Origin of the sequence: Bacteroides luti, from assembly GCF_900128905.1 — a bacterium.
Lineage (GTDB): Bacteria > Bacteroidota > Bacteroidia > Bacteroidales > Bacteroidaceae > Bacteroides > Bacteroides luti.
Genome location: NZ_FQTV01000015.1, coordinates 1 through 57671 on the forward strand (window position 1 = coordinate 1; position 57671 = coordinate 57671).

Annotated in this window: 38 protein-coding genes, 2 tRNA genes and 1 rRNA gene (1 of these 41 running past the window's edge); 25 read left to right on the top strand and 16 right to left on the bottom strand. The window is 37.4% G+C overall.

Going from position 1 to position 57671, the window contains the following annotated elements:
• The 7 genes from rrf to BUC21_RS12950 form a co-directional block, all read left to right on the top strand.
• Nucleotides 1–91, top strand: a 5S ribosomal RNA gene (gene rrf, locus BUC21_RS12920); the annotation flags it as partial.
• A 964-nt stretch (nt 92–1055) separates the two neighbouring features.
• On the top strand, nt 1056–1871 hold the full coding sequence (locus tag BUC21_RS12925; RefSeq protein WP_073403095.1) for a MotA/TolQ/ExbB proton channel family protein: 816 nt from the start codon (nt 1056–1058) through the stop codon (nt 1869–1871).
• A gap of 37 nt (nt 1872–1908) precedes the next feature.
• The gene (locus BUC21_RS12930; protein ID WP_073403096.1) at nt 1909–2520 is read left to right on the top strand and encodes an ExbD/TolR family protein; all 612 of its coding nucleotides are present in this window, start codon (nt 1909–1911) and stop codon (nt 2518–2520) included.
• A 7-nt stretch (nt 2521–2527) separates the two neighbouring features.
• The gene (locus BUC21_RS12935; RefSeq protein ID WP_073403098.1) at nt 2528–3154 is read left to right on the top strand and encodes an ExbD/TolR family protein; all 627 of its coding nucleotides are present in this window, start codon (nt 2528–2530) and stop codon (nt 3152–3154) included.
• 30 nt (nt 3155–3184) lie between these two features.
• Nucleotides 3185–4006, top strand: coding sequence for an energy transducer TonB (locus BUC21_RS12940; protein ID WP_073403100.1), 822 nt, complete (start codon nt 3185–3187; stop codon nt 4004–4006).
• Nucleotide 4007: 1 nt separating this feature from the next.
• Nucleotides 4008–4958, top strand: a complete 951-nt coding sequence (locus tag BUC21_RS12945; RefSeq protein ID WP_073403102.1) for a PstS family phosphate ABC transporter substrate-binding protein — start codon at nt 4008–4010, stop codon at nt 4956–4958.
• A gap of 61 nt (nt 4959–5019) precedes the next feature.
• Nucleotides 5020–6630, top strand: coding sequence for a tetratricopeptide repeat protein (locus BUC21_RS12950; protein WP_245797118.1), 1611 nt, complete (start codon nt 5020–5022; stop codon nt 6628–6630).
• Nucleotides 6631–7237: 607 nt separating this feature from the next.
• Here BUC21_RS12950 and BUC21_RS12955 read toward each other — a convergent pair.
• Nucleotides 7238–7310: transfer RNA gene (locus BUC21_RS12955), tRNA-Met, on the bottom strand.
• A 629-nt stretch (nt 7311–7939) separates the two neighbouring features.
• Nucleotides 7940–8012 (bottom strand) — tRNA-Met (locus BUC21_RS12960).
• A gap of 221 nt (nt 8013–8233) precedes the next feature.
• Between BUC21_RS12960 and BUC21_RS12965 the strand changes: the two genes are divergently transcribed.
• The 3 genes from BUC21_RS12965 to BUC21_RS12975 are packed head-to-tail and all read left to right on the top strand — an operon-like array spanning nt 8234 to nt 10284.
• The gene (locus BUC21_RS12965; RefSeq protein WP_073403104.1) at nt 8234–8830 is read left to right on the top strand and encodes a TetR/AcrR family transcriptional regulator; all 597 of its coding nucleotides are present in this window, start codon (nt 8234–8236) and stop codon (nt 8828–8830) included.
• Nucleotides 8831–8854: 24 nt separating this feature from the next.
• Nucleotides 8855–9601 (top strand): 3-oxoacyl-[acyl-carrier-protein] reductase, encoded by a 747-nt coding sequence (gene fabG / locus BUC21_RS12970; RefSeq protein WP_073403106.1) that lies wholly within the window; start codon nt 8855–8857, stop codon nt 9599–9601.
• Between the two features lie 8 nt (nt 9602–9609).
• Nucleotides 9610–10284: an RluA family pseudouridine synthase gene (locus tag BUC21_RS12975; protein WP_073403108.1), complete on the top strand. Its 675-nt coding sequence runs from the start codon at nt 9610–9612 to the stop codon at nt 10282–10284.
• Nucleotides 10285–10932: 648 nt separating this feature from the next.
• On the opposite strand, the gene BUC21_RS12980 is transcribed toward BUC21_RS12975, so the two are convergent.
• Entirely contained in the window at nt 10933–11877 is a 945-nt protein-coding gene (locus tag BUC21_RS12980) for a tRNA-dihydrouridine synthase family protein (protein ID WP_073403110.1), read from the bottom strand.
• A 131-nt stretch (nt 11878–12008) separates the two neighbouring features.
• Between BUC21_RS12980 and BUC21_RS12985 the strand changes: the two genes are divergently transcribed.
• Nucleotides 12009–12632 (top strand): HAD family hydrolase, encoded by a 624-nt coding sequence (locus tag BUC21_RS12985; RefSeq protein ID WP_073403112.1) that lies wholly within the window; start codon nt 12009–12011, stop codon nt 12630–12632.
• Nucleotides 12633–12899: 267 nt separating this feature from the next.
• Here BUC21_RS12985 and BUC21_RS12990 read toward each other — a convergent pair whose 3' ends face one another.
• The 4 genes from BUC21_RS12990 to BUC21_RS13005 all read right to left on the bottom strand — a co-directional run bounded on the left by BUC21_RS12990 (nt 12900) and on the right by BUC21_RS13005 (nt 16774).
• Nucleotides 12900–14237, bottom strand: a complete 1338-nt coding sequence (locus tag BUC21_RS12990) for an MATE family efflux transporter (protein ID WP_073403114.1) — start codon at nt 14235–14237, stop codon at nt 12900–12902.
• Nucleotides 14234–15478, bottom strand: a complete 1245-nt coding sequence (locus BUC21_RS12995; protein ID WP_073403116.1) for a M16 family metallopeptidase — start codon at nt 15476–15478, stop codon at nt 14234–14236. Before BUC21_RS12995 ends, BUC21_RS12990 begins: the two co-directional genes overlap by 4 nt.
• A gap of 1 nt (nt 15479) precedes the next feature.
• Complete coding sequence (locus tag BUC21_RS13000) at nt 15480–16322, bottom strand: peptidylprolyl isomerase (RefSeq protein ID WP_073403118.1); 843 nt, start codon at nt 16320–16322, stop codon at nt 15480–15482.
• 131 nt (nt 16323–16453) lie between these two features.
• A complete protein-coding gene (locus BUC21_RS13005) occupies nt 16454–16774 on the bottom strand; it encodes a heavy metal-binding domain-containing protein (RefSeq protein WP_073403120.1) in 321 nt (106 codons plus the stop codon).
• Nucleotides 16775–16898: 124 nt separating this feature from the next.
• Between BUC21_RS13005 and BUC21_RS13010 the strand changes: the two genes are divergently transcribed.
• From BUC21_RS13010 to BUC21_RS13020, 3 genes are all read left to right on the top strand, one after another.
• Nucleotides 16899–21401: a translocation/assembly module TamB domain-containing protein gene (locus BUC21_RS13010; protein ID WP_073403122.1), complete on the top strand. Its 4503-nt coding sequence runs from the start codon at nt 16899–16901 to the stop codon at nt 21399–21401.
• Nucleotides 21398–23686: a translocation and assembly module lipoprotein TamL gene (tamL, locus tag BUC21_RS13015; RefSeq protein WP_073403124.1), complete on the top strand. Its 2289-nt coding sequence runs from the start codon at nt 21398–21400 to the stop codon at nt 23684–23686. The genes BUC21_RS13010 and tamL overlap by 4 nt, the downstream gene beginning before the upstream one ends.
• A 133-nt stretch (nt 23687–23819) precedes the next feature.
• Nucleotides 23820–24722: a glycosyltransferase family protein gene (locus BUC21_RS13020; protein WP_073403212.1), complete on the top strand. Its 903-nt coding sequence runs from the start codon at nt 23820–23822 to the stop codon at nt 24720–24722.
• Between the two features lie 97 nt (nt 24723–24819).
• On the opposite strand, the gene BUC21_RS13025 is transcribed toward BUC21_RS13020, so the two are convergent.
• Together BUC21_RS13025 and BUC21_RS13030 are read right to left on the bottom strand one after the other, a co-directional pair.
• A complete protein-coding gene (locus BUC21_RS13025; RefSeq protein WP_073403126.1) occupies nt 24820–26010 on the bottom strand; it encodes a hypothetical protein in 1191 nt (396 codons plus the stop codon).
• 6 nt (nt 26011–26016) lie between these two features.
• Entirely contained in the window at nt 26017–27825 is a 1809-nt protein-coding gene (locus BUC21_RS13030) for a carboxypeptidase regulatory-like domain-containing protein (protein ID WP_073403128.1), read from the bottom strand.
• 196 nt (nt 27826–28021) lie between these two features.
• Here BUC21_RS13030 and BUC21_RS13035 point away from each other — a divergent pair, with 196 nt between their 5' ends.
• The 5 genes from BUC21_RS13035 (at nt 28022) to BUC21_RS13055 (ending at nt 38406) form a co-directional block, all read left to right on the top strand.
• On the top strand, nt 28022–29968 hold the full coding sequence (locus tag BUC21_RS13035) for an ABC-F family ATP-binding cassette domain-containing protein (protein ID WP_073403130.1): 1947 nt from the start codon (nt 28022–28024) through the stop codon (nt 29966–29968).
• Between the two features lie 102 nt (nt 29969–30070).
• The gene (locus BUC21_RS13040) at nt 30071–32104 is read left to right on the top strand and encodes a M13 family metallopeptidase (protein WP_073403132.1); all 2034 of its coding nucleotides are present in this window, start codon (nt 30071–30073) and stop codon (nt 32102–32104) included.
• Between the two features lie 116 nt (nt 32105–32220).
• Complete coding sequence (locus BUC21_RS13045; RefSeq protein WP_073403134.1) at nt 32221–32604, top strand: DUF6769 family protein; 384 nt, start codon at nt 32221–32223, stop codon at nt 32602–32604.
• 217 nt (nt 32605–32821) lie between these two features.
• Nucleotides 32822–37210: a CusA/CzcA family heavy metal efflux RND transporter gene (locus tag BUC21_RS13050; RefSeq protein WP_073403136.1), complete on the top strand. Its 4389-nt coding sequence runs from the start codon at nt 32822–32824 to the stop codon at nt 37208–37210.
• 11 nt (nt 37211–37221) lie between these two features.
• Nucleotides 37222–38406 (top strand): efflux RND transporter periplasmic adaptor subunit, encoded by a 1185-nt coding sequence (locus BUC21_RS13055; RefSeq protein ID WP_175550523.1) that lies wholly within the window; start codon nt 37222–37224, stop codon nt 38404–38406.
• On the opposite strand, the gene BUC21_RS13060 is transcribed toward BUC21_RS13055, so the two are convergent.
• Both BUC21_RS13060 and BUC21_RS13065 read right to left on the bottom strand, forming a co-directional pair.
• On the bottom strand, nt 38403–38609 hold the full coding sequence (locus tag BUC21_RS13060; RefSeq protein WP_073403140.1) for a hypothetical protein: 207 nt from the start codon (nt 38607–38609) through the stop codon (nt 38403–38405). The genes BUC21_RS13055 and BUC21_RS13060 overlap by 4 nt on opposite strands.
• A gap of 233 nt (nt 38610–38842) precedes the next feature.
• On the bottom strand, nt 38843–39520 hold the full coding sequence (locus BUC21_RS13065) for a type 1 glutamine amidotransferase domain-containing protein (protein WP_073403214.1): 678 nt from the start codon (nt 39518–39520) through the stop codon (nt 38843–38845).
• A 390-nt stretch (nt 39521–39910) separates the two neighbouring features.
• Between BUC21_RS13065 and metA the strand changes: the two genes are divergently transcribed.
• Genes metA through BUC21_RS13080 form a run of 3 tightly spaced genes read left to right on the top strand, consistent with a single transcriptional unit; the run spans nt 39911 to nt 43703 of the window.
• Nucleotides 39911–40828 (top strand): homoserine O-acetyltransferase MetA, encoded by a 918-nt coding sequence (metA, locus tag BUC21_RS13070; protein ID WP_073403216.1) that lies wholly within the window; start codon nt 39911–39913, stop codon nt 40826–40828.
• A complete protein-coding gene (locus BUC21_RS13075) occupies nt 40825–42645 on the top strand; it encodes a peptidase U32 family protein (RefSeq protein ID WP_073403142.1) in 1821 nt (606 codons plus the stop codon). Before metA ends, BUC21_RS13075 begins: the two co-directional genes overlap by 4 nt.
• 50 nt (nt 42646–42695) lie before the next feature.
• On the top strand, nt 42696–43703 hold the full coding sequence (locus tag BUC21_RS13080) for a hypothetical protein (protein WP_073403144.1): 1008 nt from the start codon (nt 42696–42698) through the stop codon (nt 43701–43703).
• A 151-nt stretch (nt 43704–43854) separates the two neighbouring features.
• Here the strand turns inward: BUC21_RS13080 and BUC21_RS13085 are convergent, their stop codons facing one another.
• The 5 genes from BUC21_RS13085 to BUC21_RS13105 form a co-directional block, all read right to left on the bottom strand.
• Nucleotides 43855–46131: a TonB-dependent receptor gene (locus BUC21_RS13085; RefSeq protein ID WP_073403146.1), complete on the bottom strand. Its 2277-nt coding sequence runs from the start codon at nt 46129–46131 to the stop codon at nt 43855–43857.
• 73 nt (nt 46132–46204) lie between these two features.
• On the bottom strand, nt 46205–46777 hold the full coding sequence (locus tag BUC21_RS13090) for a response regulator transcription factor (protein WP_073403148.1): 573 nt from the start codon (nt 46775–46777) through the stop codon (nt 46205–46207).
• Nucleotides 46778–46803: 26 nt separating this feature from the next.
• The gene (locus BUC21_RS13095; RefSeq protein ID WP_073403150.1) at nt 46804–48366 is read right to left on the bottom strand and encodes an NAD(P)/FAD-dependent oxidoreductase; all 1563 of its coding nucleotides are present in this window, start codon (nt 48364–48366) and stop codon (nt 46804–46806) included.
• A 13-nt stretch (nt 48367–48379) separates the two neighbouring features.
• Entirely contained in the window at nt 48380–49747 is a 1368-nt protein-coding gene (gene radA, locus BUC21_RS13100; RefSeq protein ID WP_073403152.1) for a DNA repair protein RadA, read from the bottom strand.
• 57 nt (nt 49748–49804) lie between these two features.
• Complete coding sequence (locus BUC21_RS13105; RefSeq protein ID WP_073403154.1) at nt 49805–50842, bottom strand: asparaginase; 1038 nt, start codon at nt 50840–50842, stop codon at nt 49805–49807.
• 707 nt (nt 50843–51549) lie between these two features.
• On the opposite strand from BUC21_RS13105, the gene BUC21_RS13110 reads away from it, so the two are divergent.
• The 3 genes in view from BUC21_RS13110 to BUC21_RS13120 are tightly spaced (at most 21 nt apart) and all read left to right on the top strand, a layout consistent with a single transcriptional unit that may run on beyond the window.
• Nucleotides 51550–54063: a fasciclin domain-containing protein gene (locus BUC21_RS13110; protein WP_073403156.1), complete on the top strand. Its 2514-nt coding sequence runs from the start codon at nt 51550–51552 to the stop codon at nt 54061–54063.
• Nucleotides 54064–54084: 21 nt separating this feature from the next.
• The gene (locus BUC21_RS13115; protein WP_073403158.1) at nt 54085–57390 is read left to right on the top strand and encodes a SusC/RagA family TonB-linked outer membrane protein; all 3306 of its coding nucleotides are present in this window, start codon (nt 54085–54087) and stop codon (nt 57388–57390) included.
• A 12-nt stretch (nt 57391–57402) separates the two neighbouring features.
• A protein-coding gene (locus BUC21_RS13120) for a RagB/SusD family nutrient uptake outer membrane protein (RefSeq protein ID WP_073403160.1) crosses the window boundary here: on the top strand, nt 57403–57671 show its start. Its footprint extends 1336 nt past the window's final position; the window shows 269 of its 1605 coding nt (coding positions 1–269); it begins with the start codon at nt 57403–57405; the stop codon falls past the right edge of the window.

Genomic DNA, 57671 nt, shown 5'->3' on the forward strand with positions numbered 1-57671 from the left:
GGTTCCACCTCTTCCCATTCCGAACAGAGAAGTTAAGCCTGATCACGCCGATGGTACTGCGTAACAGTGGGAGAGTAGGTAGCTGCCGTTTTATCAAAGAGTCCTGTTCATGAAGTATGAATGGGACTCTTTTTTTGTATATATGAGTCTCCTTATAGATATGCTACCTCTCCCCGAATAACGTGAACTTTTGTGATTATGCTGAATGCTGTAACTGCTGTTTTTATGTGCATATATCAATTTGGTAGGTAAATATTGATACTTGATTAATTGCCTGAAAATTAATTGATTAGTGTAAGTGCTCCGTTTAATGTCTCTGCTTTAGAATTTAGATAAATGTAATTATTGCTTATATATTGTCTTTTAGAATTAAAATTGTTGAATTTATATAGCATTTTATTGACTAATTGTTTTTTTTTTATTACTATTGCTCGCAAATGAAGCAATCATAGTTTTAATGTGTTTTAGCATTAAAATTATTGTGTGGCAAAAGTCATGTTCAATAATATTAGAATTTGCTCTCTAAATAGTTACAAAAGGTATATTAATCTGATATATCAGGTTTTATTAGAGTATTGATTATATATATAAAATATTAATTTTAGCAAAATAATATCTATTTACATACTTATTTTAAATTTGATAATGCATATATTACTTTTGTTATTATATTTGCAATAAAATACAGATATATAATCTGTTATCATTGCTAATATGTTTTTGGTGTTATATATTTTTATCTATTTCGGTGTATAAAGTCTATTTACTCTAAAAAAAACTGATTAAAAATTGTAAAAACGTACCATAGTAACAATTTTGTTCTTATTTTTGTTGCACGTTTTACGTTTAGACGGTAAATGCTATTTGAGACACATTTTTAGGTATATTATGCTATGAAATAAATAAAGAATAAATTAGTTAGTCGTAATTGGAATATGCTATTATTAAAAAATAGCACATGCTTTTTACAGCTTTATATGTATTGTATACCAAGGTTATTTTATATAAGTGAAAATTATTAATTTCTAAAAATAAATTGTTTAAAAAAAACTATTATGGAAACTACTCAAAAAAAATCTAAGAAAACGTCTGTTAAAGGTATTAAAAACGCGGGTCTTGTTATTCTAGCGTGTTTGGTTATTGCAGTTTGCTTTTATAATTTTGTATTAGGTAATCCTTCAAACTTTGTGAATAATGATCCTTCGAATAACCCTCTTCCAGGTAAACTTCTAGGTACTATGTACAAAGGTGGTGTTATTGTACCTATCATTTTGACTTTGTTATTCACTGTATTGTCATTAAGTGTTGAGCGTTATATCGCTATTAAGAGCGCTTATGGTAAAGGTTCATTGACTAAGTTTGTTGCAAATATCAAAGCTGCCTTGGAAAAAGGTGATCTTAAAGGTGCTCAAGCTATTTGTGACAAGCAAAGAGGTTCTGTTGCTAATGTAGTAGGTGCTACTTTGCTTAAATATGATGAAATGGAAAAAGATGCTAGCTTAAGTAAAGAACAAAAGTTGTTGGCAATCCAAAAAGAACTTGAAGAAGCTACAGCTCTTGAATTACCAATGATGACTGAAAATCTTCCTATCATTGCAACTATCACTACTTTAGGTACATTGTTCGGTCTTCTTGGTACTGTAATCGGTATGATCCGTTCATTTGCTGCTTTGTCTTCTGGTGGTGGTGCTGACTCTACAGCTTTGTCACAAGGTATCTCTGAAGCGTTGGTTAATACTGCTTGTGGTATTGCTACTGGTGCGTTAGCTGTTATTTCTTACAACTATTATTCAAACAAAATCGATAAATTAACATTTAGCCTTGACGAAGTAGGTTTCTCTATTGTTCAGACATTTGCAGCTTCTCACTAATAAGCAGTAAATAAATTTTTTAAAATAGAAATAACTTATGGCTAAAGTAAAAGTTGCAAAAAAGGACACTTTCATCGATATGACAGCGATGAGTGACGTTACTGTATTGCTCTTGACCTTTTTTATGTTGACCTCAACCTTCGTAAAAAAGGAACCAGTAAAAGTAACGACACCAGGTTCTGTTTCTGAAATTAAAATTCCAGAAAAGAATGTCCTCTCAATCCTTGTCAATCCAGAGGGCAAAGTATTTATGGCCTTGGATAGACCAGATGACATGGAACAAACACTTGTAAGTGTGGGAGAACAATATGGTGTTAAATTTACACCTAAACAAATAAAAAGTTTCAGAAAGAACACCACATTTGGTGTGCCTATTAAGGTAATGAGCACTTTCTTAGATTTACCTGAAAGAGATCAGGATGAAGCTCTTAAAAGAGAAGGTATACCTACAGATAGTGTTGACAATCAATTCAAAGTATGGGTAAAAGCTGCTCGTGCTACGAATCCAGATCTACGTATTGCTATTAAAGCTGACCAGAATACTCCTTATTCTGTAATTAAGAAAGTAATGAATTCACTTCAAGACATAAAAGAAAACAGATATAATCTGATCACTTCTTTGAAAGCTGTTGAAGCCGAAAAAAAATAGATGAAATATGAGCGCTGATGTAGAACAAAAAGATAGCGGAAAAGGAAAAAAGGGAAAGCAGAAAAAAATGAAAACCCGCGTCGACTTTACGCCGATGGTGGATATGAACATGTTGCTTATCACTTTCTTCATGCTTTGTACATCTTTGAGTAAACCTCAAACGATGGAGATAAGTATGCCAACTAATGATAAGGTTGATGAATCTCAACAGACTAAAGTTAAGGCTTCTCAAGCTGTAACTTTAATTCTTGGTGAAAAAGATAAGGTTTATTATTATCTAGGTGAGTTTAAAGCTGGTGATAATTCTTTGTTGCAAGCAACTTCTTATACTGCTACTGGGATAAGAGACTTACTTCTGAGCAAAAACAGAAGTATTGTAGCGAAGGTTAATGATTTGAAACAACAGAAAAAGAATTTAAAAATTTCTGCTGAAGAATGTGCTGCAAAAATTGCTGAAGCTAAGGAAGAAAAAGGTTCTCCTACAGTTATTATCAAAGCAGCAGACAAATCAACATACAAAAATCTTATTGATGCTCTAGACGAAATGCAGATTTGCTGTATTAGTAAATATGTTATTGTACCTATCACTGATGGCGAGAAGGCTTTATTAGCTTCTGCCCAAGGTGCGAAATAATTAAGTTAAACACTAAAACAAGAAAGTAAAATGGCAAAAATTAATTTAGCTTCTGAAGAATGGTGTGACTTAATATTCGAAGGAAGAAATAAAGGGTATGGTGCATATAAAATGCGTATGGATGCTCCAAAAAGACATAATCTATCTTTGTTGATTATCGTTCTTTTGACTGCATTCTTTATAGCTGTACCAGAACTTATAAAATTGGCAACTCCTGAACAAAAAGAAGTTATGACTGAGGTCACACAATTATCTAAGTTGGATGATGCTGAAGTAAAGGATAAAAAGTTGAATAAGGTTGAGCCTATCGCTCCTCCTCCTCCTCCTTTAAAGAGTTCTGTAAAATTCGTTGCTCCTGTAATTAAGAAGGACTCTGAAGTTAGAGATGAAGACGAGATGAAGAGTCAGGAACAATTACAAGAATCTAAGGTTACTATTTCTATCGCTGACGTAAAAGGTAACGATGAGGAACACGGTAAAGACATTGCTGAAATTAAGCAAGTTGTAACCCAGGCTCCTGTAGAAGAAGTAGAAGAAAAACCTTATACAGCTGTAGAACAGATGCCTCAGTTCCCTGGTGGTGAATCTGAACTTTTGAAATACATTTTCGATAAATTGAGATATCCAACAATTTCTCAGGAAAATGGTGTTCAAGGTAAAGTTTATATTCGTTTTGTTGTTTCTAAAACAGGTGATGTTAAAGATGCGCAAGTAATGCGTTCTTTGGATCCTTACTGTGATAAGGAAGCTCTCCGTGTAATCCGTTCTCTTCCGAAATGGATTCCTGGTAAACAAAATGGTGTGAATGTTCCTGTATATTATGTAGTGCCTATTACCTTTAAATTACAATAAAATGATGAAGTTCTTCAAATTAATTCCAATATTATTCTTTTTGCTTCTTTGCTCATGTAAAGAAAACAAGCCTAAAGATGGGTGGACTGATACTTTAACATCGGGAACAGTTCCTGTTGCTGTTGATGAAGGTTTTCAACCTATTATTGAAGAAGAAATTGCTGTATTTGAAGGACTTAATTCTGAGGTTCATATAAAACCTAAATATTGTAGTGAGGTAGATGCTATAAATAGTTTATTAAAAGATAGTGTGCGATTGGTTGTTTCCACTCGCAGACTATCTTCTAAAGAAATACAATCTTTTAATAGTCGTAAGTTTTTCCCACGTGAGGTTATAATGGCTTATGACGGTGTTGGTTTGATTACTAATAATCAAAATCCAGATTCTCTTATTACTGTTAGCCAGGTTAGAAAGATTCTAACTGGTGAGATTACTAAATGGAAAGAAATTTATCCAAATTCTAAATTGGGTAATATTCAAATTGTTTTTGATAATCCAAATTCAAGTACAGTCCGTTTTGCAAAGGACTCTATTTGTTTAGGAAAACCTTTTGCATCTAAAGGAATTAATGCTAAAAAGACTAATCTGCAAGTTTTTGATTATGTTTCAAAAACGCCTAATGCTATCGGAATTATTGGTGTTAATTGGTTGGGTGCTAAAAATGACACAACAAATTTAACCTTTAAGAAGGAAGTTCGGGTAATGGCTGTTAGTAAAGACAATATAGCTGACGGTTCTAATAGTTATAAACCTTATCAAGCCTATATTGCTTTGGGCGATTATCCTTTTTACCGTGCTGTTTATTTGTTAATTAACGATCCAAGGCAAGGTTTGTCTTCTGGATTTGCTAATTTCTTAACTTCAGATCGCGGACAAAGGATCATTCTTAAATCCGGTTTAGTTCCTGCAACACAACCGGTGCGTATTGTAAATGTTAAAGACGAATACTAATAATTGATTTAAAAATTGCAAAGTGATGAAATGTAACTTAATATTTTCTTCAATCCTCTTTTTGGCAAGTTTTGCTTTTTCTCCACTTCAAGCGAAGGATAGTGAAGGTATCTCTTTCTATAAGGCAGGTTTCCAAAAACAGGCTAAAGTCCTATTGTTTCAAGAATTGAAATCTAATTCTACAAATTCTGCTGAAACTTGTTACTTCTTAGGGAATGTCTATTTTGGAGAGAGCAAGAATGACTCTGCTTTATATTACTATAAAAAGGGCTTGTCATTAGATGCTGAGAGTGCTTTGAATAATATTGGTTTAGCTAAGTTACAGATTAAATCAAATGCTGTTCAAGCAAAAGAGGCAATTGAAAATGTTTTAAAAGGAAAAAATAAGAAGAACGTTGACCTTATTTTAGAGGCTGGACGTGCTTATTTAGAAAATGGTGAGCTTTTAGGTGCAAATGATTATTTGGAGAGAGCTCAGAAAATTACAAGAAAATATGCTCCAGTTTTTGTTTTAGCTGGTGATATTTTCGAATCTAAAAAAGATGCAGGTCAAGCTTGTAGCATGTATGAACAAGCTATTTTGTTTGATGCAAATTGTCGTGAAGCTTATGTTAAGTATGCTCGTGCATATCGTGATGTAAATACAGCATTAGCGGTTGAAATGTTAGGTCGTCTTAAAACTCAGGAACCTAATTTCTCTTTAGCTAACAAAGAATTAGCTGACCTTTATTATGCTAAGAATGATTTTGATAATGCTGCAAAATATTATGGAGAGTATATCGCTTCTGGAAATTATGATACTGACGATTTGAAGCAATATGCTATGACTCTTTTCTTAAATAAAGATTATAATAAGTCTTTAGAAATAGCTCAGATGGGTTTGAAACTGAATGCTCAAGATCCTGCTTTCAACCGTTTGGCAATGTATAATAATGTAGAGCTTAAGAAATTTGATGATGCTACTGTAGCTGCAGATAATTTCTTCAATAAATCAAAAGATGCTCAATTCTCATATTTTGATTATACATATAATGGTAGTATATTAGCTGAAAAGAAAAAATATCCGGAAGCTATAGCTTCTTTTGAAAAAGCTATTGAAGCTGATACAACTAAAACTGAACTTTTATCTACAATTTCTGGTCTTTACGAACAAGCTGGAGATCCTGTAAATGCAATAAAATCATATGAGAAATATGTAGGTAATGTTTCAAAACCTAGTGCTGATTTATTAGTTGAATTGGGTAAGAAATATTATTCATATGCAAATACTGATAAAATTCTTCCAAATATAAAAACATCTTCATTATTGAAGGCTGATAGCCTTTTTGCTAAAGTGGCAGAAATGGAGCCTGATAATTATAGAGGTAATTGCTGGAGAGCAAGAGCTAATTCTAATTTAGATCCGGAGGCAACAAAAGGTTTAGCTAAACCTTTTTATGAAAAAACTGTAGAAATCTGTTTAGCAAAAAATGATCCTCGCTATAATCCGGTCCTTATAGAATGCTATAGTTATTTAGGATTCTACCATTTGGTAGCTGGCGAAAAAAGTAAGAGTGCCAGTGAATATGAAACTTCCAAAGGATATTGGAATAAAATTCTGAAGATAGAGCCTGGGAACTCAACAGCCCTTAAAGCCCTTGAAGGCTTAAGTGGTTCAAAGAAAAAGAAATAGCTTGAATATTATATTTATGAAGAAGTAGATTTTTATATTTCTGCTTCTTCATAAAATAGTTGTGTTTTTTATGTTGTTTGTTATTTGATAGCAGACAGTATCTTCTGTGCACCTATAACTTTGGTTTTATTTATTCAGACTTCTTTTTGTTTAAAGATTGTATCTATATCTTGAGCAATATAGAGAAAGTGCTAAATTAATATCATGACGCTTTTATAAATTGACTCTATATCTTGATTATTATAGTGTGTTTTTCTATTTAGATATTTTTTAGTAGGATTTTTTATATCTTTTTCTGTGGCTATATTTTTGTAGCTCATAAAATGTGGTTGTGTTTGTTAATCATTGATTATCAAACTCAATTTTATGTATCTACTTCTCGTTTTGTTGCTTTTTATTTACTTTTTCTTGCCTTTTTACCCTCTTGTAATTCCTTTATTTCCATTCATTGGTCGGAAATTTTATTCTACCTCATTTATGACCAATTAGGAATATAGTTGGACTCTTGGTAAATGTGTGCGTGTTACAAATGATTCTTTTGATGCTTTTATATGTCGTGGAGTAAAAACAAAAAAGAGAACCAATTTACTTGATTCTCTTTGCTTAGTTGCGGAGGCTCGACTCGAACGAACGACCTTTGGGTTATGAGCCCAACGAGCTACCAACTGCTCCACTCCGCGATGTTTGTGAGTGCAAAGGTACTGCTTTTATTTTAAAAAGCAAATTATTTATGTAATTATTGTATTAATTGAAGATAATGACTGTTTTTGCAACTTTTTATATTTTCCCATTTTCTACTCTTTTTCTATAAATTGTTTGTTTTCTGATTGTTATTTTCTTATTAATATTCATCATAGATTGATTAGTATTTTAGTCTGTATGACCCTTTATTGTGAATATCCAGGTTATAACTTAGACTAAAATAATGGGGGGATTGTTATTGAATTTATTTCCATCTAAATAAGATTTTTCATCCTTACCAATAGTGCATTTGGTTTCAAAAATAAATAAATAGTGATTAAATAGGATGATAAGAGAGAGAGAACTCTTTCATTCAAATTATTTATAGTCAATGTTTATCCTCTAATCTCACATAATTTCGATATGGTAGGTATCCTAAAATTCCCGCTAATTAAAAGACTTATCCTAAAAATGAAGCTTAAAGTAAAAATGTAAAATACTATAAGTTACTTAAGTATTTAATCACTAGGGATTTCTGTATGATTCAGGATTTCGGTATGATCCTTTAATTGATGGGAATAGGCTACAAACAAAAAAGAGAACCAATTACTTGATTCTCTTTACTTAGTTGCGGAGGCTCGACTCGAACGAACGACCTTTGGGTTATGAGCCCAACGAGCTACCAACTGCTCCACTCCGCGATGTTTGTGAGTGCAAAAGTACTGCTTTTATCTTATAAAACAAATTATTTTAAGAATAAATTTTCAATAATAATAAAATCAGAACGTAAAATGCTCTGTACTAGTTTCATGAATTGATCATTGAATAACACAATTAATTAAATTAGTAAATCTTTTCTTGTGTAATAAGAAGAAAAGAACTACTTTTGCTCAAATAAAACAATAATGTGCAGGTATAGCCTATGACTGTATCAAAAACCAGAATTAAACTAGTAGACGTAGCTCGACAGCTTTTCGCTCAAACAGGAGTTGAAAATACTACAATGAATGATATCGCCCTTGCTTCTAAGAAAGGCCGACGTACTCTTTATACTTATTTCAAAAATAAAGATGAAATTTATTCTGCTGTGGTAGAATCTGAGTTGGATATACTTTCTGAAACAATGAAAAAGGTATCAGAGAAGAATATTTCCCCTGATGAAAAGTTAATAGAATTAATTTATACTCGCTTGGATGCTATCAAGGAAGTTGTTTCCAGAAATGGCTCTTTGCAGGCTAATTTCTTTCGTGATATCTGGCGAGTAGAAAGAGTTCGAAGGAGATTTGATGCTAAGGAAATAGCACTTTTACGCGCTGTCCTTACTGAAGGAAAAGATAAAGGTGTTTTCCAAATTGATGACGTTAATATTACAGCTAATATAGTTCATTATTGCGTGAAAGGAATTGAAGTTCCATATATTAGTGGTCATCTGGGACGTAATTTAGTTCCGGAAGTTCGTAAGAAATACGTTACCAATTTAGTTTATGGAGCATTACGTAGAAAAGAAATCAATCAATAAATAAACGATTAAATTACAATTATTATGGGATTATTAGATGGAAAAACAGCAATTGTAACCGGAGCTGCTCGCGGTATCGGTAAAGCAATTGCTTTGAAGTTTGCTTCTGAAGGAGCAAATATTGCATTCACTGACCTTGTTATTGATGAAAATGCTAAGAATACAGAAAAAGAAATAGAAGCTTTTGGCGTAAAAGCTAAAGGTTATGCTTCTAACGCTGCAAACTTTGAAGATACAGCTAATGTTGTTGCTCAGATTGTTAAGGACTTTGGTCGTGTAGACATTCTTGTAAATAACGCTGGTATCACTCGTGATGGTTTGATGATGCGTATGAGCGAACAACAATGGGATATGGTTATTAATGTGAACTTGAAATCTGCGTTCAACTTTATCCACGCTATTACTCCGGTTATGATGAAACAAAAGACTGGTAGCATTATCAACATGGCTTCTGTTGTTGGTGTTTCTGGTAACGCTGGTCAATGTAACTACTCAGCTTCTAAAGCTGGTATGATTGGTTTAGCTAAATCAATTGCTAAAGAATTAGGTTCTCGTGGCGTTCGTGCAAATGCAATCGCTCCAGGATTCATTATTACAGATATGACTGCTGCACTTACTGAAGAAGTAAGAGCTGAATGGGCTAAACAAATTCCTTTACGCCGTGGTGGTACACCAGATGATGTAGCTAATGTTGCTACTTTCCTTGCTTCTGACTTGTCTTCTTATGTAACAGGACAGGTAATTCACTGCTGTGGTGGTATGAATATGTAATTTGAGGAATGACCGTAATATACGAAGATAATCACATTATTGTTGTCAACAAGTCGAGCTCTGAGATTGTTCAGGGAGACAAAACAGGCGATACTCCACTATCGGAGACTGTTAAGCAGTACCTGAAGGAGAAATACAACAAACCAGGCAATGTTTTTCTGGGAGTTGTTCACCGGTTGGATCGACCTGTAAGCGGAATAGTTCTTTTTGCCAGAACCAGTAAAGCTCTTCCTCGTCTTAACGAGATGTTTAAGAATAGCGAGGTTAAAAAGACTTATTGGGCAATCGTAAAGAACTGTCCGAAGGAACCCGAAGGCGAATTGGTTCACTATCTGGTGCGTAACGAGAAACAAAACAAAAGTTATGCCTATGATAAAGAGGTTAAGGATTCAAAGAAAGCTATTCTCGACTATAAGTTGATTGGGCATTCGCAGAATTATTATCTTCTTGAAGTGCACCTGCATACCGGAAGGCATCATCAGATTCGATGTCAGTTGGCAAAAATGGGATGTCCCATTAAGGGAGACCTGAAATATGGTTCTCCACGTTCAAATCCGGACGGAAGTATTTGCCTGCATTCACGGAAGATTTCCTTTATTCATCCGGTTTCGAAAGAACTTATTGAATTGGAGGCTCCGGTTCCTGAAGGAAATTTGTGGAATGGATTTGAAATGCTAGGATAATCATTATCTTCTTAAAAAATAATTAAAGAGCTGTTTGCCGGAATAAAATCCAGTGAACAGCTCTTTTTCTTAAATATGCATTAAAGCCTTCTGATATTTTGTAACTGCATAGGTGTATGCAATCTTATAACCTTTAAAATCAGGAAAGTTATTCTTACCTTATTTCGTTATTACTTGGTTTTACTTCTGATATTACTTCGGGTATCGTTTGATAAAAGTAATTTTATTTTTAGTAATAGCTTGCTATACAGTTGCTTATGCTGCCCGTTTTTTCTTAAAAAGATAAATAAATCTTCGAAAAATAAATAACTGATATAATCTGATTTACTTTAATGCTTCGTATAAAGCTACCAGATATGCTTCAAACCTGGTGCTTTTATGAATTTTCTTTTTAGCTTTCTTATCCATATCTGGTGGCAATAATATCAGATAGAAATGGCTTATATAAAAACACATTCAATCTTTATTAGATGAGCTTTTGAGGCAGACTGTTTTCGCCAAAAGTTACGAAGAATATTACTTCAGGTATCGTTTGATAAAAGTAATTTGAACTTTAGCAATAGCTTCCTATACAGCTGTTTATGCTCTTTATTTTTCTTAAAAAGATAAATAAATCTTCCGAAAAATAAAGAATTGCTATAATTTGCCTTACTTTAATGCTTCAGATACAGCAGTCCTGTAAGTCTCAATCTTTGTGCTTTTATGAATTTTCTTTTTTGCTTTTCTATCCATATCAGGCAGCAGATATTCCCAGATTGTCTTCATTTTGGTTACAAGCTGATCGTTTCCTTGCAAGTGTGCTTCGTAATAACTTAAAAGTGAATTATGAAATGCCTTCACTTTGGCATACATTTCTTCCCGGGAAAGAGTTCTTCCCAATTGATATTCGTAAGCCAACGCAGGATTGGAAAGCAATCCTCTGCCAATCATTACCCCTGAGAGGCTTGGAAAGCGGTCTGAAATCGTTTTTATGTCGTCTAGGGTAGTGATGTCTCCGTTGTAGATAATTGGATGCTTACAGGCGTTATAAAACGTTTCGAAAGCATTCAAGTTAGTTTCTCCCTTGTATTGTTGTTTACCAATGCGGGCATGCAAGGCGATTTGCTTCAGTGGAAGACTATTTAGTAAAGGTAGAAGTGCAAGGCATTCCTCCGGATTCTCTAGCCCTAAACGCATCTTTACCGAAAACGTCATATCTGGGAAGTCTTGAATGCACGCTAAAAGCTCCTCAACTTCATTTGGAAAGGGGAGAATGCCCGAACCTTTATGACGGCGTACCAGCATAGGAAATGGGCATCCCATGTTTATATCAGCTTCTTTATACCCTTTTTCCTGGAAGAGTGCGACGATTTTCTTCATTTCTTCAGCGGTACTTGCTATCAGTTGCGGTACAAGATGGTGAACTGTATTGTTCTCTTTCTCTATATCCCGTAGTTCTCTGTTGCGGAAAGATTCCCCTTTTTCCAAACGGACAAAGGGTGTGTAGTAAGTATCTACGCCACCAAAAATTGTTTCGTGGGCGTTGCGATAAGGTGCATCGGTAAAGCCCTGTAAAGGAGCAAAGTGAATGGGGATTTTCTTCTCGTCTTGCATATATCTTTTTTGTTGGCAAAGATAAGTTTAAAAGGAGAACTTGAACCAATCTTGCGGAATAATCCATCGATGTGTGGTGCCGAATTTCTTTTTTGCCTACTTTTGCAGTGAATTTCATAGGTGATAAAAAGATGGAACGAATAAAGAATATTGTATTTGACTTCGGTGGAGTGATTGTGAATTTCTCGCGTGAAGCTGCAGTGAAGAAGTTTGAAGAGATAGGAGTGGCTAATGCCAATGATTTACTGGATGCATATCATCAGAAGGGAGCTTTCCTCCAAGTGGAAGATGGAACTATCAATGCTGAAGAGTTTCGGATTATTCTGAGTGAACTGGCCGGAAAAGAACTTACTTACGAGCAGGTTAAAGAAGGATGGCTGGGCTTTATGCTCGATGTTCCTCAATATCGTCTGGAGTATTTGCTGGAACTTAGAAAGAAATATAAGCTCTATATTCTGAGTAATACAAATCCTTATGTTATGAGCTGGGCTCGTAGCAATGATTTTACGATAGCAGGAAGACCTTTGGACGACTATTTTGATAAAATATATACTTCGTACGAACTAAAGGCTGTAAAGCCCGGAAAAACCATTTTTGAGTTAATGATTAAAGATGCGGATATGTTGCCTGGAGAAACATTGTTTGTTGACGATGGACCGGCCAATATTAAAATGGCAAAAGAATTAGGTATGATGACGTTTCAGCCTATCAATGGAGAAGACTGGCGTGATGATTTAACTGCTTTGCTGAAGTAAGATTGTGGCTAGTCTGTGGCCGGACTTCTATTTATAGAGGTTCAGGATGGTTAATAAGCTGCTTTTTTATAACTTCAACCATGGGTTTAAAAAACTTCAGGTTTAATTAATATTTCCTTGTACAAAAGAATGTAATCTTTTGTACAGAAGATTGAATTCTTTTGTACAAAACAAATCATTCTTCTGTACAAGGATTTTTTTATTTAACTTGAAGAAATAAAAAACAGTGGCGAGAGATCGAATAATCTGCTTCCGGTTATGTGCTGTTTATAATAGCGTTCTTTTCCTGAATCGCAGGTAGAACATTATTCCCGCGCTGGAAAGTCCGAAAGGGAAGGACATCCATATACCCACAATTCCCCAGTTCAGTATAAATCCAAAGAAGTAACCTGCCGGAATAGATATCAGAAAATAGCTGATGAAAGCAATGTACATCATTGGTTTTACGTCGGCAATACCCCGCAGTGCATTGGCAAAAGTAATTTGTGTGCCGTCGCCAAACTGATACAACAGGAAAGGGAAGATAAGAGCCACTACCGTTTGGCTAACCTCTGGGCTGTCTGTAAACATACCCCCAAGATAATTCCTCAAAAGGAATATAGATCCTGCTGAGATTACGGCCATCATCGCGATGATGTGAAAGCCTGCGTAAGCGGAACGGCGAACATTGACAATATCGTTCTGCCCCCTGAAATTACTAACTCTCACGGCTATTGCAGCACCCATTCCGTAGTAAATCATAAAGCAGAGGCTTGAGATGGTTAGCATAACCTGATGCGAAGCCAGTGCAATACTGCCTAGCCACCCCACCATTACGGTGCTGAATGTGAAAGATGCAGTTTCCATTCCCATTTGCAGGGCAATAGGCCAGCCAAGTTCGTTGAGCCGTTTGAAAATGCTGTGCGAGAATCCTTTCAGTTTAAACCCTTTCAGATAGATAGCATATCGTTTGCTGTACAGAAATATGCCGGCAAAGGCCAGAGCCATCAGGATGCGTGAGATAAGTGTACTCAGTCCGGCACCCATAAGTCCCATTTCTGGAAGGCCTAGTTTACCGTAAATCAACAAATAATTCAGGATAATGTGTAGCGTGTTGCCTATCAGCAGAATCCACATAGAGGCTTTCGTATCCGTAATTCCATCGGCAAATTGCTTAAATGAATTAAAGATAAGCACAAAAATAAGGGATGCCAGCAGGATGAGAAAGTATGGACGAATCAATGGAAGAAGTTCTTTTGGCTGACCAAAGTTGTGCACATTGAGATAGATTACGAACATAATGAACGTAATAAGCAGTGCTACCAGAATATTGGCGGCAAGGCTGTTCTTCAGTGCTTGCCCCGCTCCAGTAGAATCGCCTTTTCCGAAAAGACTTCCCACAATGGGAGTGAGTCCGTAGGAGAAACCTGTACTGAAAATAATGGCCAAAGTAAAAACGTTATTCACAAAAGAGGCGGCTGCCAGCTCAATAGTGCTGTGCTGGCCCACCATCATTGTGTCGGCAAAGCCGAGAATAATCATGCCCAACTGCCCGATAACGATAGGAATTCCTAAACGAAGCAGCGCATTATAGTGCTCTTTGTATGTTGCAAAGAATCCGATCATGCTTCCTTCTTTGCTATATAACGAAGAGTAGAGCAGTTGTTGTGCACAAAAGCCTTGCTGGCAATCTCTTTTAACTGATCGGCAGTAACTTTCCGGTAATTGTTCACTTCGTTGTTCAGATCTTCTGCTTTGCTTATCAGTTCAAAGAATGCCAGATTTGTGGCAACATTCAGATAATTAATGTTGCTGAATATTTGTTCGGACTCGAACTTATTTTTCACTTTCTCCAGTTCGTGTTCATCCACAAGAGTATTCTTCAGCGCTTCAAGCTCTTTCCATACAGCAGCTTCCGCCTGCTCCAGAGAAACACCCGGTGCCGGTTTTCCTGAAATCTGGAATAAGCCGGGCTCTACACTTCCCGAAATGTAGGCATCAATGGAACTGAATATCTGGCGTTCCTTAACCAGATGCTGGGTAAGTCGGCTAGAGTTTCCATTGCTCAGTACATCCGATAAAATATCAAATGCATAATAGTCCGGATGTATACGTTCGGTCATGTGAAAAGCCATGTAAAGAGAATCGAGTGGCACGTCACGTTCCACTTCCTGTCGTCTTTCCTCCGTCTGCTTTGGCTCACAAGGCAGATTTCGTACACGAATATCCCGCGCAGGAATAGGACCAAACCATTTTTCTGCCAATCGGATAGTCTCTTCAAACGATATATTTCCGGTAACGCAAAGAATGGCATTATTGGGTGCATAGAAGTGAAAAAAGAAATCTTTTACATCTTCCAGCGTTGCATTGGTAATGTGTGAAATTTCCTTGCCGATGGTAGGCCATTGGTAAGGATGTTCCTTAAAAGCCATCGGACGAACCAGGTGAGACACATCTCCGTAAGGCTGATTCAGATAGCGTTGCTTAAACTCTTCTGATACCACCTGGCGCTGAACATCGAGGCTTTTAGAATTAAAATCCAGACTTAACATGCGATCCGATTCCAGCCAGAATCCTGTTTCCACGTTTTGTTTGGGCAGGGTGAGGTAATAGTTGGTGATATCATTGTTGGTCCACGCATTATTTTCCCCGCCGGCCAACTGAACCGGAGCATCATAATCGGGAATGTTTACCGACCCTCCGAACATTAAATGTTCAAAAAGGTGGGCAAACCCCGTGTGTTCCTTGTCTTCGTCCTTCGCCCCTACATTATACAACACATTGATGGCAACCATCTGTGTGCTTAAATCTTCAGAGTGTATCAGGCGAAGTCCGTTTTCAAGGTTATGTCTGTTTACTTCAATCATCTTATTCCAGTACGATAACTTTCATTTTAATATCTTCTTCAGGACGATCGGCACGGTTAGTCTTTACTTTCTGAATAGAGTCAACCACTTCCATACCTTCCACAACTTCTCCGAATACAGTATATTGGTTATCAAGATGAGGCGTTCCACCAACAGTAGTATAAGCCTTTACCTGTTCTGGAGTAAACTTAAAGTCGGGCAGAGAATCTGCCTTTGCTTTTGCTTCAGCAATCAGCTCTTCCTGCAATTCATAAAGTCCTTCTTTGTCGCGGTCAAGTCTCAGCTTTTTAATCTTAGCTGCATTCTTGCTAACCAAAGTATTGAAAACCTCTTCCACTTTGCCGTGGTTAATTTGTTGTTCCATGTTCAGAATCTGACCTTCGGAATATTTCTTTCCGGTAACGATGTAGAACTGGCAGCCACTGGAAGCTTTCTTCGGATTTACTTCGTCACTTTGACGGGCAGCCGAAAGAACTCCTTTTTTATGGAAGTATTGTGGATAAACAAACTCCGCAGGAACAGTGTAACCGGTATCTCCCGAGCCAAGCATTTTGCCTTTAGGCGCATTCTTTGAGTCCGGATCACCACCCTGAATCATAAAGTCTTTAATTACACGGTGAAAAATAGTACCGTCATAAAAGCCTTTCTGAGCAAGTTTGATGAAGTTGTCACGGTGTTGTGGTGTTTCGTTGTAGAGTTTAATCTTTATGTCACCTAAATCTGTTTGTATCAACAGCATTGTTTCTTTCTGATTTTCCATTTTTTCTTTTTTATTTTGGGAGAATCCCGGTGAAAATATACCTGTTAAAAGGCTTAATAATATAATCAGTAATTGCTTTTTCATGAGAATAAACTGATAAATTAGGGACAAAAATAGTACTTTGGACTTATTAAGCCAAAACAAACCGGCGCTAATTAGGACCTTTTATAGAATCCGCGCCTTTCTGAAGAAAATATAACAGGTTCTAATCTCTGTTATTGATAGAATACTGCAGTTCCGCAAGCAGTAACCATCAGCATGCTTCCGTTTGATCCTACTGTTTCATAATCAATATCAATACCTATTACGGCATTGGCACCCATTCTCATAGCCTGTTCTGTCATTTCTTTCAAAGCTGTGTCTTTAGCTTCGCGAAGAACTTTTTCATAAGAATTTGAACGTCCACCGATGATATCACGTATCCCGGCAAATATATCTTTAAAAATATTAGCACCAATAATGGTTTCGCCAGAGACTATACCGTAGTAGGTGGTAATGGTTTTACCTTCAATAATATTAGTAGTTGATAATAACATAATGTCTTTTTCTTTAGATGTTAATAGAATGGGAACAAATATATATTTTTTGTGTGAATAAATAATCTAAAAACAAACAAGATGTGGAAATAAATGTTTTCTTTGTATAAGACTTCACTTAAACATGGATGGACAAAAGAAAAAATGGTTGAAATGGATTGGCATTACTTTGCTGAGCCCGCTAATCCTGTTGGTGATACTCCTTGTATTACTCTACCTTCCTCCTGTTCAAAATGTTTTAAAAAATCAGTTTGTGAAGTATGCTTCCCGTGAAACGGGCATGCATATATCCATTGACCGGATAAGACTCTCTTTCCCTTTAGATCTGGCAGTGCATGAGGTGAGTGTTATTTCATCCAAAGACACGCTGCTTATTGCCGATAAAATGATTGTAGACCTTGGTCTGCGGCGTATATTCCACAGAGAATTGCGGGTAGATGATATTACCTTGAGTAAGGTTTTCGTTAATTCGTCCAATTTGATGGAAGGAATGCGTATCCGGGGTAAGGTTGGCAAATTATATCTTTGCTCTGAAAAGGTAAATCTTAAGCGGGAAGAGGCTTTGGTAACGGATGCTCTTTTGAAAGATGCCGATTTAAAACTCTCACTGATAGACACTACTAAAGAAAAAAAAGAGAAACCCTCCAAACCTTTTCGCTGGAAGATCTTTCTTCAGAGGCTGCAGCTTCGGAATGTAGCCTTTCACATGGATCAACCGGCCGACTCTCTTCGTCTGACAGCCAATGTTAATGGAGCCGTACTTACTAACGGTAAGCTTGACTTTATGCGGAGACTGTATAAATTGCGGCATTTCTCGGTTGAAAAAGCTTCGTTCAATTATGATTCCGGAGCGGGAGAACCGTCCAAAGGATTCGATCCGTCACATCTAGCATTGCGTGATATTTCTATTACTGTAGATTCCTTTATGAAGCAAGACAGAGAATTGCAGGCAAGCATTAAGCGAGTATCTTTGTGGGATCGCTCGGGATTGAGCATTACTTCGCTTACCGGTCGTATCCTTGCCGATAACCGTGCCATAAGAATACCCGCAATGCTACTGAATACTCCTCATTCGGAAGTTAACCTCACAGCAAAGGCTGACTGGCTATTTGTGGAGAATCCCGACAAAGGAAGTTTTGAATCTTCTGTCGTTTCTAATATCGGCAAACAGGATGTGCTGCTTTTTGTGGGAGGATTGTCGAAACAGTTTAGTGATTCATATCCGTTTCGTGCAATTACGCTACGGGCTTTGGTGCAGGGTAATAAGAAAAGTATCCGTTTGTCGCGGTTCAGTGCTGTTCTTCCGGGATCTTTTTCTCTGGCATCTGTAGGCGAGATGAGAAATTTGTCTGATAAGCAGAATCGCTCCGGGCAGATTAAATTTCAGATGGATGCCAAGAATCTCGATTTTATGGCCAATCTGATTAAATCTTCCTCTAATGGAAATGTGAGGGTTCCTCTGAATATGAAACTTCAGGGGCAGGCATCAATGAAAGGCGAACGTTATTTAGCCGGATTAACTTTAACAGAGGATAAAGGAACCGTGAAAGCTGATGCTGAATACAACATGGCAAACAACTCTTACAACGCAAAAGTATCTGTTGATAAATTGCAGGTTAACCATTTCCTTCCAAAGAACACTATCTATTCGTTGACCGCTTCTTTTGATGCTGCCGGAGAGGGAACAGACTTCTTCTCTGCAAAGACAAAACTTAACGGAGGGTTTAAATTGCAGGAGCTTCAATATGATAAATCTACCTTCACCGGCATTGATTTAAAGGCTAAATTACAGAACTCTTTGGCGGAGGTGGTGCTGAAAAGCGAAAGCAGATTGCTTAAGATGGATGCAAACCTGACTGCGCTTCTTCATAAAAAACTGACGAAAAGTGAGTTGACAATGTATGTGCGGGATATAGACTTATACAGACTGAGGTTTATTAAACATCCATTGAAGGATCCTATTGCTTTTACAGTCAATGCTTCTACCAATAGCGGCGAAACTTCTCTGGAACTTCATTCTGGCGACATGGAACTGTCACTAAACAGTCGTATCCCTATTAAAAATTTTATTAAGGAGGCAACCAATCTTTCAACTATCATAACCAAACAAATTCAGCAAAAAAGGCTAAATCATCAGGAACTCAGTGAAGCTATACCTTCGGCTCAGTTCTCTTTTATGGCTGGAAAGAAAAATCCACTGAGTGAATATCTGGCTTTTTCTAAAATCTCTTTTCAAGATGCATCAGTCAACCTTACCTCTACTCAAAAAGAAGGATTAGCTGGAGGAGCTCAACTTCATTCACTTCAGGTTGATAGTGTGCTGCTAGACACTGTCCGCCTGGCTATCAGACAAGATACAGCAGGTATTCATCTGCATGCAGGAGTTATTAATAACAAATTCAATAAACAGTATGTATTTCAGGCATACGCTGATGGTGTAGTTCAGGATGATAATGCGGAAGTAATGCTGAAATATCTCAATGCAAAAGGAGAGACCGGAGCAGATCTGGGCATTAGGGCGCAATTGGAAGAGGGGGGTGTTTCGTATAATTTGTTTCCAGATCAGCCTATACTACTTTTCCGTCCGTTCAAACTGAATAAAGATAATCGTATATTTATTGATAAAGAAAATCGTGTCACCGCAAATCTGGATTTACAGGATAAAAATGGAATGGGACTCTTTGTTCATTCTGTTGAAAATGCTGAGGCCCAACAGGATATAATTGGTGAACTAAGAAATCTTGATCTGAAAGAAGTGGTTCAATCCTTGCCTTATTTGCCGGATATTGGAGGTATTCTTTCTGCTAAAGCTGAATATATTCAGAAGAATAACCGCTTTCAGGTAATTGCTGATGCGGGAATCCTGAAATGTATGTATGAGAACCAGCTTGTAGGCAATATGAATTTGCAGGCCACCTACCTTCCAGTTGAAAAGAATGTGCATCAGTTGGAGGCTAAGCTGGGATATAATGGCAGGGAAGTGCTTGTAGCAGATGGAACATACCACGCAGAAGGAGAAGGAACAATGAAAGTGCTTGCCACCCTTAAAGCTTTTCCGCTGGGGGTAGCCAATGCATTTATTCCTGATGGTATGGCAAAACTATCTGGTGCTTTGAATGGTGAGGTAGCATTGGAAGGAAGTACGCAATCACCGAAGATAAACGGAGGATTCAAGGCTGATACAAGTTCGGTTTATATTCCTCAGGCGGGCGCTCGTTTGCGATTGGATGAGAAAGAAATAAAGGTAACCGATAATAAGCTGGTTTTTGATAATTATCATATCTATGCAGTAGGTAAAAATCCGTTGAATATTGTGGGGACGGTAGATATGAAAGATTTGCAGCAAATGCGTGCCGATTTAAAGCTTACTGCTAACAATTATCAGTTATTCAATGCTAACCGCACCAAGCAATCGCTTGTATACGGAAAACTCTTTGTTGACTTGAATACCACAATTCGTGGACCTGTTGATGCTTTGGTTATGCGTGGAAATATGCGGTTATTGGGTAATACAGATGCGACTTACGTCTTGAAAGATTCTCCACTCACTGTGCAGGACAGGCTGGGAGATATGGTGACTTTCGTCAACTTTGCCGATACTTTGCAGCCTCCGAAAGAAAAGCCTAAGAAAGTTTCTTTGGGCGGACTGGATATGCTGATTAATATTCAGGTGGAACCGGCAGTAAGGTTAAAGGCCGACTTATCACCCGATCGCCAGAACAGGGTAGAGTTGGAAGGTGGAGGTGATCTTTCACTTCAATATACTCCGCAAGGAGATATGTTACTCTACGGACGTTATACCCTTAGCGGTGGTTTATTGAACTATACCTTACCGGTAATTCCATTGAAAGAGTTTGCTATAAAGGAAGGAAGCTATGTGGAATGGTCGGGTAATATGATGGATCCGAAAATAAATTTCAAAGCTTCGGAAAGGCTGCGCGCTTCTGTGACTGGTGAAAATCAGACCAGTCGGCAGGTCAACTTTGATGTGTCTGTTTCCATTAAAAATACCCTGAAGAATCTAGGAATGGTATTTGACCTTGAAGCACCGGAAGATATGACTGTGCAGAATCAGCTTTCGTCAATGTCGGATGAGGAAAGGAGCAAACTGGCCATTACAATGCTTGTTTCCGGTATGTATATGCCTCAGGGTATAACATCTTCAGGCACTGGCGGAGGTATAAATGTGGGGAGTGCTCTGAATAATTTCCTCCAAGGTGAGATCGCAAATATTGCAGGTAGTGCACTTAAAAAGGTTGATATATCTTTTGGAATGGAATCTTATGATGAAGCTAGTGGAAAGGGAACCGGAAAACGGACGGATTATTCTTATCGTTTTGCCAAAAGATTCTATAATGACCGTATTCGGATAGTGATTGGTGGCAAAATTTCTACAGGAGAAACTGTGGAAGAAAAGCAATCGTTTATTGATAATATTTCCCTTGAATACAGACTTGATAACAGTGGAACAAGGTATGTGAAATTATTCCATAATAAAAATTACCAGAGTTTGCTGGAAGGTGAAATAATAGAAACGGGAGTTGGTGTGGTGCTTCGCAAAAAAATGCGCCGACTTGGTGAGTTGTTTATATTCAAAAGTAATAAAGATAAAAAAGAGTCGAAATGAGGAAAGTACTTTATTTGTCATTGTTGTTCTTAACTGCTTGTTCAACCACTCGTAATTTACCGGAGGATGAAACTCTATATACGGGTATGAAGAAAACAGTGGTGGAGAATCGTGATGCTTCGAAGGCTGGTGATGAGGCTCTTGAGGAGGTGTACGCTGCATTGGCCGTTCCTCCCAATAATGCTCTTTTTGGAAGTTCGTCTGTCAGGGTTCCTTTCCCTTTCGGATTGTGGATGTATAATGCATTTAAAAAGAGTGAGAAGGGATTGGGGCGCTGGATGTTTAATCGTTTTGCCTCGGAACCTGTGCTCATTTCGACAGTGAATCCGGATGTCCGGGTTAAAGTTGCCAGAAATTTGCTGCGTGACTATGGATATTTCAACGGACAAGTAGCTTACGAAGTAATTCCCACCAAAAAACGTCAGGCTAAAATAAAATATAAAGTAGATATGCAGCAACCTTACTTGCTGGATTCTATTTTTTATTCTCATTATAGTGCACGTACTGATAGTCTGTTACATCGGCGTATTGTTGATAAAGTGCTTCGTTCAGGCGATCATTTCAGTGTTTTGAAACTAGACGAGGAACGGCAGCGGTTGAGTACTTTACTACGCAATGCCGGTTACTACTATTTTCGTCCGGAATTTATAGCCTTTTTGGCTGATACAACGAGGCAATCAGGCCGTATAAGTCTTAAAATTACTCCGAAAGCTGATTTGCCCGAACTAGTTCTTCGCTCATGGAAGATAGGAAATCGGTCGGTTGCTTTGAGTGGAATGAATGGAGAACCGCCTACGGATTCTTTGCTTTATAAAGACCTGATGATATATTATCAGGGTAAATTGCATGTTCGTCCGGTTGTACTTTATAATCGTTTTCGTTTAATGCCGGGAGAAACCTATTCCCAAATAAAACAATTGCGGACACAGGAAAATATAAACCGGTTGGGCATTTTTAAGTATGCCGATTTACAGTTTACTCCTCGTGATACGACTCAGGGAAATAATGTACTTGATGTACAGATGAATGCCGCCTATGATCTTCCTCTTGATGGAGAACTGGAATTGAATGTAACTTCCAAATCCAATGATCAGGTAGGACCTGGAGCTGCATTCTCCGTTACAAGACGAAACCTCTTTGGAGGAGGTGAGAATTTGACTGTAAAACTCAAAGGCAGTTATGAATGGCAGACGAATAATCCGGTAGGTGGAAGTAGTTCCGTTATTAACTCTTACGAATTGGGGGCATCAGCAGCACTTGTAATTCCCCGGATTGTACTGCCTGGTATGGAATATAAAGAATTAACTTATCCGGCAACAACCACATTCAGACTGTATGCTGACCAGATGAATCGGGCAAAATATTTCAAGTTATTGGCTTTCGGAGGGAATGCAACGTATGATTTTCAGACTTCGAGAGTAAGTCGTCATTCCATAACGCCGTTTAAACTGACTTTTAATGTGCTTCAAAGTACAACGCAACGCTTTGATTCTGTTACGAATGCTAATCCTGCCTTGTATCTCAGTCTGAAGAATCAGTTTATTCCGGCGATGAATTATACCTATACCTACGATGATGCGGGTGTGAAAAATAAAAGGAATCATGTTTGGTGGGAAACATCTCTCACATCTGCCGGAAATATAACTTCTGGCATATACCGATTATTTGGAAGAAGCTTTAATGAAGAAAAGAAACTTCTGGGAAATCCGTTTGCACAGTTCCTGAAACTTAGTTCTGAAGTGAGATATAACTATAAAATTACTGCACGGCAATCTTTAGTTGCCCGGTTAAGTGGAGGGATTCTTTATGCCTATGGAAACTCCGAGGTTGCACCGTATAATGAACAATTCTATATTGGAGGAGCTAATAGTTTGCGTGCCTTTACCATCCGTTCACTGGGGCCGGGTAGTTACAGGCCGGATGCAGGAAATACTTATTCATACATGGACCAGACTGGCAATTTAAAGTTTGAAGCCAATGTAGAATATCGTTTCAACCTGCTGGGAAACCTTAATGGTGCTATCTTTTTAGATGCCGGAAATATATGGTTACTGAATGATGATATAGCTCGTCCTGGTGGAAAATTTGGATTGTCAAAACTAGGAAAAGAGATTGCTTTGGGTACCGGAGCCGGATTACGATACGATCTCTCGTTTCTGGTTATCCGTCTGGATGCCGGAATAGGGCTACATGCTCCTTATGAAACTTCAAAATCAGGCTATTACAATATCCCTTCTTTTAAAGACGGACTGGGTCTTCACCTGGCAATAGGCTATCCATTCTAGAAAAATACTTTCTTATTTGAACCATTTGTGATCATATTTGAACTATTTGTTGTACCTCCGTTGAATATAATTTAGTAAATTTGCGGCGTAAAAAATCGATATGACTAACAACCTATTTAAAAATATAAGCGAAATGAAACCAACTTTATTTGTACTTGCTGCCGGAATGGGCAGTCGTTATGGCGGTCTTAAGCAATTAGACGGTCTGGGCCCTAACGGTGAAACTATCATGGACTATTCAATTTACGATGCAATCCGCGGAGGATTTGGTAAATTGGTATTTGTAATCCGTGAAAGCTTTGAAAAAGACTTCCGTGAAAAGATTATTAAAAAATATGAAGATCATATTCCTGTAGAATTGGTATTCCAGGATATTAACGATCTGCCAGCAGGATTTACTTGTCCAGAAGGAAGAGAAAAGCCATGGGGAACTAACCATGCTGTATTGATGGGTAAGAATGTTATCAACGAACCTTTTGCTGTAATCAATGCTGATGACTTCTACGGAAAAGATAGCTTTGCTGTTTTAGGTAAGGCTCTTTCTGAAATGGAAGGAAAGAAGAATGAATATTGCATGGTAGGCTACCGTGTAGGTAACACTCTTTCTGAAAGTGGTAGCGTAGCACGTGGTGTTTGTGCAACAGACGAAAATGGTAACCTTACTACAGTAGTAGAACGTACAGCTATCGAACGTATTGATGGTAAAGTTCAGTTCAAGGACGAAAACGGTGAAACAGTTACTATTGATGATAATACTCCTGTTTCAATGAACATGTGGGGATTCACTCCTGACTATTTCAAATATTCAGAAGATTTCTTCATTGAATTCTTGAAAGAGAACATCAGTAACTTGAAATGCGAATACTTCATTCCTTTGATGGTTAATGAGCTTATCAACAACGGTACTGCAAGTGTGAAAGTACTTGATACTACATCTAAATGGTTTGGTGTAACTTATGCAGCAGATCGTCAGTCGGTAGTCGACAAAATCCAGGCATTAGTTGATGCAGGTGAATATCCAGCTAAATTGTTCTAAGCAGTATACTTTAGAATAAATTAGATTATATAAAGAAGGGTATCCAATTATTTTTGGATACCCTTTTTAGTATCTTTTTTATCCCTCACTTCCTCAATTAAAACTCATATCCCAATTTAAATTGAGCCCCCTTAATATTTCCATCATTATTGCTCATTTGAGTATAAAGCAATCTGCAAAAAATAGAATTTTCTTTTTTTAATTGATAATTTAATCCAAAGCCATAACTAAATCCTATATAGTTTTCTAACAGTGAAACATAATTATTATTTGTGACTTTATTAATTTTATCAACAACATACTTTTCTGAATACAGTGTTGTAGAAGTATTAAAGAGTCTGCAATAGTTAATGTTAGCTTCAATAGAGGGACGTAATTTCCATCTTGGATAAGTAAATTTTAGTCCTAAATTGCCGCTAGTCATCAAAGCATCAAAATTAAACTTTTCATAGTTTTTTTGTTCAAAAGTATATTCGTTTGAGCCTTTTATACTTGATACAGAAATGCCAGCCTGAAGACTTATTGATTCTGTTATTCTGGGATTGGATACATTTATTACTCCTCCAACTATTGGTGAAAAAGATTTTGCAGATCCAAACCTAATTAATTCTGTATTTTCATATAAGTAATCCATATATTGAAAACCTCCAAATAATGAAAAGTCTAATTTTAAAAAGACCTTCTTATAATCATTCTCAAAAACAATACATTCTTCTCCTGGTGAACACATTTCGGAATGGTATTGTCTTGTAAGTTTAATCATAGAACTACGATCCAGTGTCGTCTTATCTATCTTTTTGTAAACGGATTTACAATCTCTGAAAATATAGGCTAGAGCGCCTTTGTATTTATAATCTACTTTGATTTTATCATCTATAATCTTATCAGGTTCTTGGGTAACTGATAACAAACTTCCGTCTTCGTTTTCTATGAAATAATAATTTTTATCTCCAGAATAAAAATAGAGGTCTTTTATTCCTTGAACCAGATATTCAAGAAATACAGTTTGTTTTATTTTATCTATTTCAACAGTTCTTGATACATAATATTTCATTTCTTTAATGAACCTATAGCCTAATATTTCACCAGGATGAAATACCTGTTCGTCAGACTTCTCAGATTTTTTGAATTTACAGACATTAGAATTAGCCCTGTCAGTTCTAAAATCGATAAGCCCATTTATAGTATCATTTTCGTTAGTTATTACGTATCCTTGTTTGTAATTGCTTTGAGCATATAAACTAATTCCGGTGCAAAATGTTAGAAATAGTATTATTATATATTTCATGTTTCTTTATTTTATTTTGTTGCTGTATTTGGTAAATACCTCCGATTTGAAAAGATAGAGATTGTTGTTGTATATCAGTGCAATCTTCTCTCCATCATTAGAAGACTTCATTATGTAGGTTGAAGAACCGTCCATGCTGAATTTCTTTTCTATTCCGTTTTCAAGAGAAATTGTAGCTAAAGAAGATGTTAATATTGTAGGATATTGTTCTCCTGTTGCTATTATAGTAGCGAAGTTGCCTACATTATTTGTTGTGACATTGTGCTTTTCAGCAGTTTTGAAGTCAAGATAAGTTATGCTATTATTATAGTATGATCCTAATACAATCCCAGAATATAAATCATTAGTAACACCATATTGACCTTTAACATTATAATAATGTTTTAGTTCTTTTGTTTCTGAATCAACAGTATACACGTCATCCATTTCAAAACCTTTGGTAAGAACAAACATCTTTCCATTGTTGCATATATCAACTTCTCTGGGTATTAAAGAATTTACCTGATGTGGATCATAAAGCATGCTATTGTCTGAAAGAAACTCGAATTTATCATTTTGTGCTGAGTTTATTGAATATAATTTGTAATTCATAAATGTTAATCCCAAACCATTCTCAGCAAATCCTAAAGTGCTTATATAGCTATTGTTTAAGTATTCAGATAAGTCCACTTCTTTAATAAACTTGCCAGTAGTAGCATCGTAGATATCCATTTTTTCAATATCAGTGCGATAGTTTCTTAATATGTACAAGCAGTTGTTATATCGGTTATAAAAGAAATCACTATAATCGTTTTGCTTCCAGGCAAGACTTCCTGTAACCGAAAGATCCGTTGTTGAATATTGGGTCAATGTTGATGTGCCAAAGGCTATAATAGTGTATAGCCAACAATATTTTCCATCTTTGGTGAAAAGGAGTTTTTGTCCATTATTGCTTTTCGCTTCTTGCTTTCCTTCATAAACTTTGAGATTAAACGACTCTTTAATTTTAGCGGAATCAGTGGACTCTACTTCGTATGTAATCGTTGTAGAAATGAATGGAGGTATTTTAATATTAGGAAAATAGATTGTTTTTCTATCTGCTGAATATTCTGCGGTTAAGTCTATATCCTTATATGATGAATTTATAGATGCAAGTTTTACTTCTCTATTAAATGATATAAATGGAACGGACGTAAGGAAGTTCGTTTGATTGTCTTTGCCTATATAATCGATAAGTTTAAGAACCGGACCGGCATCTTGTGTAATTTTTATAGTATGAGTTAATCCAAAATCTGCATTTAAAGTAATGGTCGCAGTGCGTTCCTCTAACGTTTTATTTTCATCATATTCAATATAAAGGTTATTAGATATAATTTCACATTTAATCCAATCTTCTTTGCATGAGAACTCGTATTTAACATTTGTATCTATTGATACGCTAAAACTTCCACCTCTATTTTTTACAGATACATCGTTAGTGATTATTCTAAAATAAGCATCTTCTTTAATAGTGTTCATGCTTAAATTAATGACTCTCTTTTCTCCGCCTTTAAATGCTATCGATTTAGTTTCACTGGTATAGCCTTCTTTTGAGAAAGTGGCGAATGCAACACCTCCGTTTGGTATCACTAAAGTATATTTTCCATCTGAAGATGTTTGGGTATTAATTTTTTCGGAGGATGTTTCAAGTAGTATTTTCACATCGGATAATCCTGTTCCCGAAGAATCCGTTATTTTACCGGAAATAGTAACAGGTTCATTTATATCTGTTATAGTACATGAACTTATTAAAAATAGAAAAAGTATTCCAGTAATTAGAAGATTAAGGTTACGCATTTTTTATAGTTAGATTTATTTTTTGTCCAAAAATAATAATACAATTTTAGAAAAAAAATATTTTGTAAATTTAAAATTTATGTATTGACTAAAATTACTCATTATATATATTAAAAGAAGCCTCCAATAAAAGTTTTCTCTTCGCGTTTTTGTTGTATCTTTGCACCTTACAAAGAAAAGAGACAACAGAAATAAGATGGTTTCAGTAGAAGGATTAAAAGTCGAATTTAATGCCAAAGCGCTTTTCGACGAAGTATCGTATGTTATTAATAAGAAAGACCGCATTGGTCTGACAGGAAAAAATGGTGCAGGAAAATCTACCATGTTAAAGATCCTGGCCGGAATACAAACTCCCACTGCCGGTACTATTTCTATTCCAAAAGATGTTACTATAGGCTACCTTCCTCAGGTGATGATCCTGAGTGATAATTATACGGTAATGGAAGAAGCTGAACAGGCTTTTGGACATATCAAAGAATTACAGGAAGACATTCAACGGATGAATCAGGAACTGGCTGACAGAACTGATTACGAATCGGAAAGTTATCATAAACTGATTGACCGATTTACTCACGAAAATGAACGCTTCCTGATGATGGGTGGTACTAATTATCAGGCGGAAATTGAACGCACACTTGCCGGATTAGGTTTTAGCCGGGAGGATTTGTCGCGTCCAACTTCGGAATTTAGCGGAGGTTGGCGTATGCGTATTGAGCTAGCAAAGCTCTTGCTGAGAAAACCGGATGTCCTTTTACTCGATGAGCCAACAAACCACCTGGATATTGAAAGTATTCAGTGGTTGGAGAATTTCCTCGCTACTCGTTGCAATGCGGTGGTATTGGTATCTCACGACCGTGCTTTTCTGGATGGAGTAACTACCCGTACTATTGAGATTAATTGCGGAAAAATATATGACTATAAGGTTCCTTATTCACGTTATGTCGAACTTCGGGTAGAACGGAGAGAACAACAAATGCGTGCTTATGAGAATCAACAGAAACAGATTCAGGATACGGAAGATTTTATTGAACGTTTCCGGTATAAAGCGACCAAAGCTGTGCAGGTGCAAAGCCGTATCAAACAATTAGATAAAATTGTTCGTCTTGAAATTGATGATGAAGATAACTCTTCGTTGAGGCTTAAATTCCCACCTGCTGCCCGTTCTGGAAACTATCCGATAATTGCTGAGGACTTGAAGAAAGCTTATGGCAATCATGTGGTTTATCATGATGTAAACCTCACAATCAATCGGGGTGAAAAAGTTGCTTTTGTTGGAAAGAACGGTGAAGGTAAATCTACCTTGGTGAAATGTATTATGGGAGAGATTGACTATGAAGGTAAACTAACTATTGGTCATAACGTACAGATTGGCTACTTTGCACAGAATCAGGCTCAGATGCTTGACGAAAGTCTTACTGTCTTTGATACTATTGATTATGTGGCTACTGGAGATATTCGTACTAAGATTCGTGATATTCTGGGTGCTTTCATGTTTGGAGGTGAGGCTTCCGACAAAAAGGTTAAGGTTCTTTCTGGCGGTGAACGTACTCGTCTGGCTATGATTAAGTTATTGCTAGAACCAGTTAATCTGCTTATTCTCGATGAGCCTACCAATCACCTTGATTTACGCACAAAAGATGTGCTTAAGGATGCTATCAGGGATTTTGATGGAACAGTAATTATTGTTTCTCACGACCGTGAATTTCTCGATGGCCTTGTGACAAAGGTTTATGAATTTGGTGGCGGGGTAGTCAAGGAACATTTGGGCGGTATTTATGATTTCCTTCAAAAGAAAAAGATGGATAGTCTTAATGATTTGCAGCGAAAACCCGAATTGTCTGCTTCTCCAACTGCTCAGAATAATGAATCAGAAACTGTATCAGAGAATAAACTTTCTTATGAAGCACAGAAAGAACTTAATAAGAAACTGCGTAAACTGGAAAAACAAGTCTCTGATTGCGAAAAGAAAATAGAAAATCTGGAAGAAAAAATCTCCGCAGTTGAACTTAAGATGGCCACGCCTGAAGGAGCTTCTGACATGGATCTTTATGCTGAACATCAAAAACTGAAGCAGGATATGGACCGTGTAGTAGAAGAGTGGGAATCTGCTTCAATAGAACTTGAAGAGGCTAAAGGTGAATAAAAAATAATCTTAGAATAAATTTTGTATAAATAATATTTTCTCTGTGATTTTTTTCTCAGCTTTGCGTCAAATTGAGAAATAGAATTTAATAAATTAAAATATATGAAATTGAAGAATTATTTACCGCTGGTTGCATTCTGTATGATGACTACTGGATGGAATTGCGAAGTGAATGCACAGTTAGCTCCTGGAGTTGACTTTAATAATCTCGATAAGAATGCTTTACCGGGAACTAGTTTTTATCAATATGCATGTGGCGGATGGATGGAAAAAAATCCGCTTTCAGGAGAATATTCACGTTTTGGTTCTTTTGATAAGTTGGCCGAAAATAATCGTGAACAGTTAAAAGGGCTGATTGAGGGACTTGCTTCAACAAAGAATCAGCCGGGTACAGTTGCACAAAAAATTGGTGATCTTTATAATATTGCCATGGATAGTGCTAAGCTGAACAAAGAAGGTGCTGCTCCTATTAAACCTTATTTGAAGAAAATTGCTTCTATAAAAGGTAAAACTGCTATCTATCCATTAATCGCTGAAATGCGCCAGATGGGACTTGATCCATACTTCACTGTTTATGTAAGTGCAGATGACATGAACAGTTCAATGAATATGGTTCACACTTACCAAAGTGGTATTAGCATGGGTGAACGCGAATATTACCTGGACAACGATGACAAAACAAAAAATATTCGTGAGAAGTATAAATTGCATGTTGCTAAGATGTTCCGTTTGGCCGGATTCGATAAAGCTTCTGCTGATAAGGCTATGGCATCTGTCATGCTGATTGAAACCCGATTGGCTAAGGCTGCTCGTACAAAGGTTGAATTGAGAGATCCTCATGCTAATTACAACAAAATATCAGTTGCTGAACTTAAAAAGCAATATCCTTCTTTTGGATGGGATGTATTCTTTACTAATTTTGGATTGAAAGGTCTGAAAGAAATCAATATTGGTCAGCCAGCATCAATTAAAGAAGTTGTGGCTATTATTAATTCTTTGCCATTGAAAGATCAGATTGCTTATTTGCAATGGAAACTGATTGATGCATCAGCTTCTTTCCTTAGCGATGAAATTTATGCCGAAAACTTTGATTTTTACAGCAAGACAATAAATGGTGTTAAGGCGATGAAACCTCGCTGGAAACGTGCCGTAGCTGTTGTTGATGGTTCGTTGGGAGAAGCTGTAGGACAAATGTATACCGAAAAATATTTCCCTGCTGCTGCTAAGGAAAGAATGGTGACTTTAGTTAAAAACCTTCAGATATCATTAGGACAACGTATTCAGAATTTAGCTTGGATGAGCGATGTAACTAAGGCTAAAGCTCAGGAAAAACTAGCAGCTTTCACTGTAAAGATTGGATATCCTGATAAATGGAGAGACTATTCTTCACTGCAGATTAAGAATGATTCATACTGGGATAATGCACAACGTGCAAATCGTTTTGAGCATAATTATATGATTAGTAAAGCTAACAAACCAGTAGATAAGAGTGAGTGGCAGATGACTCCTCAGACAGTGAATGCTTACTATAATCCTACAACAAACGAAATTTGTTTCCCTGCCGGAATTCTACAATATCCTTTCTTCGACATGAATGCTGATGATGCCTTTAACTATGGAGCTATTGGTGTGGTTATCGGACATGAAATGACTCACGGATTTGATGATCAGGGAAGACAATATGATAAAGACGGAAACCTGAAAGACTGGTGGACTGCAGAAGATGCTAAGAACTTTGAAGCTCGTGCTGCTGTAATGATAAACTTCTTCGATAAAATTGAAGTTGCTCCTGGAGTACATGCTAACGGTAAGTTTACTCTTGGAGAAAACATTGCCGATCATGGTGGATTGCAGGTTGCTTTTAATGCATTTAAAAACGCAACAAAAAATGCTCCTCTTCAAACGATAGATGGTTTCACTCCTGAACAACGTTTCTTCTTGTCTTATGCAGGTGTATGGGCAAATAATATTCGTCCTGAAGCAATTCTAAGCCGTACAAAGTCAGATCCTCACTCATTGGGTAAATGGCGTGTTGATGGAGCGCTTCCTCACATTAGCGCATGGTATGATGCTTTCAATATTACAGCAAAAGATGCAATGTATCTTCCTGTTGAAAAGAGAGTATCTATTTGGTAGAAGTAGTTTTCTTTTATAATATTTTTGAGGTAAATGTCCAGATTATTGGCATTTACCTCTTTTTTTCTTTTATCTCTTAATTTAAAACATTACTTTTGTTCCGTAAGAATAAAAGTATGAAAGGGAGAAAATATATCGGTATGTTTTTATTAATGGTCAGCATGCTTGTGCTGATTATACCGGTATTGCCCCATCATCACCATTATGATGATGATATTTGTTTTCATCACGATGATGATACTTCAACTCCTGTCCACCATCAATCAAATCCTGATTGTGAAGGCTATTGTATCACTAATCTTCATTTTTCTGTTCAACATAATAATACGGTTGTTCAACCTTGCTATTTTCAGGTTCTTACATTGTTTACAAGAACAATATTAAATTCATTACTTCCTCCCAGACTGGAAGTATCCAATCGTTTTTATTGTTATATAGAGTTTCTTCATGGTACGGATATATCCCGTTCCATTAGTCTTCGTGCACCTCCTGTTCTTTAATGTTTTTAGGTAGATTCATTCTGTAATCTGCCTATCTCGACTCTCATCAAATTTATATTAACGAATAAACGGATGAATTTCTGTTGCTTTGTTGTGACTGAAAAGTTTTTTTAACTGTATCAAAAAAGAAATATTCTTTCACTATTCGTTATTTATTAGTGATTTTATCATGATGAGATCATTAATCATGTATTAATTAAAATAAAGTATATATTTCATGATAGAACGTATCATTCAATTCTCAATAAAAAATAAGTTTATTATTGGGTTATTTATTGTAGCATTGATTGGATGGGGTACATATTCATTGACTCGTTTACCAATTGATGCTATACCTGATATTACGAATAATCAGGTGCAGATTATCTCAATAGCTCCATCGTTAGCTGTTCAGGAGGTGGAAAGTGTAATAACTGCACCAATTGAAGTTGCTGTTGCCAATATTCCCGATATTATAGAGCTTCGTTCAATATCCCGTTTAGGGTTATCTGTGGTTACTGTTGTTTTTAAAGATAATGTTGATGTCTATTGGGCTCGGCAACAACTAAATGAAAGGTTGAAAGAAGCTGAAGAAGTTATACCTTCAGGTCTGGCAAAAATAGAATTGGCTCCAATTTCAACAGGGTTGGGAGAGATTTTCCAGTATCGCCTAGCTGTTGAAAAAGGTTACGAACACAAATATACCCCGATGGAATTGCGCACACTTCAGGATTGGGTAGTGCGTAGAGAAATGCTGGGAACTCCGGGTGTTGCAGAAATTAATAGTTACGGAGGTTTTGTAAAGCAGTATGAGATTGCAGTAAATCCTGAAAGATTGAGAGCTATGAATCTCACTCTTACAGATATCTTCAATGCTCTCGAAAAGAATAATGAAAATACCGGTAGTGCTTATATTGATAAGAAGCCTATGGCTTATTTCATCAGAGGTATCGGACTGGTAAAAACGATAGAAGATATTCAGAAAATTGTTGTTAGGAGTAATTCTTCTGGTATGCCGGTGTTGATAAGAGATGTTGCTACAGTGCAATATGGTAATGCAACCCGTTATGGTGCTTTTGTTGTCGATACAACAGAATCCGTAGGTGGAGTCGTTATGATGCTTAAAGGTGCTAATGCACACAGAGTGATTAAGGATGTTGAGACCCGGATAGAATCCATACAGAAGTCATTGCCAAAGGGGGTGAAGATTGAACCATTCCTGAATCGCTCTGATCTTGTAGGTCGTTCTATAAGTACTGTTTCACGCAACTTGATTGAGGGGGCATTGATTGTTATTTTTGTTCTCGTGCTGTTTCTCGGAAATGTAAGAGCCGGATTGGTCGTAGCTTCGGTAATTCCGCTTTCTATGCTGTTTGCTCTTTCCATGATGAACCTGTTTGGTGTCTCGGGTAATCTTATGAGCTTGGGTGCTATCGACTTTGGTTTGATAGTAGATGGAGCTGTGATTATTGTTGAGAGTGTAGTACATCATGTTTCAAAAGCCAGCTCAAAACTTGATGGGCGTACACTCACTCAGAATGAGATGGATGAAAGTGTCTTTAAAGCTTCAAGCCGGATAAGAAAAGCTGCAGCATTTGGTGAGATTATTATTCTGATAGTGTACTTACCAATCATGGCATTAACGGGCATAGAAGGAAAGATGTTCCAGCCTATGGCATTTGTTGTTTGTTTTGCTATTCTTGGAGCATTTATTCTGTCTCTTACTTATGTACCGATGGTTTCGGCTCTTTTCCTAGACCGGAAAACAGTGCATAAACGGAACTTCTCCGATAAGCTGATGGATAAAATTCATCGTTTTTTTAATCCTATCTTTAAGCTTGCTTTAAGAAGAAAGCGTACCGTGTCTATAAGTGCCGTTGTAGCCTTTGTTCTAAGTATGTTCCTGTTCAATTCTTTAGGAGGTGAATTTATTCCGCAATTAGAAGAAGGAGATCTTGCTGCTGGTGTTATAACATTGCAGGGAGGTTCACTCTCAAATACGGTTGAGGTGGTTGAGAAAGCAAATAAGATTCTGCTTGATAACTTCCCCGAAATAAAGCATATTGTATGTAAGATTGGTGCCGGCGAAATTCCGACCGACCCTACACCTATGGAAACCGGAGATTATATTATTACGCTGAAAGATAAGAGTGAATGGACTTCCGCAGAGACGCGTGAAGAACTGGTTGAGAAGATGGAGGAGAAATTAATACCTCTTGCAGGAGTTAAGTTTGAATTCCAGCAACCTATTCAAATGCGTTTTAATGAATTGATGTCTGGTTCTAAACAGGATGTGGCCGTTAAAATATTCGGTGACGATCTGAATACCTTGGCTGATAAGGCTGTCGATGTGGAAAAAATAATAAAAGAGGTCGATGGTGCCGAAGATATAAGTGTTGAAAAGGTTACGGGATTGGCTCAGATTCAGGTTAATTATAATCGTGATCGTTTGGCTCAATATGGAATCTCAATCGATGATGTGAATAAAGTCCTTCGATCAGCATTTGCGGGTAGTCAGGCCGGAGTTGTATACGATGAAGAAAAACGATTCGACCTCGTTGTTCGTCTGGATAAAGATTACCGCCAGAATCTGGATGATGTAAAGAGCTTATCTGTTGTTGCTCCGAATGGAGAGCAGATACCTTTTGAACAGTTGGCCGATATATCTATCAAGTCTGGTCCGGCACAGGTTTCAAGAGAAGAAACCAAACGTCGTATCACTATAGGATTCAATGTCCGTAACAGAGACGTTCAGAGTGTAATTAGTGACGTAACAGCCAAGATAAATAAGCAAATAACCCTTCCTACCGGTTACTATATATCTTATGGCGGTCAGTTTAAGAATCTCGAGGCAGCTAAAGACAGACTTGCTATAGCATTACCTATTGCATTGCTTTTAATATTTGTTTTATTGTACTTTACTTTCCATTCAGTAAAACAGACTTTATTGATATATACAGCAGTGCCGTTGTCAGCCATTGGAGGTGTTCTTGCATTGTGGATACGTGGAATGAATTTCTCCATTTCTGCCGGAGTAGGTTTTATTGCTCTGTTTGGTGTGGCCGTGCTCAACGGTATAGTGCTGATATCAGAGTTTAACAGACTGGAAAAGGATGGTTTTGAAGATATAACGGAAAGGGTTATAAAAGGATTGCAGACTCGTTTGCGACCGGTTATTATGACGGCTGCTGCTGCTTCTCTGGGTTTCTTGCCTATGGCAATATCCACTTCGGCCGGAGCAGAAGTGCAAAAACCGTTGGCAACGGTGGTTATTGGTGGATTGATTACTTCTACATTGCTGACTCTGATAATTCTTCCGGTATTCTATGTTATATTCTCTACTCATAGTTTTAAAGCACTGTTTAAACGTAAATCAATGAAAACACTTTCAGTATTCCTGCTCTTGCTTTTAGCAGCACCGGCTTTTAATGGTATAAAAGCTCAGCAATCAAAGACTGTTAGTTTGCATGATGCTATTCAACTGGCATTGGACAACAACCTGAACGTTCGTTCTTCAGCATATTCAGTTGATGCTCAGAAAGCTCTGAAAGGAGCTTCATGGGATTTGGGGAAAACCAGCGTTGAAATGCAGTATGGCAAATTTAATTCTTATACGAAAGATAATAGTTTTACTGTATCGCAGTCTATAGCATTCCCAACTGTTTATATGAACCAAAGTAAACTGGCCGATGCTAAGGTGAAGAGTAGTGAATGGCAATTAAAGGGTTCACGCCTTGAAACTGCAACTATGGTAAAACAGGTTTATTGGCAGCTTGCTTTTCTGCACTCAAAACAAAAATTGCTGAGTTATCAGGATAGTTTGTATACTGGTTTCCTGCGAGCTGCAGAATTGCGAACCAAAGTTGGTGAAACCAATAAACTGGAAATGATTACCGCTCGTTCTCAGAGTATGGAGATTAAAAACCAACTGCGCCAAACAGTTGCAGATATGGATATATTGAGAAGAAAGTTGCAGACTCTTTTAAATACAGATGTTCTTTATTCTCCGGCAGATAGTATATTGAAGCGAATAGAATATACTCCATTAATTGATAGTATGGCTGTAGCTCAAAATCCATCGCTTGGATATGTGCAACAACAAGTTCAGGTTTCACAGATTGAAAGGAAGTTGGAAAAGAGCAAGATGTTGCCCGACTTTAGTATCGGTTATTCCAGTCAGACAATGGTGGGAACGCAAGATGTAAATGGTGTATCAAGAGCTTTTGGAAGGGGAGACCGGTTTAATTCTGTGCAAATAGGAGTAGCCGTTCCGCTTTGGTTTGTTTCTGGTAATTCGAAAAACAAAGCTGCCAAAATCTCTGAGAAGATTGCTAAGACTAATGCCGAAAGTTATTCGAAAGAGTTATCGGGAAGTTATCGCTCTTTGCTTGATGAATATAGTAAATATTCCGGTAGTGTAGATTATTATGAGAAGCAGGCTATTCCCGAGGCCAATCTTATTATTGACCAATCTACACGCAGCTATAAATCGGGAGCTATGGATTATTTTGAATATGTACTGAGTCTTGGAAGAGCCTTAGATATAAAGCAGAACTATCTTGATACTCTTAATAGCTATAATCAAACCATCATTAATATCGAATTTATAACAGGTAAAATATTCTAAAAATGAACTATATGTCAAAATATAAATTTATCACTGTTTCTTTTCTGGTTGTGTTAGTTACAGTGTTAGCTGCATGTGGAGGAAGTAAAAAAACAGACGAAGAAAGTAAAGAAGTCGAAGTGCTTCCGGAAGATATTGTAGAAATGCGCTTTGATCAGATAAAACTGGCCGATATTCAGCTTGGGAAAATAGAGACTCGTTCTTTAAGTGGTACCACTAAAGTAAACGGTGTAGTATCTGTTGCACCACAAAGCTTTGCCACTGTTTGTGCGCCAATGGGCGGTTATGTGAAGAGAACTTCACTTCTGCCTGGCACTTTGGTTAATAAGGGGCAATTACTTGCCGTGATTGAAAATCCAGAGTTTATTGATCTTCAACAGAGTTATCTTGAAGCAAAGAACAAATATAAGTTTGCGGTGGCAGAACACAAGCGCCATTCTGAATTGTACGAGAATGATGTCTATTCTCAAAAAAGTATGCAACAGAATACTGCCGATTATAAGAGTTTGAAGGCTCAGTTAAATGCTTTAAGACAGAAGCTTGCTCTTATAGGCATAAATCCCGATAAATTGAATGAAAACACTATTCATTCTTCTACTTCCATCGTATCTCCTATAACAGGCTATGTAAAATCTGTAAATGTAAACATCGGAAAGTACGTTACTCCGTCCGATATTATGTTCGAGATAGTCAATAATGATAAGCTCTTCCTGGAGCTCACTCTTTTTGAAAAAGATGCAGCAAAAGTAAAAAAAGGACAAAAAATAAACTTCCTTATCAATAATGAATCAGATCAGCACGAAGCTATTGTGTTCCAAACCGGGAAATCAGTAAGTGGAGACAAAACTTATAAAGTTTATGCCAATGTGATGAGCAAATGTAAGAATGTTATTCCCGGAATGTATGTAAATGCTGCTATCGAAACATTTGGTAATAAAGTAACCGCTTTGCCTTCGGAAGCTATTGTTAGCTTTGATGATAAAGATTATATCTTTGTTTTCGATAAGAATAAGCAGGAAAATGGGAAATCATTTACTGAATATCGCATGATTGAAGTTCGTAAAGGTGTTACCGATAGTGGTTATACAGAGGTTGTATTACCGGAAGATTTTGATGTAAATACTACCAAGGTGGTTATTAAAGGTGCTTATAACTTACTCTCTGCTAAGAAAAATGCAGGAGAAATGAGTTGCTAGTTATTCATTACCAAATTGCATAAAAACAAATAAGGCAGACCCTTATCGTCTGCCTTATTCTTCTTTCTGTTGTACGCCTTCTTCGAAGGTACTACTTTCCGATAGTTTATCGGGTGTCCGTGTTGTTCAATCTCCGCTTCCCTGCTTCCAAGACGAGCAGCCTTTACATAATCCATCAAAGGATTACTCTTTTTCTTTTTCATAACTCTTGTAAATTTTCTGCAAAGTTACAGCATTTTTTTGTATTTGCTTTATTTGTTTTCTTTTTCATTTTCTCTCTGAAAACAAAACTATTTTTTTCATCCCTCACTCCCTCACCAAAATCAATTAAACCAGTTATTTACAGTAAAATAAAAAGTGAGGGATGCAAGTTTATCCCTCACTCATCTCTCACTTTTCGGCTCTACCCTCACTTTTTTGAGTAAAAAAGTAGCTTTTAGTGCAATACTTTCAGTAATTCCTTGGCTACAGCTTCAGATGAGGCTGGGTTTTGTCCCGTAATCAGTAAGCCATCTTTCCTGATGTACGTGCCCCAATCGTGACCTTTACTGTAATGGCCGCCTAGTTTTTGTATTTCATCTTCCAGCAAGAACGGAACAATCTTGTTCAGTTGTACGGCTTCTTCTTCAGAATTGGAGAATCCTGTAACTTCTTTGCCTTTTACCAATGGTTCACCGTTAGGAGCTTTTACGTTGAGAAGTACACCTGGAGCATGACATACAAATGCAACAGGTTTACTGGCAGCATAAAAATCCTCAATCAGTTTAATGGAATTTTTATCGTTTGCCAAATCCCATAGTGGCCCATGTCCGCCGGGATAAAAAACAGCATCATAATCTGCCGGGTTCACTTCGCTCAGTTTCAGCGTATGAGCAAGTTTTTCTTTCAGCGCTTCGTCTTTATAAAACCTCACAGTGGCCGGTGTCTGAAAATCGGGCAATTCACTTTTAGGATCAATCGGTGGTTGTCCGCCTTTTGGCGAAGCAATTGTGATACTAGCCTGAGCATCAGACAGGGTATAATATGGTGCTGCAAATTCTTCTACCCAGAATCCGGTTTTATGTCCGGTATTTCCCAGTTCATCGTGGGAGGTAAGTACAAATAATATTTTCATATCTCTGTTTATTAATGGTTGATTATCATTTATTTTGTGATAGATAACGCAGTTCTCTTCACATTGTTCACTGATCACGCTACTAATTTAATCAATTTAATACCATTAGCTAATACTTTTCCCTAGGAAAATTAACCATTTATCCCTGAATAATTACTGTTAGGGTCCCGACCATAAATGAATATCCTCCCGACTCTGATATTTTAACCTCCCGACCTTAATATCACAGCCTCCCGACCCTAATAATAATAATTGCTCGGTTCTGGATTAAACTAACCTTTATAAATGGTTAATTATGAATTATGTTTAGATTAATTAGTCGGGCAATCTGAATAAGATATCTTGGAAATGATTACTTTTGCAGTTGATATTAAAATTTTAGTTAAGAAGATGCCGTTAAATTTACCTGATAAATTACCTGCTATTGAACTGTTGAAGGAAGAGAATATCTTTGTGATAGATAATTCTCGCGCCAGTCAGCAGGATATTCGTCCACTTAAGATTGTGATTCTCAATCTGATGCCGATAAAGATCACCACAGAAACCGATTTGATTCGCCTGTTATCCAACACGCCACTCCAATTGGAAGTCTTGTTTATGAAGCTGAAAAGCCATACTTCAAAGAATACTCCTATAGAACACATGATGACTTTCTATGAGGACTTTGAAAATATGAAAAACGAGAAGTATGATGGTATGATTATTACCGGTGCTCCGGTGGAGCAAATGGACTATCAGGACGTTACTTACTGGGACGAGATAACGGAAATCTTTGATTGGGCCAGAACTCACGTTACATCTACACTTTATATCTGCTGGGCTGCGCAAGCCGGACTGTATCATTATTACGGTGTGCCTAAGTACCCGCTCGATAAAAAGATGTTTGGTGTGTTTAATCATACTCCCGAGAATTTGCTTAACCCTATTTTCCGTGGCTTTGATGATGTGTTCTATGTTCCTCACAGCCGCCATACGGAAATTCGCAGGGAAGATATTTTGAAGGTGCCCGAACTGGAAATCCTTTCAGAGTCGGATGAGGCCGGAGTGTATCTGGTTATGGGAAGAAACGGAAGAGAGTTCTTCGTAACCGGACATTCGGAATATTCACCTCTTACGCTTGATGAAGAGTATAAACGCGACCTTGCCAAAGGACTCGATATTCAGATCCCTTGCAATTATTATCGTGACAATAACCCTGATAACGAGCCGCTGGTTCGTTGGCGTGGTCATGCCAATTTGTTGTTTGCTAATTGGCTCAATTACTTTGTATATCAGGAAACTCCGTTTAATATTGACGATATTAAATGATGAAGCCAAGAAAAATAGAACTGCTGGCTCCGGCAAAGAATCTGGAGTGTGGTATCGAAGCGGTGAATCATGGTGCAGATGCAGTGTATATTGGAGCGCCTAAGTTCAGTGCACGTGCTGCTGCCGGAAATTCTCTGGAAGATATTGCTACGCTGGTGGAGCACGCCCATTTGTATAATGCAAAGATTTATGTTACGGTCAATACAATTCTTCATGATGAGGAGCTGAAAGAAACCGAAACGCTTATCTGGGATCTTTATAAAGTGGGAGTTGATGCGCTGATTGTTCAGGATATGTCTATAACCCGAATGAATCTGCCACCTATTGCTCTGCATGCAAGTACACAGTGTGATAACCGCACGCCTGAAAAAGTTAAATTCATGGCCGATGCCGGATTTGAACAGGTGGTACTTCCCCGTGAATTGTCGTTAGTAGAGATAAAGAAAATACATCAAACCACAGATGTGCCTTTGGAAGCTTTTGTTCACGGTGCTTTATGCGTGAGCTATAGCGGACAGTGTTACATCAGTCAGGCTCTTTTTGGCCGAAGCGCCAACAGGGGAGAGTGTGCACAGGTTTGTCGCTTGCCGTTTAACCTGGTAGATGCCACCGGAAAAGTGATTGTTCGCAATAAACACTTACTTTCACTTAAAGATCTTAACCAGTCGGACAATCTGGAAGCAATGCTCGACGCCGGTGTTTCTTCACTGAAAATAGAAGGACGACTCAAAGATGTAACTTACGTAAAGAATGTAACTGCCTATTATCGTCAGAAACTGGACGAGATATTTGCGCAACGACCAGAATATATCCGGGCTTCTTCCGGACATTGCAAGTATGAATTTACTCCACAGCTGGATAAAAGCTTTAGCCGTGGTTTCACTAACTATTTCCTTTTCAACCGTTCCAAAGAGATATCATCAATGGACACTCCTAAATCTTTGGGTGAGGAGATGGGCACGGTGAAAGAGTTGCGTGGAAATTACCTCACAGTGGCAGGAGTAAAGTCGTTCAATAACGGTGATGGTGTTTGCTTTATTAATGAGCACGGAGAACTCTCCGGCTTTCGTATCAACAAGGTAGAGACTAACAAACTCTTTCCTCACGAAATGCCGAATGTGAAGCCCCGCACGGTGCTTTACCGCAATTTCGATCAGGAATTTGAGAAACTATTGACGCGTAAATCTTCAGAACGGAAGATTGATGTGGAATTGTGCCTCGCCGAAAATAATTTTGGCTTTACACTCTCTGCGAAAGACGAGGATGGAAATGCTGTAAGCGTTACACTCCCTCGTGAGAAAGAGCTTGCTCGCACTCCGCAAGAAGATAATCTCCGCAATCAGTTGGGTAAACTGGGAAATACTCCGTTTGAAGCTTCACGGATTGATGTGGACTTTCAGGAAAACTGGTTCATCCCTGCTTCGGTATTGGCCGAACTAAGACGTGAAACTATTGATAAGCTGCTGCAGACCCGGAAAATCAACTACCGCCGTTCTGTACGAAAAATACAGCCTACTACTCATTCTTTCCCGTTAAACAAGCTCACATATCTGGGTAACGTGATGAATGCTGAGGCCGTAACGTTCTACAGAGATCATGGTGTGAAGGAAATACAACCGGCATTCGAAAAAACTCCGGTAGAAGGTGCTGCTTTAATGTTCTGCAAGCATTGCATTCGCTATAATCTGGGATATTGTCCTACTCATCAGGGAGAAAAATCTCCTTATACCGAGCCGTATTATCTTACGTACAAGGATAAAAAGTTCCGTTTATCGTTTGATTGCAAAAATTGTGAGATGAAAGTGATTAATGAATAATTAGAATCATGAAAAGGAAAGAGCAAGATTTTCTACATAAAAAGGCGATTATGTCGCTGTTGAATGCTTTTAGAGGAACTGAATTGCTTTTTGTCATGCATAGTCTCTTACTCTTTTTTACGCTTTTTCTCTCTGTTACTTTTTATTCCTGTAAGTATACCGAACCAAAAATAGATAAAGAGGAGATTTCTGATAAATCGAAAGATTCTCTTTATCAGTTATACCATTATCACTATACGCTGAATAAGAACCTCGAGGCCTGGTCGGATACGGTTAAGCTTGCACAACTTCCCTTTAAGGATAAGTTTGTAACCATAACCAAAGGAGATAGGGTAGTAGTGGCCGAGTTTATGGTACAGCCATCGGATACGGTGGATTCTGTCTGGGTAAAAGTAGCCCGTGATCAGAAAACCCAAGGATGGGTTCACGAATCAACGATTGTTAATAACTTTGTTCCCGTTAATCCCGGTTCTCAGGCTATTTTTGTGTTTAGTCATACCCACGCCTCTTATTCTCTGATTATTGTAACACTTGTATTGGCTATCTATCTTTTCCGGGTTTATCGGAAAAAGAAGCTCATGCTGGTTTATTTTAACGATATCAACAGTGTATATCCGTTGATGCTTTGTTTTCTCCTGGCTTTCTCTGCTACCATTTATGAGAGTATGCAGATGTTTGCTCCGGAAACGTGGCAACATTTTTACTTTAATCCTACGCTGAGCCCATTTAAGGTGCCCTTTATACTTTCTGTATTTGTGCTGAGTATATGGGCCTTTATCGTGGTATTTCTGGCTTCGCTCGAAGAATTGTTCCGTCAGCTTTCTCCTTCCTCTGCTTTCTTGTATTTGATGGGATTGGCAGCTTGCTGTATTTTCTGCTATTTCTTCTTTATAATTGCTACATCGTTTTACATAGGTTACCTGTTTCTGGCTTATTTCTTCTACCTCCTTATGAAGAAGGTTAATGGAAGAATGACGTATAAATACCGGTGTGGCAAGTGTGGAGCGCTGATGAAAGATAAAGGAGAATGTCCTTCCTGCGGAGCAATTAATCAGTAATCTGCAGAAAAAGAAACCACAGCTATTAAAGAATAGTATCTAATATTGTTCTTTTACTCAGGTTCTGTAAGTGAACAATATCCGTACCCTATCTTCAATAGTGTGGTTCTCTAATCAGAAAAAAGAAATAGCTATATTTAGTTTAAGTCAATTAGAATCTGTAACGCAAGTCTATTCCTGCTTGTACTGGTTTCCCTTTTTGCATAAAGGTTTTTCCGCTTGATACAAAGCCAAAGGTTGCATAAGACTCGTCTAACATATTTCTGGCCCATAAATCAAGTTGCACTTTCTTCATTGTAACTCCTATTTTCCCATTCAGAATTCCGTAGAATTTTTGTGTCACGTCATTATTCTCTGTCCAGTATATTTTCCCTGCTCCGTTATATTGTGCATTAAAGGTTAGTCTGCTAATCAGACTATTCGAGAATGAAAAGCCATATTCAGCACCAAGGCTGAAGGTGTTCTGAGGAACCATTGGAATATAATTGCCATTGTAGCTAACAGAAATGAGCTCTCCTGCCTGGTTCTTCTGGTTGCTGACGTAATCTTTGAAAGTGGCATGAGTATATCCGTAAGCAGCATTCAGGCTAAATGCATTGGTAATTGTTGCACGAATACTGGCTTCTGCACCAAGACTGGCACTGTGCCCGGCATTCACGGTCATTCGTCCTAAGCCACTATCTGCAAAACGTACCACCTGCTGGTCTCTGGTATCCATGTAAAAGGCAGCAGCATCGGCTATTAGTTTATTGTTTAGCAAAGAAAGGTGTGTTCCCACTTCATAGTTCCATGTATATTCGAGCTTATAGGTTATTGCTTTAGCTACATCTCCGTCTGTTAAGGCAGTAGAAGAACTACCCATTAACTGAGCTTGTGCAAGGTCAGCAAACATCTGGAAGTTATATCCACCAGAGCGGAATCCACGGCTTACTGAAGCATAGACATTACCTGTTTTATTATTAGGAAAATCATATTTAAGTGCAAACTTTGGAAGCAATTGCAAATAATCATCATCAACTTTACCATGAATATCAACCACTCGTGAAGCGTCAGTTGTCTTTCCACGCATTGTCATAACAGCATTCATGGTTGCATTTGTGCTGTGCGTTATCTTTAATTTCTCATAATCCAGTCGTAAGCCTACTGTTGCAGATAACCCTTTAATAAGGAAATCATTGTAAGTAGATTGATGAAAGAGTGCTGCTCCTAAAGAAGGAGTATTGTAATTTCCATATACAGGCATTGAGGCATCGGTTAGTTTAACAGTCATCGGCAGTCCTGCCATAGCTGCATCCATAGCCGATTGAATCATGGAAATGCCGTCTTTCTCGAAATAAACAGGAGAATTAGTCTTTTGTGATTGATAAAAGCCAAAGGCTCCGCAGGTCCACTCGTATCGTTCATTCTCGAAGGAACGGAAAGTTATCTCTTCGGAAATGGTATTTTGCTTTTGTTTTTGAGTAATGGAATAATAATCCTTGGAAGTGAAATCCTGGTCCATATACATTCTGTCCTTTAGGTTTTGAAAACCGGTGGCAGCATTCATGATATAGTTTCTGGCCTGATAGCTTATGTTAAGCCCTGCATTGAGTAATCCACGGTAATATTTGCTTTCTCTGTTTGTGGAAACATCGCCAATTTTATCTGTTGAACTATCGTAAATGGCATAAGGATATCCTCCCTGATCACTGTATTCGTAGCTTACATTCAAATCAAGTTTTAAGTTATCCTTTGGTAACCAGATACTGCGTATTCTTCCACCGCCACTGCTAAGCGGATCGGCTTTTTTGTTCAGGTAAGTGTTCTCAAAGAATCCACCACTCTTTTCATAGAATCCTCCGGTAGAGAAGGCGAATTTATCATTAACCCGGTGATAATGAGTTAATGCAGCGGAATAGCTATCGTAGGTACTGGCACTTAAATTCAGGTCAGTTCCCTGATAAGCAAAAGGAGATTTCGTGTGTAACTTGATAAGTCCGCCCATTGCATTCCTTCCGTAAAGAGTACTTTGTGGTCCGTGCAAAACTTCAATGTTTTCAATATCCGAAAAGCTGAAGTCGAATGCTGATTTATCGATATAAGGGATATCATCCACATACAGTCCAACAGAAGGAGTATTTATTCTGGAACCTACTCCGCGGATATAAATGGCGGAAGTCAGCTTGGAACCATAATCGGGAATAAAGAGGTTTGGAACAATCCCGTTCATGCTTTTCAGTGAGTTTATCTGGTATGCCTGCATCTCATGCTGAGAGATTGTTGAAACAGTAACCGAAAGTTGACGAAAATGCTTGGATTCTTTTGGAGAAGCGGTAACTATAATCTCTTTTATCTTAACGCTATTGGTAGAATCCTTTGGAATAAGATCACTTGCCAGTAAGTTTTGGGTTAGTAATAGAATAAAGAATAGTAATATGTTCCTTTTCATTTGTGTAGTTTTTTAATTCGTCTGCAAAGTACGGACTATTAAAAAAACAACACAATCCTCATTTATGGGGATTTTATATACTATCGGGAGAAATGTATCCGTTCATCACGGCATAAATTGTTAATCCGGAAACCGACTTTATACCGAGCTTTTCAGTGATATTCTTGCGATGAGAGATAACGGTTGTGAGACTAATATTGAGCTTGTCTGCAATCTCTTTGTTTATGAGTCCTTTAGTTACAAGAATCAATACTTCGATTTCACGGGCCGAAAGCTCATCATCCGATGGAAGCTTCTCCATTTCACTCGATTTATGAGAAAAGAACTTCATCAGTTCCGTGGTCAGTTTCTTTTCAGGAAGGAATATATTTATAATATGATTGGAAGCAGGAAACGTATGATTCCCTGCTCCATGCATCATTATAATAGTTTTTTCTTTACGTGGAAGGAAGAAAGGATTGTAAAGAATATAGGTTTGTGAGGATATGAAATAGTGAGTGTACATATCCGGTGTGTCATCGGCAAATGTAGGAAAATCTTCAAAAGAACGAATGACGGCTTTGGGCAGTTGTTTTTCCAGCAAATTTCTCAAGCCAACGCAGGTAAGCGTATTTGCATCAATAATTGCAATTTCTAAATTCTCCATAACCTATATTGTTTACAATTAATTTTTTAGATTGCCTGCACATATTTTGCCGCACTCTCGGCGCATCGTTCACCATCTATCCCGGCAGAAACAATACCGCCGGCATATCCTGCACCTTCACCGCAAGGGAATAATCCTTTAATGGTGATGTGTTGCAATGATTCCGAATCACGGATTATACGTACCGGTGAAGAGGTTCGTGTTTCTACACCGATCATAGTTGCTTCATTAGTCAGGAATCCGTGTGAGAACTTCCCGAATTGCTGGAATCCTTGTGATAACCTTTTGGTAATGAACTGTGGCATCCAGAAGTGAAGCGGAGAAGATACTAATCCCGGACTATAAGAAGAATCGGGTAGGGAAGATCCTAACTTTCCTTTGGTGAAATCGACCATTCGTTGTGCTGGTGCTGTCTGGCGTCTACCTCCCTGCATCCAGCATTGATGCTCCAGCTCTTCCTGAAACTCCATCAGTGCTAACGGACCATACTTTGCATATTCAGGGAAATCTTCGGGATGGATTTCAACGACCATACCCGAGTTACTCCATTTTGAGCCACGGTTGGATGGAGACATACCATTGACTACCACTTGTTCCGGGCCGCTTGCCGCAGGTACCACGAAACCTCCCGGGCACATGCAGAATGAATAAACTCCTCTGCCTTCAACCTGAGTAACGAAACTGTATTCTGCTGCAGGAAGATAATCACCTCTACCGTTTTTGTTATGGTACTGTATCTGGTCAATCAGCATTTGCGGGTGTTCCAAACGTACACCCACAGCAATACCTTTTGCTTCAATGTCTACATTATTGGCTGCCAACCAGCGATATACATCGCGTGCCGAGTGACCGGTAGCCAGAATAACCGGGCCCAATAATGTCTTCCCGGTATTTGTCTCTATACCTTTTACTTCGTTATTTTCTATAATCAGAGCGTCCATTCGTGTTTCGAAATGCACTTCGCCGCCACATTCCAGAATGGTATTACGCATCTTTTCAATGACTCCCGGCAATTTATCCGTACCAATATGTGGATGAGTATCCACCAGAATGGAAGTACTTGCACCGTGCTGGCAGAATACATTCAGAATCTTGTCTGTGTTACCACGTTTCTTGCTGCGGGTATATAGTTTTCCATCTGAATAAGCACCGGCTCCACCTTCACCAAAACTATAGTTTGACTCCGGATCAACAATATGTTCACGTGAAATGAGGGCAATATCCTTTTTACGATCGCGCACATTCTTACCACGTTCCACGATAATAGGCTTTATTCCCTCCTCAATCAGCTTAAGAGCAGCAAAAAGACCGCCAGGGCCTGCCCCAACAACGATTACTTGTGGAGCATTCTCTACTTTTTTATAGGTTGTATGTATATACTCGTCATCTGCCGGCATTTCATTAATGTAGGCACGAACCTTCAGATTCACGAAAACAGTACGCTGTCTTGCATCAATACTGCGTTTCAAAATGCGAACTGCATTGAGCTGTTTCAGGGAAATTCCATTCTCCTTTGAAAGATATTCTTTCAAACGCTGTTCATTGGCCGCAATCTCCGGTAATATTCTTAGTTGTATCTCTTGTATCATAGCTATTTTTGTTTTAACCGAATAGGCAACGGAATGCCTCTTCGACCTTTCTTACCGGAACCAGTTCTATATTTATTTTCTTTTTGTCTAGTCCCTGCAAATTATGTTTGGGAAGAATCATCCGTTTGAATCCCAGCTTTTCTGCTTCACCAATTCGTTGTTCAATACGGTTTACCGGACGAATCTCTCCTGATAAACCAACTTCTCCGGCCAGACAGACTTCTCTTTCAATCTCTGTATCCATATTTGAAGAAAGAATGGCACTGATTACCGATAAGTCGATGGCAGGGTCGTTAACCTTTAAGCCTCCGGCAATATTTAAAAAGACATCTTTCTGTCCCAACTTGAATCCCACTCGTTTTTCAAGTACAGCCAGTAGCATATTCATGCGGCGAAGATCAAAACCTGTGGCAGATCTCTGAGGAACTCCGTAGGCTGCCGAGCTGACAAGTGCTTGTGTCTCAATAAGGAACGGACGAACTCCTTCAATAGCAGAAGCAATGGCTACTCCGCTCATTCCATCATGGTCGAGCGATAGCAAAAGTTCCGACGGATTACTAACCTGACGCAATCCATCCTGTCTCATTTCATAGATACCCAGTTCGGAAGTACTTCCAAAGCGATTCTTTATGGAACGAAGAATGCGGTACATGTAATGCTGATCTCCTTCAAATTGCAGCACAGTGTCTACAATATGTTCCAGTACTTTTGGTCCGGCAATGCTGCCTTCTTTATTTATATGACCGATGAGTATCACCGGAGTATTAGTTTCTTTAGCAAATTTCAGGATAGAAGCCGAGCATTCGCGCACTTGTCCGATACTACCTGGAGATGATTCTATGGTTTCTGTGGAAATGGTCTGAATAGAATCGATAATAACCAGTTCTGGACGTATATTCTTGATGTGAGTATAAATTTGTTCTAATGAAGTTTCACAAACAATCAGGCAATCGGACGAAGTATGCTTAATTCGGTCGGCACGAAGTTTAAGCTGGCGTGCACTCTCTTCACCGGAAACATAAAGAATGCGGCGATCGGGCATGCGGAGTACTGTTTGCAATACCAGGGTAGATTTACCAATACCGGGTTCCCCACCAATAAGTACCAATGAACCGGGAACAAGTCCGCCACCCAGTACCCTGTTTAACTCTTCATCCTTTAAATCAATACGAGGTTCATCGGATGTAACAATATCACATAAAGATATAGGTTTGGCTTTTGGTGTTTCAATACCCGAAGTTGGGCGTTTATTGGCAACCTCTTTGCGAACAATCTCTTCAACGTACGTATTCCATTCTCCGCAAGAGGGACATTTGCCTACCCATTTGGGAGAATCTTGTCCGCAGTTCGAACACACATATACGGTTTTGTCTTTTGCCATTTTTGCAATTATAATTATATATAATTGCAAAAGTACCGATATTTTTTCAGAAACAGATTAATTGATAGTAATTTCTCCGGCAATGGAAATATTCATCATTTGTCGCACTTCATCAGGAGGAAGTCCGTGTCCCAGAAGAAACATTAGTTTGGTTACGGCAGATTCTGTTGTGCTGTCATATCCGCTTAAAATTCCAGCATCAAGTAATTGTTTGCCTGTTTCGTAACGATCCATTTCTACAGTACCTGCACTACATTGGGTGACGTTAACAATAACGATTCCTCGTTCATTTGCCGCAATAAGTTGGTTGATAAGCCACTGACTTCTGGGAGCATTTCCCGATCCGTAAGTCTCCAGAACTACACCTTTTAATCCTGGGATGGCAAGAGTTGCAGCAACCACATTTTCCTGAATGCCCGGAAATAGTTTAAGGATCATTACATTTGTATCCATTGAAAGGTGTGGAGTAAGAGGTCTGCCGTTTGTGCAATGATGAATCAGTGAAGGTTCATATTTAATATGTATACCTGCTGCGGCCAGTGCCGGATAGTTGTAAGAACGAAATGCATTGAAGTTCTCTGCATTAATCTTAGTTGTCCTGTTTCCTCTCATTAAATGGTTCTCAAAAAAAACACAAACTTCAGGAACCAGCGGTTTTCCCCTGCGTTTTGCCGCAGCAATTTCGAGACTCGTCATCAGATTTTCTTTTCCATCTGTACGAAGCACGCCGATAGGAAGTTGAGAGCCAGTAAGAATTACAGGTTTGTTGAGGTTTTCCAGCATGAAACTAAGAGCTGATGCCGTGTAAGCCATGGTATCTGTGCCATGAAGGATTACAAATCCGTCATATTTCCGATAATTTTCATAGATGATTCTGCAAAGATCAGCCCATGCCTCAGGCTCCATGTCTGAGGAATCTCTTGGTGGATTAAACTGGCAGGAATCAATCTTGAAGTCCAGCTTTTTAAGTTCTGGGACATGTTTTTGTAATTGCTCGAAATTGAAGTTTTCCAAAGCACCAGTCTCAGCATTCTCAATCATTCCTATTGTTCCACCAGTATAAATTATCAATACGGAAGCATTTTCTTGTTTCATCCTTTGGATTTTACCTTTGTTATAATGCAAATATAGGTATTATTCTATTATTTTATAACAAAATGATAAATATCTATATAACAAAAATATAAAAGATATGGTTTTGAATATATTCTGGAGCTATATTCTTATAAATGCTCTATTTATTTTAAAAAAGACTTTTAGTTCTGATGTCATAAATTCTGCGATAACACTTTTAAGGGGTTAAGAAAGCAAGAAGAGACTGATGAATATTTACTTTAATATATTTAGATTAATTATTTTTTTTACGCTTATTACCCTTCTACTTGGATTTATTTCTATAAGAAAAACTTTTTTATATGACGAATTATATATGAATTTATGTATGCATTTTTAAATTAATAGGCTAACGCTTTTTTGTAAAATTACAAATGTTATTCAGCTGTTTTTGCAGCTCTATTAAGTATTAAACTGGGCAAAAAGCCCTTTTCTGATATATTTTACATGTGTTTGTACGATAATACATTCCATAAAATAATGTTATAATCTATTTTTGTAATTCAAAAAAATGTGAAAATCGATGATGGTATGTTTAATTCAGTTAATGTAATGGTTCTATTGCTATTTCACTACTGAGCTGTAAATCTAGTAATCGTTATTGTGTACTTTTTTGTAATAACCTTGATCTGGAATAGAAAATATTCAACTAACGTGTTTTTTATTTAAATTATATAATCTACTATGCTATGAAACAAGAAAATTATTACCTTAAAAGAGGGAGTTGTTTTTCTTTAAAGAAACAAAAATCTTTTTATATAGGTTGCTTCAAATCAATAGGAGTGAAAGATTCTGTTATAAAATACGGAATAAAAAAGCTACTATTATTTTCAATTTTAGTTTTATTTTTTGGATCGTGTAGTAAGGATTTTGATTCTTACTACGACAGACCCTCTTGGTTAGAAGATCCAATATACCAGACTTTGCAAAGTGAGGGACGTTTCTCTAATTATTTAGAGTGTGTGGACAAAACTCTTTATAGTCAGGTCTTGAAAGGCTCAGGTAACTATACTGTTTTTGCTCCTAATGATGAAGCTTTTGCTAAGTTTCTTAAAGAAAAAGGTTATGCTTCGGTTAAAGATATACCTAAATCTGTAGCAAACCAGATAGTAAGTTATTCTTTAGTGTATAATAAATATGCATTAGAGCATTTAGGAGATGTGTTAACAACTTCTCAGTGGTCTGCAGGTGCTTCTTATAAAAAGCGTACTCCTTATTATAAAACAATTTATAAGGAAAATGTAAACGGTAAAACAGAATGGGTAATAGATGCAAATGCACATAATGGAACATTTTCTACAGAAGTGCATAATTACAAGTATCTTCCAATTCTGACAAACTCATACTTTACAAATAATCATTTATCATCAAGTGATTATAATACATTCTTTTCAACGAACTTTTCTGGTCAGAATGTACTAAGCGGAGAGATTGTAAAAAGTGACCTTTATTCTGAAAATGGAGTTATTCATGAAGTTAATTCTGTATCGCTCCCACTTAATAACTTCGATGAAATGTTGAAGAACGATAATTATTCAGCATTTAAGGCTCTTCTTGATCATAAGACCTCTGATGGATCCTATCAATTTGCTAAATATACTCAGACCAATACCTTTACAGAGTATTACAAAACCCTATATCCGGATAGTAATATTGTAGATTTATATGTAAAGGCGTATCCTTCACTACCTTTTTCTCCAAATGTTGAACTTTATTCTGGTGTTTCAGGTGCATCTGATGAAGGAGATGGATATACTATGTTTGTTCCATCTAATGAGGCTGTGAATGAGTTTGTTCAAAATAAGCTTTTGAAATATGCAAAATCAATTTCAGAACTTCCGACTGCTACTTTAACGTATTTCTTAAAAGCTCATATGAGTGATGGTATAATATGGCCAAGTCAGTATACAACTGCGCAAAATGCTAATAGTGAATTTTTTAATGAGCAGGGTGCTTCAGGAAAAACTTTTAATGAAAGTGGTATTATTGAGAAAAAAATGGCGAGCAACGGTTTTTTCTATGGTATTGATCATGTAATTAAGAGTGGATATTTTGAAACAGTTTATTCTGAAATTTTGCTTAACCCTGCTTATTCATGGTTAAATATAGCTCTTACAGGATTGTATGCTAATGATTTGTATACAGATTTTTTAAAGAGCCCTTTATCTGGTTATACAGAAGAGAATTATACAATATTGTTACCTTCAGATGAATTGTTAAAGAGGGACGGCTTTGCTTATGATGTTACGCAGTCAGCAGTTGGTGACCGTTTTTCTAATTCAAGTATAAAAAGTGGTACAGCACTTGATCGTTTGAAACGTCTTATTCGTATGTGCGTGTTTAAACGTATCAAAAATAATGATATAAATAGTGCGATTGTAGATTTCAATGGAAACTCTTCTATTGGCTATGATGGATTTGGCTATGCCGTGAATGATTATGGAGATATGATCCGATTCAAGAATGGCAAAGTCCAGGCAGTGGGCAATATTTTGGATAGTGAATGGGTAACTATCACGCCAATTGCTACATTAAATAATGGACAAGTTTTTGCTATAGACAAATTATTGGAATATAGTCCAAGAAATAGTAACCCTGCAGCAGCAGCAGGTTGGGAGGATCAGTCTATTACAACGTTTGTTGCTAATTATTTTGCAGCTAATCCTGCACAAACATCTGAATTTAAAAAATATTGGGACAAGGTATTAAGTGTTGTTTCACCAAGTATTAATGCTTCAGGGTATTATACAATTCTGATACCTACTAATGAACAGGTTAATGCAGCAGTAGCTGCTGGAAATCTTCCAGCATTAGCAAATGTTGTTGTAACCAAAGATAAAGAATGGGCCCAGGCAGTAAATTTCGTTAGCTCACAAATACTTTCAGGTACTGTATATTCGGATGATGGATTAAGCCGTTTCATTCCTGGGAATTATGTAACAAGCAAATGTGCTACACTTTATAAGGTGAATGATTCATCTGCTGATTTAGTTGGAGTAAAGACATACGCTGAAGCTACGAAAGTTAATGGTCAGCTTGTTTTTCAGGCTAAAAATATAGAAGAAGGATCTAATATCCTGGTAAAAGGAATTGGTACATCTGGGGTGATACGAGGTGTAAACAACAGTAATGTCATGGGACCAAGAGCTGTAATACATCTTGTAGATGGATATTTGACTTTCAAAGTAAATTCAACGAATTAATAACCTTAAATATATGAATCAATGAAAAGAGTATTTTATATATATCTCTTACTCATTTTTTTGAGTTGCTTACCGGGCTTAACTTTTGCACAATCAAAAGTTATGATTCGTGGTGTTGTAACTTCGACATCAGACAAATCGACGTTACCAGGTGCAAATATACAACTGATTAACAAAGATGGGCGTGTGGTAAGTTATGCCGTTACAGATATGGATGGTAATTACAGTTTGATGTCTGATATGAAGAATGGAGATAAGTTAGTTGTTACTTATGCTGGTTTTCAAAAACAAACTCTTACTGTTAATAACCGTACAAAAGTAGATATTGCTTTAGTTCAGACTGATGTAATGATCGAAGGAGCTGTTGTTGTTGGACGCAAGAAGGTAAGCAATGGTATGATGAATATCAATGAAAGAGATTTAACTACTGCTGCTACTACTATAGGACTTAAAGATTTAGCAGAACTTACAGGTGCTTCTGTTGAAGATGCATTGCAGGGGCGTATTGCCGGAGTTGATATTGTTGCTAGCTCAGGTACTCCTGGTGCAGGTATGTCTATACGTATTCGTGGAACCACTTCAATTAATGGTTCTTCACAGCCATTAATTATCGTGGATGGTTTTCCTTATGAAACAACAATTTCTTCTGATTTTGACTTTGCAAATGCTGATGAAGAAGAATATTCTCAGATGTTGAATATTGCTCCGGATGATATAAAGGAAATAACAGTATTGAAAGATGCTGCTGCTACAGCTATTTGGGGATCTCGTGCAGCCAATGGTGTTTTACAGATTACAACTAAAAGAGGTGCAGTTAGCAAGCCTCGTGTTTCTTATTCATTTAAAGGATCAATTGATAAATTACCAAGAGGTATTCCTACATTATCTGGTGATCAATACAATACGTTGATACAGGATGAAATGATGAATAGTGGGATCGCATTTAATCCTAATACATATCCGGAATTTGCTAATGATGTTAATAATCCGTACTATTTTTATAACTACGGACAAAATACAAACTGGTTTGATGAAGTTACCCGTACTGGTTTTACACAAGACCATAATATTTCTATTAGTGGGGGTGGGGATAAGGCTCAGTATAGAGCTTCTGTTGGCTATTATAATCAGCAAGGAACAACAATAGGAACAGACTTTACACGTATTTCAACTCGTTTAAATGTAGACTATAATGTGTCTGAAAAACTTAAATTCCAGGCAAGTATGTCATATACACACGGAGAAAATAATCGTAATTATATCTCTTATTTGAGCAACAGTAAAGATGTGGGTGAAATGGCCTATACAAAAATGCCAAACATGAGTGTTTATGAATATAACGCACTAGGCCTGTTAACCGGTAATTATTTCTCTCCATTAGAATCTCCTCAGGGATACTGGAACTCCACTTCTCAAAGTGGAATCTATAATCCTGTAGCTATGGCTAATGAAGGCTTGTATAAATCAATAAGTGATCGTATTATTCCGAATCTTACTTTAGTCTGGACACCGTTCACTTTCTTACGTTATCAGTTTGATGTAGGCTTTGATGTTATGAATAATAAGAACAATGCATTTTTGCCACAAACAGCTACAGGTCGTCCCTGGAATGAAATAAGCGTAAACAGAGCTGATGATGTTGATGGCGAAGCTTTCACTATTCAAACTTATAATAAATTGATTTTTACTCCTAATTTAGGAGAAAAGCATGATTTACAAGTCTTGCTGGGTACATCTACTAACGATAAGTCTTCTGCAAGTTATAAGTCTACTACAGGTAATAATGCAAGTCCTTATTTAAAGGACCCTTCTATTGCTTCACGTGTAGCCGGGCAAAGTGTTTTAGGTATTTATTCAGGAAGTTCACAAAACAGATCGGTTTCTTTTTTTGCAAATGCTCAGTATAGTCTGTTAGACCGTTATATCGTTTCTGGTAACATTCGTACAGACGGAAGCTCTCGTTTTGGTAGATCTTATCGTTGGGGTAGTTTTCCTAGTATCTCTGCCCGATGGAGAATTTCAGGTGAGCCTTTTATGAAAGGATTAAAATGGCTTGATGAATTAAGCTTACGTGCCAGCTATGGGGTAAATGGTAATGCTCCAAAATCAGATTTTGGTCATATCAGTACTTATGGTATATATGATTATAATTATCTGGGTTCCGCAGGGACTTATCCCAATAATCTAGAATTAATAGACCTCCGTTGGGAAAGATCTATTCAGAAGAATTTTGGTGTAAACTTTGCTGCATTCAATAATCGTTTTAATGTTGATTTTGAATTATATAAGAAAAGAACAAACGACTTATTCTTTTATGGATTGGACATCCCAACATCAACCGGTTTCTCTTCTGTTGATATGAACGTGGGAGTTATGGATAACCAGGGATGGGAGCTATCTGTAATGACTACTCCGGTAAAAACGAAAGATTTTACATTTAGCTTTAATTTTAACATTGCTCGTAATGAGAACTTTGTGCGTAGTATTTCAGAACAATATCCAATGGAATCAGGAGTAAGTACTGCAAATGGTTCATATATCAGACGATTTGAGATAGACCAACCTTTAGGTTCATTTTATGGATATAAGTATAATGGTGTTTACTTGAATAAGGATCAGACCATTGCCCGTGATAAAAATGGAGGCAAAATATTTACATATAATGATGCAGGTGAAAGAGTTCCGGTGCAAATGCGCTTTGGGTATCCTTCAATTGACTATCAATTTCAGGAAGGAGATGCTAAATATGAAGACTTGAATCATGACGGTAATATTGATTATCTGGATATCGTTTATTTGGGTAATGCCAATCCTTTGTTTCAGGGAGGATTTGGTCCAAGTTTTAGATATAAAAACTTTACGCTGAATCTATATTTTAACTACCGCTACGGAAATGATATTGTGAATTCAGCTAAGATGAATATGGAGAATATGTATAGCTTTAATAATCAAAGTACAGCAGTCTTGAACAGATGGAGGCACTCTTATGAGAATGAGGCTGATGCACCAGAAGGTTTGCTTCCAAGGGCTCTTTATAAAAAAGGATATAATTACCTGGGATCAGACAGGTTTATTGAAGATGGTTCTTTCCTACGTTTTAAATCATTGACATTTAAGTATACTTTCGATCGGAAAATGTTAGCTAAAACATTTTTAAACGATGCTTCTATTTATCTGACAATGCAGAACTTATTCGTTTGGACAAATTATACAGGACAAGATCCGGAAGTCTCAGTAGGTGGTAGTGATCCTTTCAAAACAGGATATGATTATGCAACAACTCCACGTAGTAAAGAATATACTTTAGGATTATCTCTAACCTTTTAATTAAAGAACTATATGAAAAAATATATAATAATATGTATCGCACTACTTACTCAATTTTGTATATTGAGTTCCTGTGACGACTATTTGGCCTTAAAACCTACAGATGGAGTTCCCCGGCAAGATTACTGGAAAACAAAGGAAGATGTTGCATCTTTTACAACAGGTCTTTATTCTTCCATGTTAAATGGGGATATGGTAACACGAATGTTTCTTTGGGGAGAGGCCAGAGCTGATATGATTCAATCGGGAAACCGAAAGATTGATGCTAATATACAACGAAT

Bases quoted from the DNA above. Each gene is read 5' to 3' on its own strand.
- BUC21_RS12925 (WP_073403095.1), top strand. From the start codon at position 1,056: ATGGAAACTACTCAAAAAAAATCTAAGAAAACGTCTGTTAAAGGTATT.
- BUC21_RS12930 (WP_073403096.1), top strand. From the start codon at position 1,909: ATGGCTAAAGTAAAAGTTGCAAAAAAGGACACTTTCATCGATATGACA.
- BUC21_RS12935 (WP_073403098.1), top strand. From the start codon at position 2,528: ATGAGCGCTGATGTAGAACAAAAAGATAGCGGAAAAGGAAAAAAGGGA.
- BUC21_RS12940 (WP_073403100.1), top strand. From the start codon at position 3,185: ATGGCAAAAATTAATTTAGCTTCTGAAGAATGGTGTGACTTAATATTC.
- BUC21_RS12945 (WP_073403102.1), top strand. From the start codon at position 4,008: ATGATGAAGTTCTTCAAATTAATTCCAATATTATTCTTTTTGCTTCTT.
- BUC21_RS12965 (WP_073403104.1), top strand. From the start codon at position 8,234: ATGACTGTATCAAAAACCAGAATTAAACTAGTAGACGTAGCTCGACAG.
- fabG (WP_073403106.1), top strand. From the start codon at position 8,855: ATGGGATTATTAGATGGAAAAACAGCAATTGTAACCGGAGCTGCTCGC.
- BUC21_RS12975 (WP_073403108.1), top strand. From the start codon at position 9,610: ATGACCGTAATATACGAAGATAATCACATTATTGTTGTCAACAAGTCG.
- BUC21_RS12980 (WP_073403110.1), bottom strand. From the start codon at position 11,877: ATGCAAGACGAGAAGAAAATCCCCATTCACTTTGCTCCTTTACAGGGC.
- BUC21_RS12985 (WP_073403112.1), top strand. From the start codon at position 12,009: ATGGAACGAATAAAGAATATTGTATTTGACTTCGGTGGAGTGATTGTG.
- BUC21_RS12990 (WP_073403114.1), bottom strand. From the start codon at position 14,237: ATGATCGGATTCTTTGCAACATACAAAGAGCACTATAATGCGCTGCTT.
- BUC21_RS12995 (WP_073403116.1), bottom strand. From the start codon at position 15,478: ATGATTGAAGTAAACAGACATAACCTTGAAAACGGACTTCGCCTGATA.
- BUC21_RS13000 (WP_073403118.1), bottom strand. From the start codon at position 16,322: ATGAAAAAGCAATTACTGATTATATTATTAAGCCTTTTAACAGGTATA.
- BUC21_RS13005 (WP_073403120.1), bottom strand. From the start codon at position 16,774: ATGTTATTATCAACTACTAATATTATTGAAGGTAAAACCATTACCACC.
- BUC21_RS13010 (WP_073403122.1), top strand. From the start codon at position 16,899: ATGGATGGACAAAAGAAAAAATGGTTGAAATGGATTGGCATTACTTTG.
- tamL (WP_073403124.1), top strand. From the start codon at position 21,398: ATGAGGAAAGTACTTTATTTGTCATTGTTGTTCTTAACTGCTTGTTCA.
- BUC21_RS13020 (WP_073403212.1), top strand. From the start codon at position 23,820: ATGAAACCAACTTTATTTGTACTTGCTGCCGGAATGGGCAGTCGTTAT.
- BUC21_RS13025 (WP_073403126.1), bottom strand. From the start codon at position 26,010: ATGAAATATATAATAATACTATTTCTAACATTTTGCACCGGAATTAGT.
- BUC21_RS13030 (WP_073403128.1), bottom strand. From the start codon at position 27,825: ATGCGTAACCTTAATCTTCTAATTACTGGAATACTTTTTCTATTTTTA.
- BUC21_RS13035 (WP_073403130.1), top strand. From the start codon at position 28,022: ATGGTTTCAGTAGAAGGATTAAAAGTCGAATTTAATGCCAAAGCGCTT.
- BUC21_RS13040 (WP_073403132.1), top strand. From the start codon at position 30,071: ATGAAATTGAAGAATTATTTACCGCTGGTTGCATTCTGTATGATGACT.
- BUC21_RS13045 (WP_073403134.1), top strand. From the start codon at position 32,221: ATGAAAGGGAGAAAATATATCGGTATGTTTTTATTAATGGTCAGCATG.
- BUC21_RS13050 (WP_073403136.1), top strand. From the start codon at position 32,822: ATGATAGAACGTATCATTCAATTCTCAATAAAAAATAAGTTTATTATT.
- BUC21_RS13055 (WP_175550523.1), top strand. From the start codon at position 37,222: ATGTCAAAATATAAATTTATCACTGTTTCTTTTCTGGTTGTGTTAGTT.
- BUC21_RS13060 (WP_073403140.1), bottom strand. From the start codon at position 38,609: ATGAAAAAGAAAAAGAGTAATCCTTTGATGGATTATGTAAAGGCTGCT.
- BUC21_RS13065 (WP_073403214.1), bottom strand. From the start codon at position 39,520: ATGAAAATATTATTTGTACTTACCTCCCACGATGAACTGGGAAATACC.
- metA (WP_073403216.1), top strand. From the start codon at position 39,911: ATGCCGTTAAATTTACCTGATAAATTACCTGCTATTGAACTGTTGAAG.
- BUC21_RS13075 (WP_073403142.1), top strand. From the start codon at position 40,825: ATGATGAAGCCAAGAAAAATAGAACTGCTGGCTCCGGCAAAGAATCTG.
- BUC21_RS13080 (WP_073403144.1), top strand. From the start codon at position 42,696: ATGTCGCTGTTGAATGCTTTTAGAGGAACTGAATTGCTTTTTGTCATG.
- BUC21_RS13085 (WP_073403146.1), bottom strand. From the start codon at position 46,131: ATGAAAAGGAACATATTACTATTCTTTATTCTATTACTAACCCAAAAC.
- BUC21_RS13090 (WP_073403148.1), bottom strand. From the start codon at position 46,777: ATGGAGAATTTAGAAATTGCAATTATTGATGCAAATACGCTTACCTGC.
- BUC21_RS13095 (WP_073403150.1), bottom strand. From the start codon at position 48,366: ATGATACAAGAGATACAACTAAGAATATTACCGGAGATTGCGGCCAAT.
- radA (WP_073403152.1), bottom strand. From the start codon at position 49,747: ATGGCAAAAGACAAAACCGTATATGTGTGTTCGAACTGCGGACAAGAT.
- BUC21_RS13105 (WP_073403154.1), bottom strand. From the start codon at position 50,842: ATGAAACAAGAAAATGCTTCCGTATTGATAATTTATACTGGTGGAACA.
- BUC21_RS13110 (WP_073403156.1), top strand. From the start codon at position 51,550: ATGAAACAAGAAAATTATTACCTTAAAAGAGGGAGTTGTTTTTCTTTA.
- BUC21_RS13115 (WP_073403158.1), top strand. From the start codon at position 54,085: ATGAAAAGAGTATTTTATATATATCTCTTACTCATTTTTTTGAGTTGC.